We start from the raw sequence: 55,146 nt of genomic DNA, 5'->3' as shown, positions 1-55,146 counted from the left end.
GACGACGCACTGCTCGTCGCCCACGACCCAGGCGTCGTGCCCGGGCGGGATCCGGATGTAGTCGCCGGCCGCGACCTCGGCGCTGTCGCCGTCGTCCATGACGATCTTCATGCGGCCGCTCACGACGTACCCGGTGTGGTCGCCCAGGCAGCTGTCCGTACCGGCCAGCGGCTTGATGTGCTCGGACCACTTCCAGCCCGGCTCGAAGACGGCGCGCCCGACCATGCCGCCGTCCGCCTCCACCAGGTCCAGTCGGCCCTTGCCGTCCTCGAACGGCCGGGTCTCGTCCGCCTCGTCGAAGTTCTTGGACACCAGGCCCACCATGGTCATCGCCTCCGTCGGAGAAGCGCCCGAGTCCTTCTTCCCCACTCTACGCGCGGGTCCGTCCTCCGTGCCGGGCTCGCGCCGCGGGCGCACCCGCGCGAGCCCGGCACCCGCCGTCATCTGCGCAGCGACCTGCCGAAGCCGGAGGCGAGCGGCATCCGCAGGCCCAGCGGCGGCGGCGCGGCCAGGGCGTCGGTCACCGGCCGCGAGTAGCGCCCCGAGAACATCGCACCCAGGACGAAGTCCACGGCCAGCGACACCACTTCGGCCTGGTGCTCGCGCAGTCCGTGGCCGTCCGAATGCACCTCGAAGCGGCAGGTAGAACGATTCGCCTTCTTCGCCCGCGCCGCCAGCCGGAAGGAGGTCTCGGGGTCACTGCGCGCGTCGTTGGTCCCGTGCACGATCAACACCTGCCGCCCCGACAGCTGTTTCACCGGTTCAGGGGAGTCCTGGGTCGCCGCCCCGTCTAAACAGGGGGCCATCGCCAGAACCGAGTTGACGGCCGCGTGCCCCGCCGCGCGCAGCGCGGCCGCGCCCCCCGCGCCGTAGCCGGCCAGGCACACCGGCACGTCCCCGTACCGCCGCACCACCTCGTCCGCCGCCCACCCCGCCTGCTCCTCCCGCGACGACTCCCCGCCGTGGATGACGGTGTGCGTGACCAGCCCCTCCGCCCCGCCCGCCCGGGCCAGGGCCCGCGCGAGCGGACGTACTGGACCGGGGGAGAATCTGGACGCTCCGGGAAGCAGGAGCACCACCCCGTTGACCGGGCTTTCCGTCGAACCCGAGCCGGTTCTCGCGCCGGCCGCCCGCCCCAGACGGGCCCCGCGCGCCGGCGGCGCATGCTGTGCCATGGCGGAACAGTCTCAGACGTCGAGGTGTACGCCATCCGTCCGCGCGGTCTCTGTTACATATCGACGCTCGCCGTCGGCACCCCGCTCTACGCGCGTAGGAGCTAGAGTGCGCAGATGACGAGCGAGACCCCCAACCTGCCGACCCCGGATCAGATCCGCCGCTCCCCGAAGGTGCTCCTGCACGATCACCTCGACGGTGGACTGCGCCCCGGGACCATCATCGAGCTGGCCCGCGAGGTCGGCTACGAGAACCTCCCCGAGACCGACGCCGACAAGCTCGGCATCTGGTTCCGCGAAGCGGCCGACTCCGGCTCCCTCCCGCGCTACCTGGAGACCTTCGCGCACACGTGCGCGGTCATGCAGACGAAGGCCGCCCTCTTCCGGGTCGCCGCCGAGTGCGCCGAGGACCTGGCCGAGGACGGCGTCGTGTACGCCGAGATCCGCTACGCCCCCGAGCAGCACCTGGAAGCCGGCCTGACCCTCGAAGAGGTCGTCGAGGCCGTGAACGACGGCTTCCGTGAGGGCGAGCGCCGTGCGAAGGCCAACGGCCACCGCATCCGCATCGGCGCCCTGCTGACCGCGATGCGCCACGCCGCCCGTGCGCTGGAGATCGCCGAGCTGGCGAACCGCTACCGCGACAACGGCGTCGTCGGCTTCGACATCGCCGGCGCCGAGGCCGGGTTCCCTCCCACCCGCCACCTCGACGCCTTCGAGTACCTCAAGCGCGAGAACAACCACTTCACCATCCACGCGGGCGAGGCCTTCGGCCTGCCGTCGATCTGGCAGGCCCTCCAGTGGTGCGGCGCCGACCGCCTCGGTCACGGCGTGAAGATCATCGATGACATCGAGGTCGCCGCTGACGGTTCCGTGACCCTGGGCCGCCTGGCCTCGTACGTCCGGGACAAGCGCATCCCCCTGGAGATGTGCCCGACCTCGAACCTGCAGACGGCCGCGGCCGCCTCGTACGCCGAGCACCCGATCGGCCTGCTGCGGAAGCTGCACTTCAGGCTCACGGTCAACACCGACAACCGGCTGATGAGCGGCACCAGCATGAGCCGCGAGTTCGAGCACCTGGTGGACACCTTCGGCTACACGCTGGACGACATGCAGTGGTTCACCGTCAATGCGATGAAGTCCGCGTTCATTCCTTTCGATGAACGACTGGCCATGATCAACGAGGTCATCAAGCCCGGCTACGCGGAGCTGAAGTCGGAGTGGCTGTTCCAGCAGACCGCTTCCACCAGCCGTTCTGTATCGGCCTAGGCCACGGATTGACGTACTGAAAGCGCCCGGGAGAGGCAATTCCCGGGCGCTTTCTCGTATTTAATGATGTTTGCGGGCGAGGGTTTGAAGTGACTAGTTTGCGGAGCCGCTCAATTCCCCGTCGCAAGGAATACCTTTCATGAAGCAGTCAGCTGCCAAGACCCTCGGTGTCGCCGCTCTCGGTGCCGCCTTCGCCGCCGTCGCCGCCGGTACCGCTTCCGCCGCCGTTCCCGCGGTCGGCCTCACCGACCTGGCCAGCACCGCCACCGGCGCGCTCCAGAGCGTCACCAGCCAGCAGCAGGTGAGCCCCGAGGGAGGCCAGCAGTCGAGCGACCCGGCTTCCGCGCTCGCCCCGGTGACCGGTCTGCTCGGCGGTCTGCCGACCAGCAACCTCGGCGGCTGATTCCGTACGGAATTCGCACGCGGGCACGCGTGGCGCACACCCCTTCGAGCGGGTGGGCGCCGCGTCGTGCCGTGTGCCACGATCGCCACCAACTGCCCGCCGACGTAAGCGGTATGAGGTCTTTGGTCATGCGCAACAAGGCACGAGCGACGATGGTCGCGCTGGTCCCCGCCCTGCTCGTCGCGGCGGTGGGGTGCGGCGGCGGGACCCCCGCCACGGACAAGGACCGGGACCCCAAGGGTTCCGCCGAACAGCCCTCCGGCGCGCCCGGCGCCCCGGCGGCGTCCGCCGGTTCGACGGGATCACCGGGATCCGCCAAGCCGAAGACCGGCGGCACCAAGCTGGACCGCTCCGCGCTGGAACAGGGCGACCTGCCCGGCTACCAGATCTCCGCCCAGGGCAAGAACCCCAATGCCCCGGACGGTCAGCCGCAGGCCGACCGCAAGGCCTGCCAGCCGCTGGCCGACATCATGGGGGACAAGCCGGACCCGGCCGCGCGCCAGACCCTCAACCGCGGCATCGGCTCCCAGAGGCAGGTCGGGCTCGCCGTGTCCGCCTCCGTCAGCTCCTACGCCGAGAGCGACGCCAAGACGCTGATCGCCCGGCTCAAGGCCGCCGTGGCCGCCTGCGGCAAGGGCTTCACCGCCACCGTCGAGAAGCAGACCGGCAGCTACCGCGAGGTGCGGGCCGTCGACTACCGGACGAGCGCCGACGAGAGCGTCAGCTGGACCACGACCGCGTCCGGTCAGGGCGTCTCGGCGCCGGTCCACCTGGTCGTCGCACGCGAGGGCGACACCGTCGTGCGGCTGATGGCCCTCAACGTGGCGGGGGCCGACAAGAAGGGCCAAGTCCCGCAGGAAGTGACCGACAAGCAGCTGGAAAAGGTCCGGAAGGCCGGCTGACCCGGCAGACCTCCCGACCGTCCCGACGGTCCCGGCGGCCGCCGGTCGCGGCCGCCGGTCACCAGGCGGTGGAGGCGGACTTCTCGTTCGGCAGCAGCACCCACAGCGCGATGTAGACCAGGAACTGCGGACCGGGCAGCAGGCACGAGACCGCGAATATGACGCGCATCGTGTTCGCGGAAATTCCGAAACGCCTGGCCAGTCCGGCGCACACTCCACCGATCCAGCGGCCGTCACGGGGGCGGACAAGGGCGCTCATGGGGTTCTCCTTCGTCGGGATCGCGGTATTGAAGACCGGTACGGCCTCGCGATGACTCAATACTCCCGCTGGACCGCCGACAGAACGTCGGTCCAGGGGCCGAGCCCGACCCTGGAAATCTTCGGGGTGGTCCCCTGATAAACAGTGTGTGAACGGGCGTGGGAACGCCGCAGCCGCGCCCGCAGCGCCGGTACGACGGCCACGTGCGCGAGCAGCACGCCGACGGTGCTCAGCAGCACCGAGTCCACGTCGACGACCTGGCCCGGCACGGCGGTCTGGAGCATCTCGATGCTCAGCGAGACCAGCGCGCCCGCGGCCGCGGTCCGGGCCAGCGAGGACCACGCGGACAGCGTCGACAGCGTGAGCCTTCCGTTGACCAGCGGCAGCAGCACCCCGAGCGGGGCCAGCAGGGCCAGCCCCTCGCCGATCCGCCGCGCGGCCTCCAGCGGCCCGTAGGCGAGGTCCGCCCGGATCCCCTCCAGGGGGGTCAGATTGGCGGCCGCGGCCCACGGCACGTCGAGCGGCCGCAGAGTCAGCCAGCCGACGACCAGGAGATGGGCGGCGAGCAGGACCCCGGCGAGGAGTCGGAGACGGAGATGGATCGCGGTGGCGGTGGCGGCGCTGCCGCCGGCCTCAAGACGCTGCACACCTGCGAGGACGCACCACCCGGTAGAGCCGGTTCCGCCCTGACGGGGGGTGTGGCCGGGAGCACCCGGCGCCCCTGCGGGCAGGTCAGCGGACGGCGATGAGGACGATCAGCGCCAGCGCGCCGACCACGGCGGGCGCGATGATCTCGTACGACCAGTGCACGCGCACGCCGCCCTGGGCACCGGCCCGCTCGGCGCCGCGTTCGGCCATCCGCTGCAGCTCGTCCACGATCCGGTCCGCGCCGGCCCGCATCGGCTCGGCGGGCATCCGGGGCTTCTCGCCCGGGCTGCGCTGCTCCCGGTCCCGGTGCCCCTCGTAGCGCAGCCGCTGCCGGTTCGCCTTCTTCCGCTCGCGCAGTGAGACGGGCACGGACCACAGCTGGTACTTCGACCCCTCGGCCAGCACCTCCGCCGAGTAGCCGGCGCGCACCGCGTCCACGGCCGCCCAGGGCAGCTCGATGATCCGGAAGGGGTTGCGCACGCGCATCCGGTCGTCGTTGGCGAAGACGGCCGGGCGGATCGTGAACGCCACGATCAGCGGAACGGCGCACAGCGCCACCGCCAGCGCGATCCACGGGGTGTTCCCCGAGCCGCGCAGTACGGCGTCACCGCAGAGCCACGCCGTCAGCGCGAGCAGCAGGACCCCCGAGACGACGCCCATGGTGGAGCGGTAGACCCGGTCCTTGTAGACCGGCTCATCGGTCGGCTGCTGCTGGCTGCTCATGGGGTCGATTCTGCCCCACGCCATCTCAGCCCACGAGATCGGCGTACAGGATGATGTTGTCGGGCCGGTGGCCGTCGGTGATCTCCCCGCCGCAGGTGATGACGCGCAGCTCGGGGCGGGCGGTGTCCCCGTACACCTTGGCGGTCGGGAACGCCTTCTTGTCCACCTGCTCCAGCTCGCGGACACGGAAGACGGCGGTGCTGCCGTCCGCCCGCGAGACCGTGATCTCCTCGCCGGCGCGCACGCGCGCGACGTCCTTCAGCACGGCCGGGCCGCGCGCGGTGTCGAAGTGGCCGATCAGCACGGCGGGTCCGGTCTCGCCCGGGGTGACGCCCTTCGTGTACCAGCCGATCTTGTCGCCGTCGGCCACGGAGGGCACCTCCACGCTGCCGTCGGCGGCCAGACCCAGCCCCAGCAGCGGTGAGGCGTCCACACCGGCCGCGGGGATCCGTACGCGTACGGGCTTGGAGGCGGGCAGCGGGGCGGCCGCCACCGGGGCCGCGGGAGCGGTGGTGGGCGAGATCGAGGGCGGGGCGCTGGACGCGGCGGCGCCCGGGGCGGCCGTCCCGGGCGCGGGCGCGGTGGAGGTGGCCGTGCCGCAGCCGGTCAGGGCGGCGGCGAGGAGGGCGGCGGCGAGCAGCGGGCGCGCGCGGTGGGCCATGGAGTGCTCCGGAGACGGCAGTCGGCGGGCCACCGGATCGGTGGCCCGCCGGGGGAGGGCAGGAGGGGAGGTGATGAGGGGCCGTCAGCCCTGGGCGGCGCGGCGGCGGCGCAGGACCACGCTGGCGGCCAGGGCGCCGAAGGCGGCGATCAGAGCGCCGCCGGCCACCATGGTGGCGGTGTCGCCGGTGTCCGAGACGGTCTCGACCGGGAGCTCGGCGCCGGCGGCCACCGGGCCCTTGGGGACCACAGACGTCTGGCCCGCGGTCTGCGGCTTCACCGGAGCGGGGGTGGAGGTGGGGGCGGGGGTGGCGGGCTTCGTCACCGGCTTGTCGTCGGTGAACTTGTAGCTCGGCTTGCAGCCCTTGGGGAACGCGGGGAACGCGACCCGGCCGACCGTGTCGTTGCCGCCCTGCGTCTTCCACTCGAAGACGGGCTTGGCGCCGCTCGGGTTCACGATCCGGGCGATGATGCCCGCGGACTCGGGCAGCGAGGGGTGGGTGCGGTCCAGCTGGTCGAAGGGCTTGCCGTCGCCGGCTTCCAGGAGGACCACCTTCGGGCCCAGCTCGGAGACGTACAGCTCGGCCGTCATGCCCGCGCCGATGTCCTGCCCGACCGGACCGACCCGGCAGTCCGTGCCGGCCTCGCCGGCGGGCAGCGGGTAGGACTTGGCGTTCCCGTCCGCGGCGGTGACGACGAGCACGGGGTTGGCGCTCGCGGCCTTGGTGAGTTCGAGGTCCAGGCTCTTGGCCTTGTCGTGGGGCTGGGTCCGGTCCAGCTTCGTCACGACGTGGACCAGGTAGGTGTCGCCGGGCTTCCAGTCGGGGCCGACCTCGCGGATCCAGGCCTCGGGGCCCTCCTCCTTGTTGCGCAGCACCGCGACCAGGCCCTCCCCGATGTAGACGGGCTTGCCCTCGTAGCGGCTGTTGTCCGACGCCGCGGCCGACTGCGGGGCCGTGGCGGGCGCGGCGAACGCGGCGCCGGCGGTCGGGACGAGCATCGCGCCGGCGAGGGCGACGGTGACGATCGAGGTGCGGAGGGCGGTACGCATAACGACTCCTGGAGCGTGGGTGAGGAGAGTGGCGGAGAGTCGCATGCCGCGTTGAGTCTGTTCGGTCTGGTGCACCGGGTCAGGTGTGGCGGGCTGCTGAAGAGAAAACTATGGACTCCGTGCGTGCGGACGATCTTGCTCCTGTCATGGCCGCGTAACAGCAAACGGGGCCCTCGGTTCCGAATGAATCGGAGGGCGGGGGTGACAGGTCGCTACGCGCGTAGATATGCTCATGTGGTGACCATGCCCACCACCCTCACCGCATTCGCTGACGTGACGACGTCCGACAGTGCGCTGCGCCGCTTCCTGCACGGGCTGCCCGGCGTCGACACTGTCGGCCTGGAGGCCCGCGCGGCCTCCCTCGGCACCCGTTCGATCAAGACGACGGCCAAGGCGTACGCCATCGACCTGGCCATCTCGATGATCGACCTGACGACGCTCGAAGGCGCGGACACCCCGGGCAAGGTCCGGGCGCTCTCCGCCAAGGCCGTCAACCCCGATCCGACCGACCGTACGACGCCCATGACCGCCGCGGTCTGCGTCTACCCCGACATGGTGGCCACCGCCAAGGCCGCGCTGAACGGCGCCGACGTCAAGGTCGCCTCCGTCGCCACCGCCTTCCCGGCCGGCCGCGCCGCGCTGCCCGTCAAGCTCGCGGACACCCGTGACGCCGTCGCCGCCGGCGCCGACGAGATCGACATGGTCATCGACCGTGGCGCCTTCCTCGCCGGTCGCTACCTGGAGACGTACGAGCTGATCAAGGCCATCAAGGAGGCCTGCGTCCGTCCCGACGGCACCGCGGCCCGCCTCAAGGTCATCTTCGAGACCGGCGAGCTGTCGACCTACGACAACATCCGCCGCGCCTCCTGGATCGGCATGCTCGCGGGCGCCGACTTCATCAAGACGTCGACGGGCAAGGTGGGCGTCAACGCCACCCCCGCGAACACCCTGCTCATGCTCGAAGCCGTCCGCGACTTCCGGGAGCAGACTGGAATCCAGATCGGCGTGAAGCCGGCCGGCGGCATCCGCACCACCAAGGACGCGATCAAGTTCCTGGTCCTGGTCAATGAGACCGTGGGCGAGGACTGGCTGAGCAACCACTGGTTCCGCTTCGGCGCCTCCAGCCTGCTCAACGACCTGTTGATGCAGCGCCAGAAGCTGAGCACCGGCCGTTACTCCGGTCCCGACTACGTGACGGTGGACTGATCACCATGGCATCTGCATTCGAGTACGCACCGGCTCCCGAGTCCCGCTCGGTCGTCGACATCGCCCCCTCCTACGGTCTCTTCATCGACGGCGAGTTCACCGACGCCGCCGACGGCAGGGTCTTCAAGACCGTCTCGCCGTCGTCCGAGGAGGTCCTCGCCGAGGTCGCCCAGGCCGGCGCCGCCGACGTGGACCGCGCCGTGAAGGCCGCCCGCAAGGCCTTCGAGAAGTGGTCCGCGCTGCCCGGCTCCGAGCGCGCCAAGTACCTCTTCCGCATCGCCCGGATCATCCAGGAGCGCAGCCGCGAGCTCGCCGTCCTGGAGACCCTGGACAACGGCAAGCCGATCAAGGAGACCCGCGACGCGGACCTCCCGCTCGTCGCCGCGCACTTCTTCTACTACGCGGGCTGGGCCGACAAGCTCGACCACGCGGGCTACGGGGCCAACCCGCGCCCGCTGGGCGTGGCCGGTCAGGTCATCCCCTGGAACTTCCCGCTCCTGATGCTCGCGTGGAAGATCGCCCCGGCGCTCGCCACCGGCAACACGGTCGTGCTGAAGCCGGCGGAGACGACCCCCCTCTCGGCGCTGTTCTTCGCGGACATCTGCCGCCAGGCGGGCCTGCCCAAGGGCGTCGTGAACATCCTCACCGGGTACGGCGACGCGGGCGCGGCCCTCGTCGAGCACCCCGACGTCAACAAGGTCGCCTTCACCGGCTCGACCGCCGTGGGCAAGAAGATCGCCCGCCACGTCGCCGGCACCGACAAGAAGGTCACCCTGGAGCTGGGCGGCAAGGGCGCCAACATCGTCTTCGACGACGCCCCCATCGACCAGGCCGTCGAGGGCATCGTCAACGGCATCTTCTTCAACCAGGGCCAGGTCTGCTGCGCGGGCTCCCGCCTGCTGGTCCAGGAGTCGATCCACGACGAGCTGCTGGACTCGCTCAAGCGCCGCCTGTCCACGCTGCGCCTGGGCGACCCGCTCGACAAGAACACCGACATCGGCGCGATCAACTCCGCCGAGCAGCTCGCCCGGATCACCGCGCTCGCGGAGACCGGCGAGGCCGAGGGCGCCGAGCGCTGGTCCCCGGCGTGCGAGCTGCCGTCCGCCGGCTACTGGTTCGCCCCGACGCTCTTCACGAACGTCACCCAGGCGCACACCGTCGCCCGCGACGAGATCTTCGGCCCGGTGCTGTCCGTGCTGACCTTCCGCACGCCCGACGAGGCCGTCGCGAAGGCCAACAACAGCCAGTACGGCCTCTCCGCCGGCATCTGGACGGAGAAGGGCAGCCGCATCCTAGCGGTCGCGAACAAGCTCCGCGCGGGCGTCGTCTGGGCCAACACGTTCAACAAGTTCGACCCGACCTCGCCCTTCGGCGGCTACAAGGAGTCGGGCTTCGGCCGCGAGGGCGGCCGCCACGGCCTGGAGGGCTACCTCGATGTCTGAGTCGTCGTCGGCGCGTCTGAGCGTCTTCAAGACCTACAAGCTGTACGTCGGGGGCAAGTTCCCCCGCTCCGAGAGCGGCCGGGTGTACGAGGTGAGCGACTCGAAGGGCAACTGGGTGGCCAACGCGCCGCTGTCCTCCCGCAAGGACGCCCGTGACGCGGTCGTCGCGGCCCGCAAGGCCTTCGGCGGCTGGTCGGGCGCGACCGCGTACAACCGCGGCCAGATCCTCTACCGCATCGCCGAGATGCTGGAGGGCCGCCGCGACCAGTTCGTCCGCGAGGTCGGCGAGGCCGAGGGCCTGTCCAAGTCGAAGGCCGGCGCCGTCGTGGACGCCGCCATCGACCGCTGGGTCTGGTACGCGGGCTGGACCGACAAGATCGGCCAGATCGTGGGCGGGGCCAACCCGGTCGCGGGTCCGTTCTTCAACCTCTCCACCCCGGAACCGACCGGTGTCGTGACCGTGATCGCCCCCCAGGACTCGTCCTTCCTGGGCCTGGTTTCGGTGATCGCCCCGGTCATCGCGACCGGCAACACGGCGGTCGTGATCACCTCCGAGAAGTCCCCGCTGCCGGCCCTCTCCCTGGGCGAGGTGCTCGCCACCTCCGACCTGCCCGGCGGCGTGGTCAACATCCTGTCCGGCAAGGCCGCCGAGATGGGCCCGCACCTGGCGTCCCACCAGGACGTCAACGCGATCGACCTGGCCGGAGCCGACGCGGCGCTGGCCAAGGAGCTGGAGATCGCGGCGGCCGACAACCTCAAGCGCGTCCTGCGTCCACAGCCTGTGGACGACTGGAGCGCCGACCCGGGCACGTCGCGCATGACGGCGTTCCTGGAGACCAAGACGGTCTGGCACCCGACGGGGTCGCTGGGCTCGGGCGGCTCGTCCTACTAGGACCGGCGCCCGTACGAGACCGGCCCCGGCAGCGTCCCCCGTGCTGCCGGGGCCTTCGCGTACCCGCTTCCCTACTTCTTGGGGAGCACCGGCCCGAGCAGCGAGGAGACCGCGGCGCCGGGCAGCTCGCCGACGGACGGCCCCTGGGTCAGCACGCCGGTGACCATGCCGGTGCCGACGGCGGGGAAGTCCGCGACCTGCGTGGCCACGCCGTTGTCCAGCGGATCCACGCCGGTGTGGGCGAGCGGGTTCACCTTGAGGTTCGCGACGGGCTCGGTGACCCCGGCCAGAGCCGCCGGTACGTCGAGATCACTGGCCTGGGCACCCCCCGCGGCCATCGCGAGCGCGGCGCCCGCCATCGAGACCGTCAGGCCCGCGGAACGGAGCCGGCTGCTTGCGGAGGAGGCTGCTGCGTGGCGTGCCATGGGATTCCCACCCTGTGCTCGTCTGTGGTGCGCCGTAGTCGTACGCGCACGCAGCGTAGTGGAGGTGTGATCCTCGATACCAACCGGTCACCGGAGGCATCCCCTGAGCGGGGGAATGGTTCACACTTGTGTTCCGTGAGCTCCTCCTCTCCTTCGCCTACGCGTGTCGTGCTCCTGACCGGACCCTCGGGGTCCGGCAAGTCCTCGCTGGCGGCCCGTTCGGGTCTGCCCGTGCTGCGTCTGGACGACTTCTACAAGGAGGCGGACGACCCGACCCTCCCGCTGGTCGAGGGCAGTTCGGACATCGACTGGGACTCCCCGCTGTCGTGGGACGCGGACACCGCCGTCGCGGCGATCGAGGAGCTGTGCGCGGTGGGCCGCACCGACGTCCCGGTGTACGACATCGCGACGTCCTCGCGGACCGGGGCGGAGTCGCTGGACATCGCGCGGACCCCGCTGTTCATCGCGGAGGGCATCTTCGCCGCGGACATCGCCGTCCGGTGCCGGGAACTGGGGCTGCTCGCGGACGCCATCTGCCTGCGCGGGCGGCCGTCCACCACCTTCCGTCGACGGCTGGCGCGCGACCTGCGCGAGGGCCGCAAGTCGGCTCTGTTCCTGCTGCGGCGCGGCCTGCGGCTGATGCGGGCGGAGCGGGGCATCGTGGCGCGCCACATCGCGCTGGGCGCGCACGCGTGCGGCCGCGACGAGGCCCTCGGCCGGCTCGCCGCGGCCGCCGCCGGCCGCCACCGCCACGCGCCCACTCCCGCCTAGGACGGCTGGCCTCCGTCCGGCCCGCCGTCCTCCGCGGCCAGGCGGCCGAGGAGGGCCACCGCGTCCTCGACCGGGACCGGTCCGAAGAACCGTGCGTCGACCTCCTCGACGGCCGCGATCGCGCGGGGGGCCAGGTCGGCGCCGAGGTCGGTCACGCGCAGCCGCCTGGCGCGCGTGTCGGCCGGGTCCACCTCGCGTTCGATGAGGCCCTTCTTCTCCAGGGTGCGCAGCACCTGGGACGTCATCTTCACGTCCGTGCCCGCCTGGCGGGCGACGGCCAGCTGGTTGGGCCGCTGGCCCCGGCCGTTCAGCCACCAGGTGCAGGCCAGCAGGACGAACTGCACGTGGGTCAGGTCGAGCGGGGCCAAGGCGGCGGCGATGTCCCGCTGCCAGCGCAGCGTGACGTGCCAGAGCAGGAACCCGGGGCTCTCGCCGGGCTTCAAGGCGCTCAGCCCCGCGCCGCGAGGCGTACGAGCGCGGCCATCGTGTCGGGCCAGTCCGCGGTGATGCCGGGGCCGATCCGCGGCCCGGCCTCGGCGGCGCCCTCGCCGGTGATCTCCATCCGGTACACCACCCGGGTGCGGCCCTGACCGAGCGGGACGAGCCGGTGCGTGGTGCGCAGGACGAGCGGTCCGAACCGGGCCTCGTCGGTGAAGTGCTCACCCTCGCCGAGCTCGGTGACGGTCAGTTCCACCGGATCCTCGCCGGGCGGGGTCATCGTGATCCCGGCGCCCTCGGCGAACGGGCCCCGGAGTTCGATCTTCTCGATCTCCCCGTTCCAGGCGCCCCAGTTCTCCACGTCGCTCCAGAGCCGCCAGATCGCCTCGGGTGCGGCTCCGGTCTCGATGTCGTGCTCGTACTCCCACATGACGGTCTCCTCGCGCTGGGCTTCAGAATATCTACGAACAGATTATCTGCGCGCAGACTATCTGTCCAGGAGTCGCCGCCGCACCCGCCGCGCCGGGGAGCGGCAAGGCGCCTGCCGCCCGGCCCCGCACATGCGAAAAGGCGGGATCAGGCGGACCCCCGGCCGCTTGATCCCGCCTTTCCCCCCGCGGCCCCCGTCCCACCCCCGCAGGACGGGCCCCCTGGCCCGATGGTCTGTGTGCGCCGCCTTACGCGACGAGCTCCTCGAAGGACTCCGCCTCGTCACGGCCGAAGCTCAGCGCCTCGTCCTCCCGCAGGCGGCGCAGCGAGCGCCAGATGCTCGACTTCACCGTGCCGACGCTGATCCCGAGGATCTCCGCGATCTCCGGGTCCGTACGGCCCTCGTAGTAGCGCAGCACCAGCATCGTGCGCTGCGGCTCCGGGATCCGGGTCAGGGCCTGCCACAGGACCGCGCGCAGCTCCGTACCGCGCATCGCGTCCGTGTCGGAGGCCGTCTCCGGCAGCTCCTCCGTCGGGTACTCGTTCAGCTTCCGCCGACGCCACGCGCTGATGTGCAGGTTGGTCATCGTGCGGCGCAGGTACCCGCCGACGGCCGCCTTGTCGCTGATCCGGTCCCAGGCGCGGTACGTGGAGAACAGCGCGCTCTGCAGCAGGTCCTCGGCCTCGTAGCGGTCGCCGGTGAGGTGGAAGGCCGTCGCGTACAGGGCGGCCCGCCGCTCCTGGACGTAGGCCGTGAACTCCGCCTCCGAGGTGGAGGACGGCGTGTGCTGGGCGGGAACCGCCTGGTACTGGTTTGCGTCAATGGCTACGACGTGGGCCGGCCGGGGACGGGCGACCGCCACCGTACGGACACCCGCCCGGCGGTTCACATCGTGCAGCCGCGTGACAACCGCGCTGGTGTTGGTGCTGTGCAGCGTGTTCATCTCGCGCCCCCCGTCGTGGAGTGTCTGTGCTTCGGTCCGTTGTGCGTTGGTAGAAGACTGCCCCGCCGACTTAACCGGGGTGTCCGTCGACTGTCACAGCCCTGTCACAGCGACTTCCGTACGATCGCCTCCCCGCGACGGTCGAACTCCCGACTGTCGATGGGACAGAATGAGCCCGTGCCTTTCCTGTTGCTGATCGAGGACGACGACGCCATCCGCACGGCCCTCGAGCTCTCCCTGTCTCGCCAGGGCCACCGTGTGGCCACCGCGGCGACGGGCGAGGACGGCCTGAAACTGCTGCGCGAGCAGCGGCCGGATCTGATCGTGCTGGACGTGATGCTGCCCGGGATCGACGGTTTCGAGGTGTGCCGGCGGATCCGGCGCACCGACCAGCTGCCGATCATCCTGCTCACCGCGCGCAGCGATGACATCGACGTGGTCGTGGGCCTGGAGTCCGGGGCCGACGACTACGTGGTCAAGCCCGTCCAGGGCCGGGTCCTCGACGCCCGCATCCGGGCCGTCCTGCGCCGCGGCGAGCGCGAGTCGAGCGACTCGGCGAGCTTCGGCTCCCTGGTCATCGACCGCGCGGCCATGACGGTCACCAAGAACGGCGAGGACCTCCAGCTCACCCCGACCGAGCTGCGGCTGCTCCTCGAACTGAGCCGCAGGCCCGGCCAGGCGCTGTCGCGCCAGCAGCTGCTGCGGCTGGTCTGGGAGCACGACTACCTCGGTGACTCGCGGCTCGTCGACGCCTGCGTCCAGCGGCTGCGCGCCAAGGTCGAGGACGTACCGTCCTCGCCCACCCTGATCCGTACCGTCCGGGGTGTCGGCTATCGCCTGGACTCCCCGCAGTGATCCGCGCGTTGCTCGCGGGCCGGCGCTGGACCAGCCTGCGGCTGCGGCTCCTCATCGTCTTCGCGCTGGTCGCCCTGACGGCCGCGGTCTCCGCGTCCGGGATCGCGTACTGGCTCAACCGGGAGGCCGTGCTCACCCGCGTCCAGGACGCGGCGCTGGGCGACTTCCGACAGGAGATGCAGAACCGTGCCGCCGCGCTGCCCGCCGACCCGACGCCGGAGGAGATGCAGCGCACCGCCGAGCTGATGGCGGGCAGCAGCCCCGGCTACAGCGTGCTGCTGGTGCACGAACGCAAGGACCACCGCGAGGTGTTCGGCGCGGCCGGTCCCGACTCCTTCGGGCTGCAGGACGTACCGAAGTCCCTCCGGAACGCCGTGAACGACGAGCAGAAGACGACCGCGGCGAACGACGCCGAGTACCACATGTACTGGCAGCGGACGAAGCCGAACGGCAACCCGTACCTGGTCGGCGGCACCCGGATCGTGGGCGGCGGGCCGACCGGCTACATGTACAAGTCGCTCGCCCAGGAGCGGGACGACCTGAACGCGCTCGCCTGGTCGCTGACGATCGCCACCGGTCTGGCGCTGCTCGGCTCCGCCCTGCTCGCGCAGGCCGCGGCCCGTACGGTGCTCAAGCCCGTGCAGCGGCTGGGAGACGCGGCCCGGCGGCTCGGCGAGGGCGAGCTGGACCACCGGCTGGACGTGTCCGGCACGGACGAACTCGCCGACCTGTCGCACACCTTCAACAAGACGGCCGAGGCGCTGGAGAAGAAGGTCGCCGACATGAGTGCGCGGGAGGAGTCCAGCCGGCGCTTCGTCGCGGACATGTCCCACGAACTGCGCACCCCGCTGACCGCGTTGACGGCGGTGGCGGAGGTGCTGGAGGAAGAGGTCGACGACCTCGACCCGATGATCGCGCCGGCGGTGGCGCTGGTCGTCAGCGAGACGCGGCGGCTGAACGACCTGGTGGAGAACCTGATGGAGGTCACCCGCTTCGACGCGGGTACGGCCAAGCTGGTGCTGGACGACGTCAACGTCGCCGACCAGGTCACGGCCTGCATCGACGCGCGGGCCTGGCTCGACGCGGTCGAACTCGACGCCGAACGGGACATCGTGGCCCGGCTCGACCCGCGCCGCCTCGACGTCATCCTCGCCAACCTGATCGGCAACGCCCTCAAGCACGGCGGCTCGCCGGTGCGGGTGTCGGTGACGGTGGACGGGGAGTGGCTGGTCATCGCGGTGCGGGACAACGGCCCGGGCATCCCCGAAGAGGTCCTGCCGCACGTCTTCGACCGTTTCTACAAGGCGAGCGCGTCGCGGCCGAAGTCGGACGGGAGCGGGCTGGGCCTGTCGATCGCCGTGGAGAACGCGCACATCCACGGCGGCGACATCACCGCCGCCAACGCGGCGGGGGGCGGGGCCCTGTTCACGCTGCGGCTGCCGGTGGACGTGGGGAAGGTGATCTCGGGTGACCTGGATGCGTAGGGCCCTGCCGGTGGTGCCGGCCGTGGTGGTCCCGCTCGTGGCGGTCGCCCTGCTCGCGACGTCGGGCTGTGGGATCAGGGCCACGACCGTGCCGGTGGACGTGGGGCCGGCCCCGTCACGCGTGTCGTGCGACACCCCGCCGGCGCCCGCCGGGCAGAGCGGGGTGCAGGGCTTCCGGGCCACGGTGGAACTGGTCTGCGGATCGCAGCTGGTGGGCGTGGAGCGAGTGATCCCGGTGCCCGAGAAGATGCCCGTACGGGAACCCGTGAGCCTGGTCGCGCAGGCGTTGCTGGAAGCGCTGGAGCAGCCGCCGAGCGCGGACGAGCGGGATGCCGGCTTCACGACCGGGGTCCCGGACGGACTCGCGGTGTCCGCGCCGCGCGCGGGCGATCCGGCGGGTACGGTGCGGCTGAGCCGCAAGCCGGAGGACCTGCCGCCGGTGGCGCTGTCGCAGGTCGTGTGCACGCTGGCGGGCAACGAGGCGGTGTCGGCGGGTCCGGGCCCGGTGGTTCTGGGCGGGCCGGACGCGGATCCGCCGCGGGCGTGGGAGTGCACGGAGGCGATGCGGTCGCGCCCGGAATCGGTGCCGACCCTGGGCGAGATCGTCCGCTCTTCGGCTTCCACCGGAGCCACGCCCCGCTGACCCCCGGGGCTTCGCCCCGGGTCCGGGCAGAGCCCGCAGGGACCCCCGGAAACGGCGAAGGCCCGGTCCCGCCGGACGGGGCGGGACGGGGCCGGACAGGGGCCGGAGCCCCGGCCCCGTGCCCGACGGACGGAGTCCGGCGCAGCGGCGCGAAGCCGGTGAGGCCCCCGGGGGCCGAGGCGCGCGCGAGCGGCGCCGGATGAATCAGATGCCCGCCGCGGCGGCCAGGTCCTTCTTGATCGCGTCCAGGATCTCCTGGCCGCGGGTGCGCGCCGGGGCGAGGTCGGAGGCCTCGGCGACCGGGACGACCACCTCCAGGTAGCACTTCAGCTTCGGCTCCGTGCCCGACGGGCGGACGATCACCCGGGCCTTGTAGTCGCCCTCCAGGTAGTAGCGCAGACCGTCCGTGGGCGGGAGCGTCTCCGTGCCCTGCGTCAGGTCCTCCGCCGAGACGACCCGCAGCCCCGCCAGGGACACCGGCGGCTCCGCCCGCAGCGCGGCCATCGCCGAGGCGATCACCGACAGGTCCGAGACGCGGACCGACAGCTGGTCGGTGGCGTGCAGCCCGTGGGCCATCGCCAGGTCGTCCAGCAGGTCGGTCAGGGTGCGGCCCTGCTCCTTGAGCTCCGAGGCCAGCTCCGCCACCAGCAGGGCGGCGGTGACGCCGTCCTTGTCGCGGACGCCCTCGGGGTCCACGCAGTAGCCGAGCGCCTCCTCGTAGCCGTAGCGCAGGCCCTCGACGCGGGCGATCCACTTGAAGCCCGTCAGGGTCTCCTCGTAGCCGACGCCCGCGGCCTCCGCGATCCGGCCCAGGAGGGAGGACGAGACGATGGATTCCGCGAAGACGCCCTGCGCCCCCTTGTGGACCAGGTGGGCCGCCAGCAGCGCCCCGACCTCGTCGCCGCGCAGCATCCGCCAGCCGTCCCCGGTGGGGACCGCCACCGCGCAGCGGTCCGCGTCCGGGTCGTTGGCGATCACGATGTCCGGGTTGACCTCGGCCGCCTTGGCGAAGGCCAGGTCCATCGCGCCCGGCTCCTCCGGGTTGGGGAAGGCCACCGTCGGGAAGGCCGGGTCCGGCTCGGCCTGCTCGGCCACGAGCACCGGGGCCGGGAAGCCGGCCCGGGCGAAGGCCGCCAGGACGACGTCCTTGCCGACACCGTGCATGGCCGTGTAGACGGTCCGTACGCCCCGGGCGGACCCGGGGGTCAGGACGGCGTCCGTACGGGCCAGGTAGGCCTCCAGGACCCCGTCGCCGAGCTCCTCCCAGCCGGACTCCGGGCGGGGGACCGAGGCGAGCGTGTCGATGCGGGCGATCTCCGCCGCGATCTCCGCGTCCGCCGGGGAGACGATCTGCGAGCCGTCGCCGAGATAGACCTTGTAGCCGTTGTCCCGGGGAGGGTTGTGGCTCGCGGTCACCTCGACGCCGGCGACGGCGCCCAGGTGCCTTATGGCGTACGCGAGGACGGGCGTCGGCAGCGGGCGGGGCAGGACGGCGGCGCGCAGCCCGGCGCCGGTCATGACGGCCGCGGTGTCGCGGGCGAAGTCCGCCGACTTGTAGCGGGCGTCGTAGCCGACGACGACCAGGCCGCCGTCGTGGCCCTGGGCCAACAGGTAGGCCGCGAGGCCCGCCGCGGCCCGGATGACCACGCTGCGGTTCATCCGCATCGGGCCCGCGCCGATCTCACCGCGCAGTCCGGCGGTGCCGAACTGGAGGGTGCCGGCGAAACGGTCCGCGAGCTCCGCGGTGTCGCCCGCGTCGATGAGCGCCGCGAGTTCGGCCGCCGTCTCCGGGTCCGGGTCCTCCGCCAGCCAGGCCTGGGCCCGGGTGATCAGGTCGTCCTGTTCCTGCACTACTTCCGCCTTACCTCTCGTACGTCGATCAGATGCGGGCGAGGACCTGCGTCAGCAGCGTGCCCATGCGGGCGGCCGAGTCACGGCCGGCCTGGAGGACCTCTTCGTGGTTCAGCGGCTCGCCGGACAGGCCCGCCGCCAGGTTGGTGACGAGGGAGATGCCCAGCACGTCGGCGCCGGCCTCACGGGCCGCGATGGCCTCCAGCACGGTGGACATGCCGACCAGGTCGGCGCCCATGACGCGGATCATGTTGATCTCGGCCGGGGTCTCGTAGTGCGGGCCGGGGAACTGGACGTAGACGCCCTCTTCCAGGCTCGGGTCGATCTCCTTGCACATCGCGCGCAGCTTCGGCGAGTACAGGTTCGTCAGGTCGACGAAGTTCGCGCCGACGATGGGCGAGGTGGCCGTCAGGTTGAGGTGGTCACTGATCAGCACGGGCTGGCCGGGCTTCATGCCCTCGCGCAGACCGCCGCAGCCGTTGGTGAGGACCACGGTCTTGCAGCCGGCGGCGACGGCGGTGCGCACGCCGTGGGCGACGGCGGCGACGCCGCGGCCCTCGTAGTAGTGGGTCCGGCCGAGGAAGAGCAGCGCGCGCTTGTCGCCGATCTTGTACGAGCGGATCTTGCCGCCGTGGCCCTCGACGGCGGGCGGCGGGAATCCGGGCAGCTCGGTGACGGGGAACTCGAATTCGGGGGCGCCGAGCGCCTCGGCGGCGGGGGCCCAGCCGGAGCCCATCACGAGCGCGACATCGTGGGATTCGACGCCGGTCAGCTCGCGCAGGCGGGCGGCTGCGGCGTCGGCGGCGGCGAAGGGGTCGGTAACAGATGCGTTCACGCAGAAGAGCGTAGCCGCTCCTGGCCTACGCGCGTAGATGGCACAGCTCACGGTGTTCGGATCGTTGCCTTGTCGTTTCCGCCGAATCGTCCCCGAGGGGTGGCGGGGGGCTTGCGGGCCGGGTGCGGGGGCGCCGGGCCGCGGGCGTCGGCGGGGCCGAAAGATCGGGGCTCCGCCCCGGACCCCGCGCCTCAAACGCCGGCGGGGCTGGAACAGCGGGGCCGGCCCGGACCCCGCGCCTCTGACGTCGGCGGGGCTGGAAGATCGGGGCTCCGCCCCGGGCCCCGCGCCTCGAACGCCGGCGGGGCTGGAACAGCGGGACCGGCCCGGACCCCGCGCCTCTGACGTCGGCGGGGCCGAAAGATCGGGGCTCCGCCCCGGACCCCGCGCCTCAAACGCCGGCGGGGCTGGAATAGCGGGGCCCCCGGGTTCCGCGCCTCGAACGCCGGCGGGCTGGGACAGCGGGGCCGGAAGGCGGGAGCGGGTTGGGCTCGGCGGGCTCGCAGGGGGTCAGCAGGGGCGCTTGCGGAGTTCCATCACATAGTCGTGCGGGGCGCCCGCGGACTCGGCGGCGTCGGCGAGCTCGCCGAGGTAGCGCGCCGAGGGCAGGCCGCCCTCGTAGCCGTTGAGCACGTAGCACCAGGCGGCCTCTTCGCCGTCCAGGGTGTGCACCCGGATCCGCATGCGGCGGTAGATGTCGAGCCCGACGCCCTCCCAGCGGTCCATCGAGTCCTCGTCGAGCGGCGCGATGTCGTACAGGGCGACGAAGACCTGGTGGCGCGGGGCCTCGACGATCGTGGCGAGAGCGCCCTCCCAGCCCATCTGCTCGCCGCCGAAGGTCAGCCGCCAGTCGTTGATCCAGCCCGTTCCGCGCAGCGGCGAATGGGGAGCGCGGCGCGTCATCAGCCGCGGGTCGAGGTTGCCGGCGTACGCGGCGTAGAGCGACATGAGGTCGAGGGTACGGGAGGGGTGGCCGTGACCGCGTGCCCGGATGGCGCACGGATGACGGGACCGGGCGCGAAGCACCTTGAACCGTGCGGGACAATGGGGCACGGAATGCATCCCCCGGGGAGACCCCCCGGAACACCGGCCGGGGCGGCAGCCGGCCGGGTAGACGTGAGGCGGACTTTTCGTGACCCGGATCGTGATCATCGGCGGCGGACCCGGCGGGTATGAGGCTGCGCTGGTAGGGGCCCAGCTCGGCGCGGAGGTGACCGTCGTGGACTGCGACGGCCTCGGCGGGGCCTCGGTCCTGACCGACTGCGTGCCCTCCAAGACTCTGATCGCGACCGCCGAGGTGATGACCACCTTCGATTCGTCGTACGAAGAGCTCGGCATCGTCGTCGCGGACGACACCCCGCACATCGAGCAGGCCGCGCGCGTCGTCGGCGTGGACCTCGGCAAGGTGAACCGGCGCGTCAAGCGCCTCGCGCTCGCCCAGTCGCACGACATCACCGCCTCCGTCACCCGGGCCGGCGCCCGCGTCGTGCGCGGCCGCGGCAAGCTCGGCGGCCCGCAGGGCATCGACGGCACGCGCGACGTCATCGTCACCGCCGCCGACGGTACCGAGACGATCCTGACGGCCGACGCCGTGCTGATCGCGACCGGCGGCCACCCTCGCGAGATCCCGGACGCCATGCCCGACGGCGAGCGGATCCTGAACTGGACCCAGGTCTACGACCTCGACGAGCTCCCGGAGGAGCTCATCGTGGTCGGCTCCGGTGTCACCGGCGCCGAGTTCGCCGGCGCGTACCAGGCCCTCGGCTCCCGGGTGACCCTCGTGTCCTCCCGCGACCGCGTGCTGCCCGGCGAGGACCCGGACGCCGCCGCCGTCCTGGAGGACGTCTTCCGGCGCCGCGGCATGAACGTCGTCGGCCGCTCCCGCGCCGAGTCCGCCAAGCGGGTGGGCGACCGGGTCGAGGTGACCCTCTCCGACGGCCGCGTCCTGACCGGTACGCACTGCCTGATGGCGGTCGGCGCGATCCCCAACACCAGGAACATGAACCTGGAGGAGTCCGGCGTCCGGCTCAAGGACTCCGGGCACATCTGGACCGACAAGGTGTCGCGCACCTCCGCGCCCGGCGTCTACGCGGCGGGCGACGTCACCGGGATCTTCGCGCTCGCGTCGGTCGCGGCGATGCAGGGCCGCATCGCGATGTACCACTTCCTCGGTGACGCGGTGGCCCCGCTGAACCTCAAGACGGTCTCCTCGAACGTCTTCACCGACCCCGAGATCGCCACCGTCGGATACACCCAGGCGGACGTGGACGCAGGCAAGATCGACGCCCGCGTGGTGAAGCTCCCGCTGCTGCGCAACCCGCGCGCGAAGATGCAGGGCATCCGGGACGGCTTCGTGAAGATGTTCTGCCGCCCGGGCACCGGCATCGTCGTCGGCGGTGTGGTCGTCTCCCCGCGCGCGAGCGAGCTCATCCACCCCATTTCGATCGCCGTGGACAACAACCTGACGGTCGAGCAGATCGCAAACGCGTTCACCGTGTACCCCTCGCTGTCGGGCTCGATCGCCGAGGTGGCGCGCCAGCTGCACACGCGGAAGGCCGCCGGGGAGGCCTGATCGGCCCCAACCGCCCCATACCGTAAGGGTGTTGGGGCGGTGCGCCGCCGTGTGGCCGGACGTTCACCCAGATATCGGGCCGCGTATACCACTAGTCGCCCCGACATATGGACAACTTCGGTATTTCGGCGCAAGGAGCTGAAAGCAGACGGTCGTTGGGGTTACTGTCAGTTTCGTGTTCGCTGCAGAACGTCGCCAATTGATCCTCGAAATGGTGCGGGCCAACGGAGCGGTATCGCTCCGGGAGCTCGCCCGCGTCGTCCAGACCTCCGAAGTGACCGTACGGCGGGACGTGCGGGCACTGGAGGCAGAAGGACTCCTCGACCGCCGACACGGCGGTGCGGTCTTGCCGGGCGGTTTCACGCGGGAGTCCGGCTTTCCGCAAAAGTCCCATCTCGCGGCGGCGGAGAAGACCGCCATCGCCGATGTCGCGGCCTCCCTCGTGGAAGAGGGCGAGGCCGTCGTCGTCGGCGCGGGCACCACGACCCAGGAGCTGGCCCGCCGGCTCGCTCGGGTGCCCGGGCTGACCGTCGTCACCAACTCGCTGCTCGTCGCCCAGGCCCTGGCCCACGCGAACCGGGTGGAGGTGGTGATGACCGGCGGCACCCTGCGCGGGTCCAACTACGCCCTCGTCGGCAGCGGGGCCGAACAGTCCCTCCAGGGGCTCCGGGTCTCCCGCGCGTTCCTCTCGGGCAGCGGCCTGACGGCCGAGCGCGGCCTGTCGACGTCCAACATGCTCAGCGCGAGCGTGGACCGGGCGCTGGTGCAGGCGGCGGCCGAGGTGGTCGTCCTCGCGGACCACACGAAGCTCGGCACCGACACCATGTTCCAGACCGTGCCGACGGACGTGATGACCCGCCTGGTCACGGACGAGCCCCCGCCGCACGACGACCGGGCCGCGACGGAACTCCAGGCACTCGCCGACCAGGGCGTCCAGATCACCGTGGCGGGCGCGGCTGCCTCCGGCGGCGGGGACGGGATGATGGGGCGGCGGCCGCGGCGCGACTCGCCGCTGCCGGTGCAGCGGCGTGGCGGCCCGACCGCGCAGCTGCGGGCCGCGGGCATACTGCCGGAGCCCCAGGCGGAGCGGGCCCGCGTGGCCGACATGCGCCGCCGCTAGCCCCTGCGGGCCGTCTGCCGGAGCGCCGCCCAGGATCCTCCTCCCAGGCTCCGTCCGGGAGGACCCCCCGCCTCGAACGCCGGCGGGGCTGGAATATTCAGCCCCGCCGGCGTTCGAGGCGCGGGGGCGCGGGGGCAGCGCCCCCGGACCGACGCCGCACACGGAAAACGGGGCCCCTGGGGCGGAAGCCCCGGGAACCCCGTTTGAAGGACGTCAGTCCTTGATCTCGCAGATCGTCGCGCCCGAGGTGACGGAGGCGCCGACCTCGGCCGTGAGGCCGACGATGGTGCCGGAGCGGTGCGCGTTGAGCGGCTGCTCCATCTTCATGGCTTCGAGTACGACGACCAGGTCGCCCTCGTTGACCTGCTGGCCCTCCTCGACCGCGACCTTGACGATCGTGCCCTGCATCGGGGAGGTCAGGGTGTCGCCGGAGGCGGCCGGGCCGGACTTCTTCGCCGCGCGCCGCTTCGGCTTGGCGCCGCCCGCGGCGGCCGTGCGGGCCAGGGTCATGCCCAGCGAGGACGGGAGGGAGACCTCCAGGCGCTTGCCGCCGACCTCGACGACCACCGTCTCGCGGCCCGGCTCGTCCTCGGTGTCCTCCGCGGCCGGGGCCGTGAACGCCGGGATCTCGTTGACGAACTCGGTCTCGATCCAGCGGGTGTAGACCGTGAAGGGGCTGCCGTCGGTCGGGGCGAACGCCGGGTCGACGACGACGGCGCGGTGGAACGGGATGGCCGTGGCCATGCCCTCGACCTCGAACTCGGCCAGGGCGCGGGCCGCGCGCTGCAGGGCCTGCTCGCGGGTGGCGCCGGTGACGATGAGCTTGGCCAGGAGGGAGTCCCAGGCCGGGCCGATCACGGAGCCGGACTCGACGCCCGCGTCCAGGCGGACGCCCGGGCCGGTGGGGGCGTTGAACTTGGTGACCGTGCCGGGGGCCGGGAGGAAGCCGCGGCCCGGGTCCTCGCCGTTGATGCGGAACTCGATGGAGTGACCGCGCAGGACCGGGTCGCCGTAGCCGAGCTCCTCGCCGTCGGCGATGCGGAACATCTCGCGGACCAGGTCGATGCCGGCGACCTCTTCGGTGACCGGGTGCTCGACCTGCAGGCGGGTGTTGACCTCCAGGAAGGAGATCAGGCCGTCGGCGGAGACGAGGAACTCGACGGTGCCGGCGCCGACGTAGCCGGCTTCCTTCAGGATGGCCTTGGAGGCGGCGTACAGCTCCGCGTTCTGAGCGTCGGTCAGGAACGGCGCCGGGGCCTCCTCCACCAGCTTCTGGTGGCGGCGCTGCAGGGAGCAGTCACGGGTCGAGACGACGACCACGTTGCCGTGGGAGTCGGCCAGGCACTGGGTCTCGACGTGGCGCGGCTTGTCGAGGTAGCGCTCGACGAAGCACTCGCCGCGGCCGAAGGCGGCGACGGCCTCACGGACGGCGGAGTCGTAGAGCTCCGGCACCTCTTCGAGGGTGCGGGCGACCTTCAGACCGCGACCGCCACCGCCGAAGGCGGCCTTGATGGCGATCGGCAGGCCGTGCTCCTTGGCGAACGCGACGACCTCGTCGGCCCCGGAGACCGGGTCCGGCGTACCGGCGACCAGCGGTGCGCCGGCGCGCTGGGCGATGTGACGGGCGGCCACCTTGTCGCCGAGGTCACGGATGGCCTGCGGCGGCGGACCGATCCAGGTCAGGCCGGCGTCGATCACGGCCTGGGCGAATTCGGCGTTCTCGGAGAGGAAGCCGTATCCGGGATGGATGGCGTCCGCACCGGAGTCGGCTGCGGCCTGGAGGACCTTGGAGATGTCCAGATAGCTGGCGGCCGGGGTGTCACCGCCCAACGCGAAAGCTTCGTCGGCCGCGCGGACGTGCAGAGCGTCCCGGTCCGGATCGGCGTAGACGGCTACGCTCGCGATCCCGGCGTCCCGGCAGGCCCGAGCAACGCGGACAGCGATTTCGCCACGGTTGGCGATGAGCACCTTGCGCACGATGGCTCCCTCCTTGAAACAAGCTGAGTTTAGGGACAGCCCACACGGCCTTTCGACCCTTCCCCGGTGGTGACCTTGCCCACACAGAGTGTGATGCGAGGTCCGAACCACCCGAGAACCCTTGTGGCGCCCCAGGTCAGGGGGATCCCCGACTGCACAGTAACCCCGTCATGTATCCAAGGTCTCTGTCCCCCCGGTCAGCGGCCCCGGGTGATTCTTTGTCGAGTCCCTACGAACGGCCCACATTTTCTTTGCCGGCCGGCGCGGAGTTGTCCACTTGTTCGCCGATTGGTTGCCCGATCGGCGACCCCGTCGTCCCACGGGGTGAAGCGGGACAACACCGTACCCACAGGCAGCCCGGAGGAGACGTGTTGACGGCTCGTCGAACCCGGGTGTGCGGATGTCTTGCCCGTCGCCCTACCCGTTAGTAGCCTCCAGGCGTCGAACAGGCTTGTGACGTGTGGGGGGTGGGGACGTAGTGCTGCGCAGACTCGTGGCCGGACTGGCCGCGATCGTGCTCGTCGCGGAAGCGGCCGTGCTCGTGCTCGTCCACATCGTGCTGGGCCGGACCACGGCGAACCAGTCGATGTCCATCGCCGGCAGCGATCCGGACGTCATGTCCAAGGCGACCTACGCCATGGGGGCGGGCATGGGTGCCTTCCTCGTGCTGTGCGCCGTCCTCGCCGCCGTCGCCGCGCTCGGCGACCGCTCCCCGGGCCGCTTCGGCCGCGTCGTCCTCATCACGGCCGCCGTCACCCACGGGCTGCTCGGCGTCCTCGCCGTCGTCCTCGTCGGCTGGGCCGCCTTCGCGGCGACGACGCTGATCCTGTGCCTGCTGGTGCTGACCCTGACGCTCTACGCCGCCCCGCGGGACGGCGCCGGCGACGGCGAGGGGGGCGTACAGCCGCCGCCCCCGCCCCCGGCCGCGTACGGGGAGCTCAAGCCCACAGGTCCGTGATGGACACGCCCAGTTCGCCCAGCAGGGAGCGCAGCAGCGGCAGCGACAGGCCGATCACGTTGCCGTGATCCCCGTCGATGCCGTCGATGAACGGCGCCGACAGCCCGTCCAGGGTGAACGCCCCCGCCACGTGCAGCGGCTCGCCGCTGGCCACGTACGCCGCGACCTCCGCGTCCGTCGGCTCGCCGAACCGGACCGTCGTGGACGCCGTGGCCGAGACCTGGCGGCCGTCCGCCGTGTCGATCACGCAGTGCCCGGTGCGCAGCACGCCCGCCCGTCCGCGCATCGACTTCCAGCGCGCGGTGGCCTCCTCGGCGTCGGCGGGCTTGCCGAGCGCCTCGCCGTCCAGCTCCAGCACGGAGTCGCAGCCGATCACCAGGGCGCCCGCGGCCTCGTCCAGGCCCGCCACGACCGCCGCCTTCGCCTCGGCCAGCGCCAGGGCCAGCGCGGCGGGCTCGTCGTGGTTCAGGGTGTCCTCGTCGAAACCGCTGACGATCACGTGCGGGGCGAGCCCGGCCTGGCGCAGCAGGTTCAGCCGGGCGGGGGAGGCGGAGGCGAGGACGAGCTTGCGCGGGTTCGCGGGCTGGGGCGTGGCAGTCATGCCGGTCATCGTAGGCGCGCGGGAGACGTCCCGGAACACGCCCGGTGCGTGCCCCGGACAGGCCCGGAACACGCCCGGTTTCGTGCCCCGGCCACGCCCGTTACGCGCCCGGGGCGTGCCCCGGACAGGCTCGGAGGGGGCCCGCGGGGCGGCCCTAGAAGTGGCCCGTGCCCACGCCCAGGACGTAGACCACGACGAGCATGGCGAGGGCGAGCACCACGCTCAGCCGCCGGATCATCGCCTGCGCGTCGCGCATTTCCTTGGGCGGCTCGTTCTTCGGGTCGGACCAGAGCATGCTCCGATCCTGGCCCCGGGAACCGGTGCGGCGCCTGAGTACGGGTACTCAGGCGCCGTCCCGCGTTCACGTCATCTTCGGCTAGCCGGGCCAGTACGTACGGCCCCACGCGCGCGGGCCCGGACGCGGCAGCCGGCGCCGTGCCACCCGCGACGGCGTCGACCACTCGTCCGCGACCGGCGGGGCGCCCGACGGTGCCGAAGCGAGCACCGCCGCGCGCGCTTGGACCACCGCCAGTGCGGCGGCCAGCTCCTCCGGGGTCGGATTGCCCTTGACGACCTTGATCACCACAGAGACCTCCTGGAGGGACTAGAGGGGGATGTTGCCGTGCTTCTTCGGCGGCAGGGACTCCCGCTTGGTGCGCAGCTGCCGAAGCCCCTTGACCACGTGCGCCCGGGTCTCGGACGGCATGGTCACCGCGTCGATGTAACCGCGCTCGGCGGCCGTGTACGGGTTGAGCAGCGCGTCCTCGTACTCGGCGATGAGCCGTGCCCGGGTCTCCTCCACATTGTCCGCCTCCGCGATGGTCCGGCGGTGCAGGATGTTCACCGCGCCCTGCGCGCCCATGACGGCGATCTGCGCGGTCGGCCAGGCCAGGTTCAGGTCCGCGCCGAGGTGCTTGGAGCCCATGACGTCGTACGCGCCGCCGAAGGCCTTGCGGGTGATGACCGTGATCAGGGGGACGGTCGCCTCGGCGTACGCGTAGATCAGCTTCGCGCCGCGCCGGATGATTCCGTTGTACTCCTGGTCCGTGCCCGGCAGGAAGCCCGGCACGTCCACGAAGGTCAGCACCGGGACGTTGAAGGCGTCGCAGGTCCGGACGAACCGTGCCGCCTTCTCGGAGGCGTTGATGTCCAGGCAGCCGGCGAACTGCATCGGCTGGTTGGCGACGATGCCCACCGGGTGGCCCTCGACCCGGCCGAAACCCGTCAGGATGTTCGGCGCGAAGAGCGCCTGCGTCTCCAGGAACTCGCCGTCGTCCAGCACGTGCTCGATCACGGTGTGCATGTCGTACGGCTGGTTCGCGCTGTCCGGGATCAGCACGTCGAGCTCGCGGTCGAGGTCGGAGACCTCGGTGTCCGCCTCCTCCGGGAAGGCCGGCGGCTCGGAGAGGTTGTTCGACGGCAGGTACGCGAGGAGCGACTTCACGTACTCGATGGCGTCCTTCTCGTCGCCCGCCATGTGGTGGGCCACGCCGGACGTGCTGTTGTGGGTGCGCGCCCCGCCCAGCTCCTCGAAGCCGACGTCCTCGCCGGTGACCGTCTTGATGACGTCCGGGCCGGTGATGAACATGTGCGAGGTCTGGTCGACCATGACCGTGAAGTCGGTGATGGCCGGGGAGTACACGGCGCCGCCGGCGCAGGGCCCGACGATCAGGCTGATCTGCGGGATGACGCCGGACGCGTGGACGTTGCGGCGGAAGATCTCCCCGTACATGCCCAGCGCGCTGACGCCCTCCTGGATGCGGGCGCCGCCGGAGTCGTTGATGCCGACGAGGGGGCAGCCCGTCTTCAGCGCGAAGTCCATGACCTTCATGATCTTCTGGCCGTAGACCTCGCCGAGGGCACCGCCGAAGACGGTGAAGTCCTGCGAGAACACGGCTACCGGACGGCCGTCCACCGTGCCGTAGCCGGTGACGACCCCGTCGCCGTAGGGGCGGGTCTTCTCCAGCCCGAAGTTGGTGGAGCGGTGCCGGGCGAACTCGTCCAGCTCGACGAAGGAACCCTCGTCCAGCAGCAGGGCAACCCGCTCACGCGCCGTCAGCTTGCCCTTGGCGTGTTGCTTCTCCACGGCACGGGCGGATCCGGCGTGGGTGGCTTCGTCGATGCGGCGCTGCAGATCCGCGATCTTGCCCGCGGTGGTGTGCATGTCGATCGGCTCTGACGGATGTGACATCGGGGTCGCGGCTCCCTGCATGGTGTCAACTGCCTGGTCAATTGATTGACTACTGCTGGCTACTGGTGCGTAGCGTATCGGCGGGCATGGCGCTCGGCAGTGCGGCGTTTGACACACCTACTGTGGGTTGCATGACGCCATCAGATGCATCAGCAGGAGCTTCCGCCGGTCGTTGGTCGAACCTGGAGCGGCCGCCGCTGAACGCCGAGGGGTTGCGGCGGGCCCTCGTGACCGGGGGAGGGCTGTGGACCTCCCTGGAGGTGGTCGCCACCACCGGTTCCACCAACACCGACCTCGCCGCCCGGGCGCCGGAGCTGCCCGAGGGGGCCGTGCTCGTCGCCGAGGAGCAGAGCGCCGGGCGGGGGCGGCTGGACCGGAGCTGGGTCGCGCCGGCCCGGTCCGGGCTGTTCTTCTCCGTGCTGTTCAAGCCGGGAGACGCGGTGCCGCAGGAGCGGTGGGGGTGGCTGACCCTGCTGGCCGGGGTGGCCACCGCGACCGGGCTGTCCCGCGCGGCGGGTGTGGACACCGCCCTCAAATGGCCCAACGACCTCCTGGTCACCGTGGAGGGCGAGGAGCGCAAGACCGGCGGGATCCTCGCCGAGCGCGTCGCCGGGGGGGTGGTCGTCGGGATCGGGCTCAACGTGAGCCTCACCGAGGACGAGCTGCCCGTACCGGCCGCGGGCTCGCTGGCGCTGGCCAAGGCCGCCGTGACCGACCGGGACCCGCTGCTGAGGGCCGTACTGCGGTCCCTGGAGGAGTGGTACGTGAACTGGCGCGCGGCGGGCGGCGACCCCGCCGCCAGCGGCCTCCAGGAGACCTACGCGGCGGGCTGCGCCACCCTCGGCCGCCACGTCCGCGCGGAGCTCCCGGGCGGGCGCACCCTCACCGGAACGGCCGAAGCGGTGGACACCGATGGCCGGCTGGTGATCCGTACGGCCGAGGGACAGCACGAGGCGGTGGGGGCGGGGGACGTCGTCCACCTGCGCTCCGTGCACTGACGGGGCACGGTGGGAAGGGGGCCGGACGCGCGGAGAAATGTGTGGAAGCAGCATTTCGGGCGGGTTCGGCCTCATGCCCGGCCCGGGCGCCCCGGAGGCGGACCGGGTCGCAAAAAGGGGAGGGGGAGTGAGCTACGGCACACCTGCCGTATGGTTTAGGCGATCCCGGTGCTCGTGGTGATCAACCGGTTCGCAGGGCAGTGCGCACGGAATGGACAGGAGGCGGCCCTTGACCGTCGACGACTCTGCGTCCAGCGCGTCCCACGGCGCCGGCGGCTCCTCGTCCGGCCCTGTCACCCCGATCGGCCGTGACCGGCACACCCCGCACCACGAGGTCGACCACACGGCCCAGCCGACGGCGGATCCCCTCGCCATCCGGCTGGAGCAGCTGATCCTCGGGGCCGAGCGCCGGTACACGCCGTTCCAGGCCGCCCGGAGCGCCGGTGTGTCCATGGAGCTCGCCTCCCGTTTCTGGCGGGCCATGGGCTTCGCCGACATCGGGCAGGCCAAGGCGCTGACCGAGGCCGACGTACTGGCCCTGCGCCGGCTCGCCGGTCTGGTGGAGGCCGGGCTGCTGTCCGAGCCGATGGCGGTGCAGGTGGCCAGGTCCACCGGGCAGACCACGGCGCGGCTGGCCGAGTGGCAGATCGACTCGTTCCTGGAAGGGCTGACGGAGCCGCCGGAGCCGGGGATGACCCGTACGGAGGTCACGTACCCCCTGGTGGAGCTGCTCCTGCCCGAGCTGGAGGAATTCCTCGTCTACGTGTGGCGGCGGCAGCTGGCGGCCGCCACGGGGCGCGTGGTGCAGGTCGCGGACGACGACGAGATGGTCGACCGGCGGCTCGCGGTGGGCTTCGCCGACCTGGTGGGCTTCACCCGCCTCACGCGGCGGCTGGAGGAGGAGGAGCTCGGCGAGCTGGTCGAGTCCTTCGAGACGACCGCGGCGGACCTGGTGGCCGCGCACGGCGGCCGGCTGATCAAGACGCTCGGCGACGAGGTGCTGTACTGCGCCGACGACGCGGCGACGGCGGCGGAGATCGCGCTGCGGCTGATCGAGACGATGGAGCTCGACGCGCAGATGCCCGAGCTGCGGGTCGGGATCGCCTTCGGCACGGTGACGACCCGCATGGGCGACGTCTTCGGGACCACCGTGAACCTGGCGAGCCGGCTGACGTCCATAGCCCCCAAGGACGCGGTGCTGGTGGACGGCGCTATGGCCGAGGAGCTCTCCCGGACCGGGGCCGCCCCGGTGTCGGAGAAGGAGGCCGAGGCCTCGCTCGACGAGGTGTCCTACCGGTTCGCCCTCCAGCCGATGTGGCAGCGCCCGGTGCGCGGCCTCGGCGTGGTGGAGCCCTGGTCGCTGACCCGCAGGAAGCCCAAGAACCCCGCCTGACGCGCCTGCGGGGCCCGTACGGACGGATGGGCCCCGGGCCTCCCGCCGGCGGGCCGGGGCGCAGCCGTGCCCCGGAACCGCGCAGCCTTGACCCGGTGGCCTCCCCGCGCACTAGAGTGCGGCGATAACGCTCGTTAACCGGGAGGGTCGCAGGCATGTCTGAGCAGCGCTTCGGAGAGTTCGTCGCGGTACGTCGGGAGGGCGACGGGCACGTCGCGGAGCTGGCGATGGACCGCCCCAAGGCGATGAACGCGGTGTCGACGGAGATGGCCCGCTCGATCGGCGCCGCCTGCGCGGCGCTCGCGGCGGACCCGTCGGTGCGGGTGGTGGTGCTGTCCTCCACCGCGGAGCGGGCCTTCTGCGTCGGGGCGGACCTCAAGGAGCGGAACTCGCTGTCGGACGCCGAGCTGGTGCGGCAGCGGCCGACCACGCGGGGGGCGTACGGGGGCGTGCTGGAGCTTCCGGTGCCGACGGTCGCGGCCGTGCACGGTTTCGCGCTGGGCGGCGGCTTCGAGCTGGCCCTGGCCTGCGACGTGATCGTGGCCGACGAGACCGCGGTGGTCGGGCTGCCCGAGGTGTCGGTGGGCGTGATCCCGGGCGGCGGCGGTACGCAGCTGCTGCCGCGCCGGGTGGGTGCGGCGCGGGCGGCCGAGCTGATCTTCACGGCGCGCCGGGTGGAGGCGGCCGAGGCGCTGTCCCTGGGGCTGGTGGACTCGCTGGTCCCGGCGGGGCGGGACAGGGCCGAGGCGCTGGCCCTGGCGTCCCGGATGGCGGCGAACTCCCCGGTGGGTCTGCGGGCGGCCAAGCGGGCGCTGCGGCTGGGGCACGGGATGGACCTGGCGGCCGGTCTGGAGATCGAGGACGCGGCCTGGCGGACGGTGGCCTTCTCCGGGGACCGGGCGGAGGGCGTGGCGGCGTTCAACGAGAAGCGCAAGCCGAACTGGCCGGGGGAGTAGCCGGCCCGCCGCCCCTCCCCGCCGGGATGCCCGGCGCCCGCCCGGCGGGTCCCGGGCGGTGTCTCCCGAGCGGCGTCACGCGTACCAAATCGGGCAAAACTCCCTAACCTGGGGTGATGGGAGTCGACGGGCGGCTGCGGGCCGTGGTGAGCCTCGCGCAGGCGATGGCCGCGGCCTGCGCGCCGCGGGACAGTGTGCGGGCGGCGGCGCGGGGGGCGCGCACGGCGCTGGACGGCTCGTTCGCCGCGATCTCCGCGTGGGAGCGGGAGCGGGGGCGGCTGCGCGTACTCGTGAACGAGGGAGAGCGGCGGGCCGGGGAGGAGGAGTTCCCCGAGGACGAGTCCTACCCCGTGCACGACTTCCCCGAGATCACCGAGTTCCTCCACGAACGGTGGGTCGGCGGCGGCGGCCCGCACGCCTGGGTCGAGAGCGCCGTCGGCGACCGGCCGGGGCGGCGCGGGGAGGCCTTGCGCCACCGCGGCCGCGGTACCTGCGTGGTCGCGCCGGTCGTGCTCAGCGGCCGGGCCTGGGGCGAGCTGTACGTGGCCCGGGACGAGGGGCTGCCCGACTTCGACGAGGACGACGCCGAGTTCGCCACCGTGCTCGCCGCCGTGATCGCGGCCGGCCTGGCGCAGAACGAGCGGCTGGAGGAGGCCCGGCGGCTCGCCTTCACCGATCCGCTGACCGGGCTCGCGAACCGGCGGGCGGTCGACATGCGGCTGGACGGGGCCCTGGAGGAGCACCGGCGCACCGGGGTGGTGGTCAGCCTCGTCGTGTGCGACCTGAACGGGCTGAAGAAGGTCAACGACACCCTGGGCCATGCCATGGGGGACCGGCTGCTGGAGCGGTTCGGGTCGGTGCTCAGCCTGTGCGGGGCCATGCTGCCCGGCGCGCTGGTGGCGCGCCTGGGCGGTGACGAGTTCTGCCTGGTCGGGGTCGGCCCGAGCGCCGACGAGGTGGTCCGGGTCACCGAGGAGGTGTGCGCCCGGGCGGCCGAACTGGAGCTGGGCGAGGGCGTGGCCTGCGGGGTGGCCTCCACCGGGGACCCGATCGGGCCGGTGAAGTCCTCCCGGCGGCTGTTCCGGCTGGCCGACGCCGCCCAGTACAAGGCGAAGGCCGCGCGCTCGGCCGGGCCGGTGGTGGCGGGGCGGGACACCGCGGTGGTCCGGCTTGCGGACGCCGCCGCCCAAGAGGCCCCGGGGGAGCGGCGCCGCTTCCGCGGGCGGCAGTGAACGTAAGGGTTACTCGTCGGTCGCGATCGTGACAATTTCCCCTAGTGACATGTAGCGATTCAATCCGTAGGGTGCTGAATATGGATATGCACACTGTTGTGGTCGGGACCTCCGGGACCACTGCCGAGGACGTCATCGCCGTCGCCCGCGGCAACGCACGGGTCGAGCTGTCCGGCGAGGCGCTCGACGCACTCGCCCGCGCCCGCGAGATCGTCGACGCCCTCGCCGCCAAGCCCGAGCCCGTCTACGGGGTGTCCACCGGATTCGGTGCCCTCGCCTCCCGGCACATCAGTCCCGAGCTGCGCGCCCAGCTCCAGCGCAACATCGTCCGCTCGCACGCCGCCGGCATGGGCCCGCGCGTCGAGCGCGAGGTGGTCCGCGCGCTGATGTTCCTCCGGCTGAAGACCGTCGCCTCCGGGCACACCGGCGTACGGCCCTCCGTCGCCCAGACCATGGCCGACGTGCTCAACGCCGGGATCACCCCCGTCGTCCACGAGTACGGGTCCCTCGGCTGCTCCGGCGACCTCGCGCCGCTGTCCCACTGCGCGCTCGCGCTGATGGGCGAGGGCGACGCCGAGGGCCCGGACGGAACGGTCCGCCCCGCCGGCGAACTGCTCGCCGAAGCCGGGATCACCCCCGTCGAGCTCCGCGAGAAGGAGGGCCTCGCCCTCCTCAACGGCACCGACGGCATGCTCGGCATGCTCGTCATGGCCCTCGCCGACCTCGGCAAGCTCTACACCTGCGCCGACATCACCGCCGCCCTCACCCTGGAAGCGCTCCTCGGCACCGAGAAGGTCCTCCAGCCCGAGCTGCACGCCATCCGCCCGCACCCCGGCCAGAGCGCCTCCGCCGCCAACATGGCCGCCGTACTGAAGGGCTCCGGGCTCGTCCGCCACTACCAGGAGGAGACCGCCCCGCGCGTGCAGGACGCGTACTCGGTGCGCTGCGCCCCGCAGGTCGCCGGCGCGGGCCGCGACACCATGGCGCACGCCGCCCTGGTGGCCTCCCGCGAGCTGGCCGCCGCCGTCGACAACCCGGTGGTGCTGCCCGACGGGCGCGTGGAGTCCAACGGCAACTTCCACGGGGCCCCGGTCGCCTACGTCCTGGACTTCCTGGCCATCGCGGCCGCCGACCTCGGCTCCATCGCCGAGCGCCGCACCGACCGGCTGCTCGACAAGAACCGCTCGCACGGCCTGCCGCCGTTCCTCGCGGACGACGCCGGTGTGGACTCCGGTCTGATGATCGCCCAGTACACGCAGGCCGCCCTGGTCAGCGAGATGAAGCGGCTCGCGGTGCCGGCCTCCGCCGACTCGATCCCCTCCTCCGCCATGCAGGAGGACCACGTCTCGATGGGCTGGTCGGCCGCGCGCAAGCTCCGTACCGCCGTCGACAACCTGACGCGGATCATCGCCATCGAGCTGTACGCGGCCACCCGCGCCATCGAGCTGCGCCACGGGCTCACCGCGGCGCCGGCCAGCCGGGCCGCGATCGAGGCCGCCCGCGCGGCGGGTGTGCAGGGTCCCGGGCCGGATCGTTTCCTCGCCCCTGACCTGGCGGCCGCCGACGCGTTCGTCCGCTCGGGCGGCCTCGTCGCCGCGGTGGAGCCGGTGACGGGCCCGCTCGCCTGACGACCGGCTCTGGTGTGCGGCGAAGGGCCGCTCCGGGATCTCTCCCGGGGCGGCCCTTCCCGTCTGTCAGGAGCGCGATCCGCTCACAGGGAGCGCGAGGCGCAGTGGGAGCGGCGTACGGAGAAGGCCACGAAACCGGCCCCGACGCCGAGGCAGAGCGTGCCGCCCAGCAGGTAGGGGGTGGTGTCGACGGAGCCGGTGTCGGCGAGCAGGACGGGCGGGGCCTGCGGGCCCGCGGCGTCGGCGTGCTCCGTGCCGGTTCCGCTCTCCGCGGTGTTCGCGCCCGCGGGCACACCGGGCGGGCTCTCCGCGGCCCCTGGTGAGGTGGCGCCCGCGGAGGGCACGAACCACAGGGCGGCGAGGAGGGTGGTCGCTCCGAGAGCGGTGAGCAGCGGTCGGCGTGCGGACACGGTGCGATCCCCCTTGTGGCAGCAGCGAATTGGCCGTGTGCGGTGATGCTACGGAAAGGGGCGGGTCGTGGGAAAGTCAGGGCTCCCGCGGGCTTACTCTCCGTCGTATGAACCCTTCTGAGACATCACGTTACGTCCGCCTTCGAGTCGATTTGGTCCTTGAGGTGCCGGATACTCAGGCACTCACCGGAGCCGCGCTCGCGCACATCAAGGCCGACGAGTTCATGCCGGACGAGGAGCGCGGCCACGCCGAGTCCGCCGTCCGCGAGGACGAATCGGAGGCCCTCGCCTACCTGGTGGACCCCACCGACCTGGTCGTGGGCATCCCCGGCGTGGAGCTCGCGCAGGCCTCCTGGAGCAGCGAGCCCGTGGAATACGACCCCGAGTCGATGGAGTGGGACCTCGACGAGGAAGATGGGGACTTCGACGAGGAACCCGACAACGCCTGACCGTGTGGTGGCCCACATCCCAACGGAATGTGGAACCGGCCGGCGCCGTTAACGCGTTGTCAGGACGAGGCAGGGGGTGACCCCCCTGCCCGGCCCACCCCGGGACGGCAGCCCCGGGGTATCCGGCAACGATGGAGTGACGTGTGAGGACGGACAGCAAGCGACGGAGAAGGTCCCTGGCGGCCATATCCGTCGTGCTCGGCGGTGTACTGATGCTCTCGGCGTGCAACGACGGGGGCGACGACAAGCCGAAGGGCAACGGCGAGGCCAGCAAGTCCCAGGCGGAGGCCGACGCGGCAGCGGCCAAGGACGCGTCGAAGGCGAAGATAACCATCACGCCGAAGGACGGCGCCACCGACGTCGGCCTCAACGACGCCGCCAACGTCGCCGTCAGTGACGGCACACTCACCCTGGTCGAGCTGAAGACCAGCGAGGGCACGGCCGTGGCCGGCAAGATCGCCGCCGACGGCAAGAGCTGGAAGCCCGACGCGGCCCTGAAGCGCTCCACGAAGTACGCCCTGGCCGCGACGGCGAAGGACGCGGACGGCCGCGAGGCCCACGAGAACGCCTCCTTCACCACCGTCTCCCCCGAGAACAGCTTCGTGGCCTCCTTCGTCCCGGAGGAAGGCCAGACCGTCGGCGTGGGCATGCCGGTCTCGATCACCTTCAACAAGGCGATCAAGGACAAGAAGGCCGTCCAGGCGGGGATCTCGGTCTCCTCCAGCAGCGGCCAGGAGATCGTCGGCCACTGGTTCAGCCCGCAGCGCCTCGACTTCCGCCCCGAGCAGTACTGGCAGGCGAACTCCACCGTCACGCTGAAGCTGGCACTGGAGGGCGTCCAGGGCGCTCCCGGCGTCCAGGGCGTCCAGAACAAGACCGTCACCTTCAAGATCGGCCGCAGCCAGGTCTCCACGGTCGACACGAAGACGAAGAAGATGACGGTCACCCGGGACGGCGCGGTCCTCAAGACCATCCCGATCTCGGCGGGCTCCCCGGAGAACCCGACGTACAACGGCCAGATGGTGATCTCCGAGAAGTTCAAGGAGACCCGGATGGACGGCTCGACCGTCGGCTTCAAGAACGAAGAGGGCAAGGGCGAGTACGACATCAAGGACGTCCCGCACGCCATGCGGCTGTCCACGTCCGGCACCTTCATCCACGGCAACTACTGGGGGGCCGACTCGGTCTTCGGCAGCGCCAACACCAGCCACGGCTGTGTCGGCCTGAACGACGCCAAGGGTGCGGATGACCCGAACCAGCCCGCGGCCTGGTTCTTCGACAACTCGCTCATCGGCGACGTGGTCACCGTGGTCAACTCCCCGGACAAGACCATCAAGCCGGACAACGGCCTCAACGGCTGGAACATGAGCTGGGCGGACTGGAAGGCCGGCTCGGCCGCCTGACGCCGCGCAAGCGGACGCAGCCGACCCGGCGGACGGACGGCGGGGAACCCTCGGGGTTCCCCGCCGTCCGTCTTTTCACGGAGGCCGAAATCCGCTCAACGTCGCGTCCTGAGCCCGTCTAGGGTCTGATCATGATGATCCGCTCCCTTGAGCTGCCCCCGACCGACGCCGAGGTGGACGCCTGGCTGGCGGTCCTGACCGCCGCAGGGGCCGCCGACCAGCCGCGGCTGCCCGCGCCCACCCGCGGGGAGGTCGCCGGGCGGCTGTGCGTGCCGCCGGCGCGCGGCCGGCCCGTGCTCTGGGCGGCGGGTGAGGGCGCGGGCGCGGCGGCCCTGCTCCTGTTCACGGACGAGGGCAACACGCACACCGCGTTCCTCGACGTGCTGACCGTACGGCCGCAGGAGCGGCGGCGCGGCGTGGGCACCGCCCTGTGGGAGCGGGTCCGCGAGGAGCTGCTCGCGCAGGGCCGGACCTCGGTCGCCGCCCTGGTGGACCTGGGCGGTCCGGGGCAGGCGTTCGCCGAGTCCCTCGGCTTCGAGAACGTCCTGCCGATGGCCTGGTACGAACAGGAGCTCCCCGCCGACGGGCCCGTGCCCGTCCCCGCCACGCCCGGCTACGAGCTGCACACCTGGCACGGCCTGGCCCCCGATGCCTGGGCGCCGGCCCTCGCCACGGCCCACGGCGCGATGGAGGACGCCCCGAGCGGGGACATGGACGAGCGGATCCAGGTCTGGACGGCGCGGCGGCTGCACGCCCTGCAACAGCTGATCATCGACCGGGGCGGCGAGCTGACCACGGTCGCGGCGGTGACCGCGGCCGGCGAGGTGGCCGCGTACACGGAACTCGTCCTCCCGGACCCCGCCGGCGCGCGCGCCCTCCAGCACGACACGGTCGTCACCCCCGGCCACCGCGGCCACGGCCTCGGCCGCGCCGTGAAGCTCCGGATGGCCGCCGACGCCGCCGCCCGCCATCCGGCCCTGCGCCACATCGCCACGACCGTGGCCGACGCCAACACCCCCATGCGCACGGTGAACGAGTCCCTCGGCTACCGCCGCGAACGCGACGCGGGCATCTTCCAACTCAAGCTGTAGCCGGCCCGATCCGTGACCGCGCATGCCGGACCGGCGCGTCCCCCGGTGGGGGCGCGCCGGGTGGGGTCATTCGGCCGCGGCCACGCCGATCGGGCAGGAGACGCCCGTGCCGCCGATGCCGCAGTAGCCGCCCGGGTTCTTGTCCAGGTACTGCTGGTGGTGGGCCTCCGCGGGCCAGAAGGGACGGTCCGCCGCCGGGAGGACGGCCGTGGTGATCTCGCCGTAGCCCGACGAGGCCAGGACCTGCTGGTAGGCCGTGCGGGAGGCCTCCGCCGTCGCCTGCTGGGCGGGGGAGTGGGTGTAGACCGCCGAGCGGTACTGGGTGCCGACGTCGTTGCCCTGGCGGAAGCCCTGGGTCGGGTCGTGGGACTCCCAGAACAGCTTGAGGAGGGCCGCGTACGAGACCTGGGACGGGTCGAAGACCACGCGGACGACCTCGGTGTGGCCGGTCAGCCCCGAGCAGACCTCCTCGTAGGTCGGATTCTCGGTGAAGCCGCCCTGGTAGCCGGCCAGCGTGGTCCACACCCCGGGGGTCTGCCAGAACTTGCGCTCCGCGCCCCAGAAGCAGCCCAGGCCGAAGTCGGCCACTTCGAGGTGCGCGGGGTACGGACCGGACAGCGGATTGCCGAGCACGGTGTGCTTCTCGGGCAGGACGAAGAGCGGCTCCGCGCGGCCCGTCAGGGCCTCCTCGCGGGTGGGCAGCTCGGGCGTACGGCGGTACGAGAACATGGATTCCCTCCTTGTGGCAGTGACAACGGAAAGGGGCGGGCCGGGATTCCCCGGCCCGCCCCTTTCCCGCGTGTCAGAGCCCCGGCGTGGCCACGCCCACGGCCCAGTCGCGGGCGTACAGGTACCGCCGCTTCGGCTCTCCCGCGTACGACCACGGCAGGGCGCCGATGAACCCGTCGATGTGGCGGAACTGCTCGACCGCCTGCTCGTCGCGGTCCTGCCAGAACAGCAGGTACGCCAGCATGTGCCGGATGCGCGCCGTCCCGGGATGGTCGTCGCCCGCAGCCGCCAGGTCCAGGAGCGCCGCGTCCACCGCGGCGACGATCTCCGGCTCCTTGAAGAACGTCTCGGCCGCCAGGTCCTCCTCGTGCGTCTCCTGCTCGAAGTACGCGATCAGCGGCAGCAGGGTCAGCAGGTCACCGGGCTCGCCGGCGGCCGCCGACTCCCGCGCGAAGGCCAGCGCCAGCTCGTGCGAGCCGCGCCACTTCGCGCACCAGTACTGCAGGCCGCTGACGTGCGACCACAGCACCTTCGGGTCGCGCCGGACGACCTGGTCCCACAGTTCCCGGTACCGCTCGTGCGAGTAGCCCAGGCCCTGCCCGATGGGCTGTTCCACGATGTACGGGGTCGGGTCCGCGGGGTCGGCGAGGCGCTGGGCCTCGTGGGCGGCCTCCTGCGCCTTGACCAGCAGGTCGCGGAAGAGCCGGAACTGCTCCTGCGTGGTGCGGCTGCCGGCCTGGCCGCCGCGGACGTTCCACGCCACCATGATCGCGGTGTCCGCGTTGACCAGGGCCGCCGTCGGGTCGGCGGGACGCGCCGCGCGCCAGGCCAGCAGCCAGGCGTCGTCCTCGGCGGCCGCCTCGGCCAGCGGGCGGACCCGCTCCATCCGCTCCTGCCAGTCCTGCCCGGCCGCCTCGATGTACGCCGCTCCCGCCTCCCAGTCGCCCGACCGGACGGCCTCCAGGACGGCGGTCCGCTCCGGCGGCACCGGCGCGGGGTTCTCGGTGTCGAGGTCGGCCTCCGCGACGAAGCCCAGCGCGACCACCGCCGCCGCCTTCTCGGCCTTCCGGCCGGCCTCGATGGCCTCCGTACCGGCGTTCAGCGTGCCGATCTCGGCTTCCAGCCGCTTCGCCTTGCGGATCAAGTGGACGCCGCGCAGGAACTTGAACGCGGCGGCCGCCAGCAGGAGGCCGAGGACGTAGAGGCCGATCACGGGGCAAGCACCAGCTTTCGCAGGGATTCGGTGTCGGGCTGGTCGGAGACGACCGCGTCCAGGGCCGGGCCGAGCTGTTCCTCGAAGCCCTCGGCCGGGTAGACCAGGGCGGCCGACTCGGACCAGGACAGCTGCCAGCGGGCGGCGCCGCGGGCCGCCAGCTCGATGCCGACCAGCTGGTTCAGGGCACGCCGCAGCACCGGGCGGACGAACTCGCGGGCCGCGCGGCCGGTGGCGGCCGCCGCCTCCTCGGACTTCGGGAAGCGGTCGGCGATCCGCCAGCGCACCGCCGGATCGGCGTCGAACGCGTCGAGCAGTTCGGCGAGTCCGGGGCCCGCACCCTCGGCGGCGCAGGCCTCCCGGATCTCCTCCGCGCCCTGGTCGACGTACAGCGTCATGGACTCGTGGACGAGGTCCTCCCAGTCCACCCGCTTGAGCGCGAGCGCCTCGGGGGTGAGGGCGGCCTGCTCCAGCGCGATCAGCGCCGCGTCCGCGTCGGCCAGCAGCTCCAGGGCCGGACGGGCCGCCTGCCCGGCGCGGCCGTCGTCGGGCAGCGCCTCGATGCGGGCCACGCGCTCGGCGAGCGCGGGGTGGGAGTCGTACGGCGAGGTCGGCTCGGTCGACAGCTCCCGGCGCAGCTCGTCCAGATCGTCCGAGCGGGCGTCCAGCAGCCGGCTCAGCCCGCCGAAGACCTGCCCGGGGCGGGGCAGCAGACCGGCGCCGACGCCGAGGGTCGCGTACGAGCTCATGTAGAAGCCGTGCGCCGAGTCGAGGGCGTTCAACTCGCGCAGCGCGGAGGCGGCGGAGTCACGGCCGGCGACCCGGACCGACGCGAGGTCGGCGGCGAGCTCCTGACGGCGGGAGGTCGAGCGGGTGGCGCGCATGTAGAAGTTGCCGTAGGCCATGTAGATCTTGGCCATGGCGCGGTACATCGCACCCTCGCCCGTGGTGTCGACGCCCTTGGCCTTCTTGCCCTTGGCGATCCGCTTCTCGTCCCTCTTCTCCTGCTTCGCGCGCTCCTTGGCGACCTTGCCGTCCGCACGCTCGTGGAAGTGGCCGATCGTGCGGATCAGCTGGGCGCGGCCGCGGGCGATCAGCGGGGTGAGGCGGGTGTCGAAGTTGGCGTAGTGGCCCATCTCGTGGGCGAGCACGGCGCGCAGCTGCATCTCGTCCAGGCCCGTCATCAGCGGCAGACCGAGGTAGAGGCGCCGGGTTCCGGGCCGCAGACCCAGCAGCTTGGCGTCCTCGCTGACGGCCGCGTTCACCTCGTCGATCAGCACGATCTCGTCGGGCGCGCGGGTGCCGACCTGCTGCGCGATGTCACGCACGGTCTGCCACAGCAGCGGTTCCCGCGCCTCGCTGACGGTGATGCCGGCGGGCGGCTCGCCCTCGGGCGTGCGCAGCATGAACAGGCCGCGCACGATCGGGACGGCGAGGACGACGGAGACGATGACGAGCTTGAAGACGATCGGCCCGTGCAGCCCGGTGACGAGGGCGTAGTCGGCGCCCGCGAGGGCTGCCAGCAGGAAGACGCCGAGCAGGTAGAAGCCGGCGAGCAGGACGAGGGCGCGCAAGGCGCGCAGTGAAGCGCCCATTTAGGACAGATCCCCCCCGGGATGAAAGTGGCGCGAAGTGCGTGGCGGAGTCGAGAGCCGCCGCCTGCCGCATCATGCGGCTCGGCCGTAACTTACGGCAACTTTATTCGCCGGGGATTCCTGCCGGCCCGTGGGGGTGCGGACGCTCGGGCCGGGGTCGGCGGGCTACTGGGGGAGGGTCGCCGGCGACCCCCCGTTCGCCTCGTACCCCGCCACCGCCAGCGCCCGGTACACCGCGTACGCCGCCGCCGGGTCCTCCGACTCCGACCACGGCAGCGCGCCCACGTACCCGTCCACGTGCCGCACCTGCTCCATCGCCTCCGCCCAGCGCTCCATGCGGACCAGGAACATCAGCAGCAGGTGCCGCACGTGCGCCTGCATCGGGTCGTCCTGACGGGCCGTGTTCACCGCGTACAGCGCGCCCTCCACCGCCCGCCTCACGACCGCGCTCTCGTAGTAGGCGGTCATGACGAGGTCGGGCGTGTTCTCGTACACCGAGAACAACGGCAGCGCCGCCAGCAGCGAGCCCTGCGGCGCGCGCGCCGCCGCCGCCTGTGCGAACGCGTCCGCCTGCTCCCGCGAGCCGTGCCACTTCGCGCACCAGTAGTGCAGCGCCGCGACGTGCGCCCCCATGTGCTCCGGCGCCCGGTCGATGACCTTCGCCCACAGGGCGTCGAACTCCGCCTCCGAGTACGCCAGACCCCGCGCGATCGCCAGCTCCGTGATGTACGGGACCGGATCCTCCGGAGTCGCCAGGGCGGCCCTGCGGCACGCCTCCCGGGCCTCCTCCAGGATGATCCGGTGATCGGTGGACCCGACCCCGCCCGAGTGCCGCCACGCCTGCTGCACCAGCAGCTCCGCGTGCACCTGCGCGCCGCCCGCGTCCTGCTCCGCCTCCAGCCGCCACGCCTTCAGCCACTGCGCGCCCACACCCGGCTGCGCCACCAGCTCCAGCGCCGCCGCCCCGCCGAAGGCCTGCACGCGCTGCCAGCGCCGCTCGCCCTCCCGCGGGGTCCCGGCGAGCAGTTGCGAGGCCGCCTGCCACCGGCCGGTGCGCCGTACGTTGTCGAGGGCGTCCATCAGGTCCTGGTCGGGCCCGGGAACGCGGATGTCGAGCTCCTCCTGCCGGTCGAATCCGTAGTTCGCCGGGTCCGCCGCATCAGGGCTGCCCGGGGCGACCAGACGGATGCCGCCGCGCCTGCGCCGGATGTACGGACCCACGATGAACACGATCATGAGCATCGCGAACAGCAACCACAGAATCTCCATGCCTCCAGCGAAGCAGACCGAGGGGGCCGCAGGCCAATAGGGGACCCGAACCCGGGCTGGGCATAGCATCTGACCATGAGCGACGACAGCCACGAGCACCAGAGCTTCGAGACCCGCGCGATCCACGCGGGCAACACGGCGGACCCGCAGACCGGCGCGGTCGTACCCCCGATCTACCAGGTCTCCACGTACAAGCAGGACGGCGTGGGCGGCCTGCGCGGCGGCTACGAGTACAGCCGCAGCGCCAACCCGACCCGCACCGCGCTGGAGGAGAACCTCGCGGCGCTGGAGGGCGGCCGGCGCGGGCTCGCCTTCGCGTCCGGACTGGCCGCGGAGGACTGCCTGCTGCGTACGCTGCTCTCCCCGGGCGACCACGTGGTCATCCCCAACGACGCGTACGGCGGCACCTTCCGCCTCTTCGCGAAGGTCGTCTCCCGCTGGGGCGTGGAGTGGTCGGTGGCCGACACCTCCGACCCCGAGTCCGTACGGGCGGCCCTCACGCCGAAGACGAAGGTCATCTGGGTCGAGACCCCCTCCAACCCGCTGCTCGGCATCACCGACATCGCCGTGGTCGCTGACATCGCGCGGACGGCCGGCGCCAAGCTGGTCGTGGACAACACCTTCGCCTCGCCCTACCTGCAGCAGCCGCTCGCGCTGGGCGCGGACGTGGTCGTGCACTCGCTGACCAAGTACATGGGCGGGCACTCCGACGTGGTCGGCGGCGCGCTGGTCACCGCGGACGCGGCGCTCGGCGAGGAACTGGCCTACCACCAGAACGCGATGGGCGCGGTGGCCGGCCCGTTCGACTCCTGGGTCGTGCTGCGGGGCATCAAGACCCTGGCCGTGCGCATGGACCGGCACGCGGAGAACGCGGGCAAGATCGTCGAGGTGCTCAAGCGGCACCCGAAGGTCACCAAGGTCCTCTACCCGGGCCTGCCCGAGCACCCGGGTCACGAGGTCGCCGCCAAGCAGATGCGCAACTTCGGCGGCATGGTCTCCTTCCAGGTCGCCGGCGGCGAGGAAGAGGCCGTCGCGGTCTGCGGCCGCACCAAGATCTTCACCCTGGCCGAGTCCCTGGGCGGAGTCGAGTCCCTCATCGAGCACCCGGGCCGCATGACGCACGCGTCGGTGGCCGGCTCGGCGCTGGAGGTTCCGGCGGACCTGATCCGCGTCTCGGTGGGCATCGAGAACGCGGACGACCTCATCGCGGACCTCACCCAGGCCCTGGGCTGACCCGCCGCCCCCACCGGGCTCCGCCCTGGCCAAACCCAGCCCCTCCGGCGTTTGAGGAGCGGGGTCCGGGGCGGAGCCCCTGGGGGCACCTCCCGGCGGTGGCTGGGGGAGGAACCCGGCTCCGCCGGGCACCGGGCTCCGCCCGGACCCTCCCCCAGACTCCGCCCGGGGGGACCCCCACTCAAACGCCGGCGGGGTTGAATTGGCCCGGGTCGGGCCCGGGAAGGCCGGGGCGGCGTCAGGGCCGGGTTCGGCATGCGAAGCCGGGGCCGGCCTGGCAAGGCTGCATCGGCCCGGCAGGGCTGGGGCAGCGGCGGGCGGGGACGGCGGCGGAGGCGGGTGGGGCTACCAGCCTTCCAGGGGTGGGGAGATGCCGCTCGGCGGGGCGACCCAGGGCCGGGTCAGGGAGGCCCAGACGGTGAAGGCCGCCGCGGCAGCGAAGAGCACGGCCCAGCCCAACCGCCGCCATGCCCGCCGCCGACGCAGCAGCCGGTCTCCCCGAGCCGCCGCCCCCGCCGCGAGGCCCGTCGGCACCGTCGGGTACGGCCCCTCCAGCAGCTGCCTGACCTGGGCTTCCTTCCGGTCCGGGAGCCCGCTCACACCGCCTCCCGGGACCTCAGCACGGCCACGGCCCGATTGCACAGCACCCGTACGCGCTCGACCGTCAGCCCCAGCTGCGCCGCCGCGACCTCCTCCGCGACCCCTTCGTAGAGCCGCAGGACGAGGACGAGCCGCTCCGGCGGGCTCAGCCGCGCCAGCACGCCCGTGCCCCCCTGGTGGCGCCAGCCGGTCCGGGCGAAGGCCGAGCACAGCTCCTGGCGGGTGAAGTCGTACGGGTCGTCACCGCGCAGCCGCAGCCAGTTCGCGTACGTACGGGCCAGCGCGGCCGCCAGCAGCCGGCGGGCGGCCTCCGGTTCACCGGTCAGCAGCACCCCGACATGCAGGAGCCGCCCCGCCGCGCCCGCGACGAAGGACTCGAACTCCGCGTAGGAGCCAGCCTGTTGATCAGCCACCCGCATAGTCCACATAGTGCGGGCAGCGGGACCGTCCAGGTCAAGAGGACGGACGGACTCCGCTCAGGAGGCCGGGCCGGCTTCGGCCACGGCCGCCATCAGTTCCGACAGCGACAGGTTGAAGCGCGTCAGCAGTCCGGTGAAGGATTCCCGCTCGTCCTCGCTCCAGCCCTCCGTCACCCGGGCCATCAGCTCGCGCCGCGAGGAGCGGACCTCCTCCAGCCGCGCCAGCCCCCGCGGGGACAGCGCGAGCACCACGGCCCGCCCGTCCTCGGGGTGCGAGGTCCGCTTGACCAGGCCGCTGTCGACCAGCGGCGCGACCTGCCGGGTCACCGTGGAGGAGTCGATGCCCATGCCGCCGGCGAGCGCCTTGACGCCCATCGGGCCCTCCAGGTCGAGCCGGTTCAACAGCAGGTAGGCGGCGCGGTCCATCGAGTTGCGGGCCTGGCCCACACCGCCCAGGCGGGTCTGCTCGGCGCGGCGGGCGAAGACCGCCACCTGGTGCTGGAGCGAGTCGAGGAGACCGCCTCCGGCGGGCGCGTCGGCCGCCGCGGGCAGGTCGGAATTGGCCGGGGTGGAAGGCATGGCCGTGGGCTCTCTTCGCGTGGGTCCGACAAGGATGGGGGACAGAGTACGCGGCCGTGCGGCGGCCCGTACGCCTCGTACGAGAACTGATACGGCCCGCCCGCGCGACCGTCCCGCCCACGTCCCAGATGGCGAGATTTCGCCCCTCCCGGGGCGCTCCCGGCAGCCTCTCCCCGGCACTTCTCGGAACCCGTCCCGGGGCGGCGTTTCCCGCACCCCGTCCCGGGCGCCGGCCCCTTTCCCGCGCCCCTTCCGGAGCCTGCCCTCCGCCCCTTCCGGAGCCTGCCCCTCCGCCCCGAGCCGCCCCGACCGCGGGCTGCGAGACTGGCGGCATGAACTACCGCGTGCCCCAGCCCGTCCCGCAGGTCATCCTCGACGACGTCCGGGGGGCTCAGAAGATGCTCTCCGGCGTCTCCCGGGTCACCGCGATGGAAGGCAGCCGGCACCTGTCCTCACTCACCGGGTCCCCGGTCCACCTCAAGTGCGAGAACCTCCAGCGCACCGGCTCCTTCAAACTGCGCGGCGCCTACGTCCGCATCGCCGGCCTGCGCCCCGAACAGCGGGCCGCCGGCGTCGTCGCGGCCAGCGCCGGCAACCACGCACAGGGCGTGGCGCTCGCCTCCTCCCTCCTCGGGGTCCGCTCCACCGTGTTCATGCCGGTCGGGGCGCCGCTGCCGAAGGTGGCCGCGACCCAGGAGTACGGCGCCGAGGTGCGCATGCACGGCCAGGTCGTCGACGAGACCCTCGCGGCCGCCCAGGACTACGCGGACCGCACCGGCGCGGTGTTCATCCACCCCTTCGACCACCGCGACATCATCGCGGGCCAGGGCACGGTGGGCCTGGAGATCCTGGAGCAGTGCCCCGAGGTGCGGACCATCCTCGTCGGGATCGGCGGCGGCGGTCTCGCGGCCGGGGTGGCCGTCGCCGTGAAGGCGCTGCGGCCCGACGTGCGGGTCATCGGAGTGCAGGCCGCGGGCGCGGCCGCGTACCCGCCCTCGCTGAAGATGGGGCACCCCGTCTCGATCGACGAACCCGTCACGATGGCGGACGGCATCAAGGTCGGCAGGCCCGGCGACATCCCCTTCAAAATCATTGGCGAGCTCCTCGACGACGTGCGTACGGTCTCCGAGGACGCCCTCTCCAGCGCTCTGCTGCTGTGCCTGGAACGGGCGAAGCTGGTGGTCGAACCGGCCGGCTGCAGCACGGTCGCGGCCCTGCTGAGCGAGCCCGAACTGTACGGCGGCGGACCGGTGGTGGCCGTCCTGTCCGGCGGCAACGTCGACCCGCTGCTGCTCCAGCGGATCCTGCGCCACGGCATGGCGGCGGCGGGCCGCTACCTGTCCCTGCGGCTGCGCGTGACCGACCGCCCCGGGGCCCTGGCCGGGCTCCTGGGGGTCTTGTCAGTGGTGGATGCGAACGTACTGGATGTGAGCCACGTACGGACCGACCCGCGGCTGGGGCTCACGGAGGTGGAGGTGGAGCTGCACCTGGAGACGAAGGGCCCGGAGCACTGCGCGGAGGTCGCGCGGAAGCTGCACGCCGCGGGATACAAGGTGATGAGCTAGACGGCGGACGCCGTCGGGGTGCCGGCACCACCCGTTCGGCCGGACGACAGCCACCCGGCGCCCCTAGGATTTGCGTAGAAATGCCCTGAAATTCTCGATTCTACTGGCCCGATTCACACTGGGAGAATCCATATGCCAGGCGCTATCTACGCCGAAGGTCTGGTCAAGACCTTCGGCGATGTACGGGCTCTGGACGGCGTGGACCTCGATGTCCCCGAAGGCACCGTCCTGGGTCTGCTCGGCCCCAACGGCGCCGGGAAGACCACGACCGTACGCGTCCTGACCACCCTGCTCCGGCCCGACAGCGGCAAGGCCGTCGTCGCCGGCATAGACGTGCTCAAGCACCCCAACGAGGTCCGCCGGGCCATCGGCCTCTCCGGCCAGTTCGCCGCCGTCGACGAATACCTGACCGGCCGCGAAAACCTCCAAATGGTCGGCCAGCTCTACCAGATGAGGTCCAAGGCCGCCAAGGCGCGGGCCGACGAACTGCTCGAACGCTTCAACCTCGCCGACGCCGCCGACCGCACCGCCAAGACCTACTCCGGCGGCATGCGCAGGCGACTCGACCTCGCGGCCGCCCTCGTCGTCAGCCCGCCCGTCATGTTCATGGACGAGCCCACCACCGGCCTCGACCCCCGCAACCGCCAGCAGCTGTGGGGGATCATCCAGGAACTGGTCGCGGGCGGCACCACCCTGCTGCTCACCACCCAGTACCTGGAGGAGGCCGACCACCTCGCCCACGACATCTGCGTGGTCGACCACGGCAAGGTCATCGCCCGCGGCACCTCCGACCAGCTCAAGGCCCGTACGGGCGGCGAGCGCGTGGAGGTCGTCGTCCACGAGCGGGACCACATGGCCACCGCGCGCGAGGTGCTCGCCGGCTTCGGCAAGGGCGAGACCAGCGTCGAGGAGCACACCCGCAAGCTGACCGTGCCGGTGTCGGGCGGCGCCAAGCTGCTCGCCGAGGTCATCCGGGAACTGGACGGCCGCGGCATCGAGATCGACGACATAGGTCTGCGCCGCCCCACCCTGGACGACGTGTTCATCTCCCTCACCGGCCACGCGGCCGAGCGGATCACCGAGGAGAACGGCGACGGTGCGGCCGCCGCCGACACCACGGGCCGCAAGGCGGCACGCAAGGAGGCGGCGAAGTGACCCTCACCTCCCCGACCACTGACCTGACCGCGCCCCGGCCGCGCGGCGGCATCGTCCAGGGCGTCAACGACTCCCTGGTGATCGCCAAGCGGAACCTCATCCGCATGTCCCGGATTCCCGAGATGATCATCTTTGGCGTGATCCAGCCGGTGATGTTCGTCGTGCTCTTCAGCTACGTCTTCGGCGGCTCGATCATGGTCGGCGACACCACCTCGCCCGCCGCCTACCGCGAGTTCCTGATGGCGGGCATCTTCGCGCAGACCGTCACCTTCGCCACGGCCGGCGCGGGCGCGGGCATCGCCGACGACATGCACAAGGGCCTGATCGACCGCTTCCGCTCGCTGCCCATGGCCCGCGGCGCGGTCCTCACCGGCCGCACCCTCGCCGACCTCGTCCAGACGACGCTCACCCTGTTCGTCCTGGCGGTCGTGGCCCTGCTCGTCGGCTGGCGCACCCACACCAGCATGGGCGAGGTCCTCGCCGGCTTCGCGCTGCTGCTCCTGCTCGGCTACGCCTTCTCCTGGATCGGCGCCCTGATCGGCCTGTCGGTGCGCACCCCGGAGGCGGCCACCTCGGGCGGACTGATCTGGCTCTTCCCGCTGACGTTCATCTCGAACGCCTTCGTCCCGTCCGAGAACATGCCGCCGTTCCTGCGGACCATCGCGGAGTGGAACCCCTTCAGCGCGACCGTCCAGGCGGCCCGCGAGCTCTTCGGCAACCTCCCGGAGGGCTACCCGGTCCCGGACGCCTGGCCGATGCAGCACCCGATCCTGGCGTCCGTGCTCTGGTCGCTGCTGATCATCGTGGTCTTCCGCTCCCTCGCGGTCCGCAAGTACCGCTCGGCGACGGCGTAGGACGGCGCGCGTATCCGCACGCGTACGTACGTACGACGATGCCCGGCCGGGAGAACCGAACCCGGCCGGGCATCGTTGCGTGAAGCGGAAAAGGTGAAGCGGAAAATCAGAAGGTGACCGAGGGTGATCAGCCGGTGAAGGGCTTGACGTCCAGGATCTTGACCGAGGCCTTCTTGCCGTTCGGCAGCTCGTACTCGGCGTCCTCGCCGATCGCCTTGCCCAGCACGCCGCTGCCCAGCGGGGACTGGGGGGAGTACGTCTCGAAGTCCGAGGAGGCGTACTCGCGGGAGGCCAGCAGGAACTCCATGGTGTCGTCCTCGTCGCCGTCGAAGGCGATCTTCACGAGCGTGCCGGGGGCGACGACGCCGTCGGACGCGGGCGCGGTGCCGACCTTGGCGTTCTCCAGGAGCTGCGTGAGCTGGCGGACCCGGAGCTCCTGCTTGCCCTGCTCCTCCTTGGCCGCGTGGTAGCCACCGTTCTCGCGCAGGTCGCCCTCCTCGCGGGCGGCTGCGATCTTCGTGGCGATCTCCGTGCGGGCGGGACCAGAGAGGTAGTCCAGCTCCGCCTTCAGCTGGTCGTACGCCGCCTGGGTCAGCCAGGTGACGCTTTCGCTCGTCTGGGTCACGGGTGCTCCTCGTCGGTACAGGGGACTACAAGCCGCCAGCGGCGGACGAAACCACGAGCCTAACAATTCGGGAAGAAAAGAGGGAGGACCCCAGAGGCTCATTGCCCCGTCGGCCGCGTCGTCAAGCCTCAGCGGGCGGAACCCGCCGGCTGGCAGCCGACCAGCTCGATCATCGTGGCACGGCTCGTCGTCTTCAGGGACACGACCTCGTCCACGCGGCTCTCGGGCTGGGCGAAGGTGAAGTCGGCACGGCCCACCTCGCCGTGCTCCTTGTCCTGCGAGCTCAGGGAGCAGACCCCGGTGACCGAGGCCTCCTTGCGGACCTCCAGGTGCACCTTGACCTCGGTGTCCGAAATCACCTGAAACTTGATCACTTCGGCGCTCACGCTCTGTCCCGCGATGTAGTCCCAGCCGATCCAGCCGACCACACCCAGCAGCACGGCGCCCAGCGCCGCACCGATGATCTTGAGCTTCCGGTCCGCACGCTCGTCCGCCGACCGGCCGTACCGGCCCTCAGGCAGTCCCTCGCGCACCGCGCTCATGATCGTTTCCTCTCTGCGGGGGCGCCCCGTCCTGCCGCCGGCCGGTCGCCTGACAACTGGAGCATGCCATGGCCCTGCGGCCCGTGAGGAATCGGATCGGCATCGAACGGCCGGGGTTCGGACGGCGCCCCTACGGCAACGCGCAGGGATGCCCGGGTTCAGGAAGAAGGACCTGGCGCCGCCGGCGGCATGTCGCTGTCAGTGAGGTCCGGGCTGGTCTCAACCCGGCCGGCGCCGATCGCGTAAGACTCGACCGTCCGCGGGGCGAACGAGCGGCGTGAGTCAGGAATCCCCCCTCGTCGTCGATTGCTGAGAGGAGGAGTCAATATAGAAGCCGACCGTCGCGCCGAATCGCAGAGGATCCTGTCTTGACCGAGCAGCTTCGACTGATGGCCGTCCACGCCCACCCCGACGACGAGTCGAGCAAGGGCGCGGCCACCATGGCCAAGTACGTGTCCGAGGGGGTTCCGGTGCTGGTCGTCACCTGCACCGGTGGCGAGCGCGGCTCCGTGCTGAACCCCAAGCTCCAGGGCGACAAGTACATCGAGGAGAACATCCACGAGGTGCGCGCCAAGGAGATGGACGAGGCCCGCGAGATCCTCGGCATCGAGCAGGAATGGCTCGGCTACGTGGACTCCGGCCTTCCGGAGGGGGACCCGCTGCCGCCGCTGCCCGAGGGGTGCTTCGCGCTCGCGGACGTCGACGAGGCCGCCGGGGAGCTGGTGAAGAAGATCCGCGCCTTCAAGCCGCAGGTCGTCACCACCTACGACGAGAACGGCGGCTACCCGCACCCCGACCACATCATGACCCACAAGATCACGATGGTGGCCTTCGACGGCGCGGCCGACACCGAGAAGTACCCCGAGGGCGAGTTCGGCCCCGCGTACCAGCCGCAGAAGCTCTACTACAACCAGGGCTTCAACAAGCCGCGCACCATCGCCCTGCACGAGGCACTGCTCGCGCGCGGCATGGAGTCCCCCTACGGCGAGTGGCTGGAGCGGTGGAAGGAGTTCGAGCGCAAGGAGCGGACCCTGACCACCCACGTGCCGTGCGCCGACTTCTTCGAGATCCGTGACAAGGCGCTCATCGCGCACGCCACGCAGATCGACCCGGACGGCGGCTGGTTCCGCGTCCCGATGGACGTCCAGAAGGAGGTCTGGCCCACGGAGGAGTACGAGCTCGCGAAGTCGCTCGTCGACACTTCGCTCCCCGAGTCCGACCTCTTCGCGGGCATCCGGGAGAATGCGTAGCTATGAGCGCTACGCAGGCAGCACTGACCCAGCTCCTCCCGCTGGCGGGTGACACCTTCGACAAGAACAAGGTGACGCCCGGCATCCTGGGGTTCATCGTGTTCGCGGCCCTCGCCCTGGGGGTGTGGGCCCTGATGAAGTCGATGAACCGGCACATGCGCCGGGTGAACTTCCAGGAGGCCCCCGAACCGGCCAGGGCGTCGAACGCAAGGTGCCTCGGCCCTCCGACCCCCCGACACGTTCGGCGCCCGAGGAGACGCCCCGGCGCGCGCCCGGCCCCGGCACAACCGGCACCCCGCCGACCCCGCCCGAGCGGCGCAGCCAACCGGCCCCGGCACAACCGGCCCCCCGCCGACCCCGCCCGAGCGGCGCAGCCAACCGGCCCCACCCCAGCCGACCCGCCGACCCGCCGGAGGCAACCGGCGTTCACGCCGCCCGCGGGACGCCCATGATCTCGCGCGAGTGGAGGTTCGGGACCAGACCGAGCCGCCAGGCCTGCCAGCCCTCCGACGGGTCCACGCCACGGCCCAGGACCACCCCGTACGTCTCCAGGCAGTCCTCCAGCCGGCCGTCCCGCGCCGGATGCGCCGACTGCGCCAGCCGGGCCAGTTCCGCCCGCGCCTCCTCCGGGGCGCCCGGCACCGCGTACGGCAGCATCGTGCACCGCAGGAAGCGGGCCCAGTCCTCCCCGCGCCGGTCCCCGTACGAGATGAACAGCCGCACCGCCTCCTCGCACAGGCCGAGCGACTGCGACAGCCGCCCGTTGCCCGCGTCGATCACCGCCAGCTCCAGGCACGTCCACGCCTCGCCGTGGGCCAGCCCGATCCGCCGGAAGTCCGCCCGCGCGTCCACCAGCAGCTGACGGGCGAAGCCGGAGTTGCGCAGGTTGCCCGTCTGCGCCGCCCGCTGGTCGCGCGTCACCCGGCCTGAGTGGTGGCGCGCGTGCGCCAGCCCGTACACGTCCCGCATCCGCGAGAACATGGTCCGCGCCCGCTCCAGCTCCCGTACCGCCTCGTCGCGCCCGCCGCCCTCCTCCAGCGCCTGCCCGAGGTAGTACTGCGTCCACGCCTCGCCGCGGGCGTCCTCCGCCTCCCGGTGCCGGGCCAGCGCCTCCCGCAGCCGTTCCACCGCCGGCCCCGGATCCCCGGCCACCACCCGCGCCCGCCCCAGCTGGGTCAGCGCCCAGGCCTCGCCACGGTCGTCGCGCGTCCGCCCGTACAGGTCGAGGGCGAGCCGCAGCTCCTCCTCCGCCCGCCCCACGTCCCCGTACCGCAGGTGCACCTGCCCCAGCTGGAAGTGCGCCCACGCCTCACCGTGCACGCTCTCGCTCTCCCGGTGCAGGGCCAGCGAGACCTCCAGCAGCCGCGTCGCCTCCGCCAGGTGCGCCAGGTCCCGCTCCACCGCCGCCAGCGCGTGCAGGCCCCAGGCCCGGTCGCCCGCCAGCTCCGCCGGCTCCTGGAGCACGAGCGCCTCACGGATGCGGGCCGCGGCCTCGGGGAGATTGCCCTGGTGGTGCAGGGTGATGCCGAGCGAGACCAGGGCCATCGCCGCCCCCGCCTCCTGATGGGCCTCCATGTACTGGTCCACCACCGACGTCAGCGTCGTGCGCGCCTTGTCCAGCTCGCCCAGCTGCCGCGCCGCGATACCCGTACGCCACTGCACCGACCGCACCAGCCGCCCCTGCTGCCCCGCCTGCCCTTCCGGCCCCTTCCGACCCGCCTCCACGGCCTGCGTGAGCTCGTCGATCTCACCGAGCCGGTACAGGTCCCCGCGCAACAGGCAGAAGTCGCACAGCGCACCGAGCAGGTCGAGCACCGCCTGCTGGTCCACGTCCTCCGAATGCCGCAGCGCCGCCGTGATGAAGCTCGACTCGTCGTCCAGCCAGCGCAGCGCCGCATCCAGCGACACGAAGCCGTGGCCGCCGAACCGGTTCGCCCGCGTCGACATCTTCCCGTCGACCATCCGGATCACCGAGTCCGCGAGCTGCGCGTAGTTGCGGATCAGCCGCTCCTGCGCCGCCGCGGCCCCGGCCCGGTCCTCGTCCGCCGCCGACCGCCGCGCCGCGTACGCGCGCACCGCGTCGTGCATCCGGAACCGCTGGCCGCGCACCCGCTCGATCAGCCCGGCCTCCCACAGCTCCTCCAGCGTCCGCAGCGCCGCCTGCTCCGGTACGTCGGCCAGCGCGGCCGCCGCCGCACCGCCGAGGGAGGCCCGCCCGGCCAGGGGCAGGCGCCGCAGCAGCTGCCGCGCGGGCTCGGCGAGACGGGCGTCGGCGGCGCGCAGGGCGGCCTCCACCGGGTGCGCGGCGCCGACCGCCGCGGGGACCGCGCCGTCGCGGACCAGCGGGGCCAGCATGCGCAGGGCGAGCGGGAGCCCGCCGCCGAGCTCCACCAGGGCAGCGGCGGCGCGCGCCGCGGCCCCGGCATCGGCCGCACCGTCGGCCCCCGCCCCGGCCGTGCCGAGCGCCCGGGCCGCGCCTGCCGCGCCGCCCGCCCCCACCAGCTCCGCCGCCTCGTCCGCCGCCAGCCGCTCCACCGGCAGCTGGTACACCCACGCCGCCAGGTCCACCGGCAGCTCCAGCGGCTCCCGCGCCGTCACCAGCACCAGGCTCTCCGAGCGCTCCGGAACCAGCACCCGCACCTGCGCCGCGTCCACCGCGTCGTCCAGCAGCACCGTCACCGGCAGCCCCTGGAGGTGCTGGTGGTACAGCTCGCCCAGGCGCCGTACCTGCTGCTCCGCCGAGGCCCCCTCGCGGAACAGCAACTGCTCGCGCGGCGCCCCCAGCCGGTTCATCAGGTGCAGCAGCGCCTCCCGCGTCGACAGCGGCGCCTCCCCGGGGTCCCCGACGGTGGACCCGCCCCGCAGGTCCACCACGCACGCGCCCCGGAACTGGTCCCGCACGGCGTGCGCCGCCCGCAGCGCCAGCGCCGTACGGCCCACTCCCGGCTCGCCGTGCAGCACCACGACCACCGGGCGGGTCTCCGTACTGGCCCGCGCCGCCTGCACCCACTGCGCGATCCGCGTCAGCTCGGCGCGCCGGCCCACGAACGGGCCCGACGGGTCCGGGAGCTGCCCGAACGACTGCTCCAGCGCACTGCGCCGCCGGGCCTCCGCGCTGCGGTCCGTACCGCGCAGCGGAGCGGCCAGGGCCGCGGGCCGGGCCACCGGCCGCGCTGCCCGCGCCGCCGCGGCCACCGCGCGCTGCTGCTCCAGGAAGGGGCGTATCCCGCGTACCTCCAG

The 55,146-nt window shown here is 72.3% G+C and carries 56 protein-coding genes and 1 pseudogene (2 of these 57 only partly in view); 27 read left to right on the top strand and 30 right to left on the bottom strand.

What is annotated here, in order from left to right:
- Positions 1-324 carry the 5' portion of a cupin domain-containing protein gene (locus IF88_RS0120790; protein WP_030714318.1) on the bottom strand. It extends 45 nt beyond the left edge of the window, so 324 of the gene's 369 nt are visible here — the first part of the coding sequence; its start codon is at positions 322-324; the stop codon falls past the left edge of the window.
- A 116-nt stretch (positions 325-440) separates the two neighbouring features.
- Positions 441-1,175, bottom strand: a complete 735-nt coding sequence (locus tag IF88_RS0120785) for a dienelactone hydrolase (RefSeq protein ID WP_037806462.1) — start codon at positions 1,173-1,175, stop codon at positions 441-443.
- A 114-nt stretch (positions 1,176-1,289) separates the two neighbouring features.
- On the opposite strand from IF88_RS0120785, the gene IF88_RS0120780 reads away from it, so the two are divergent.
- The 3 genes from IF88_RS0120780 to IF88_RS0120770 all read left to right on the top strand — a co-directional run bounded on the left by IF88_RS0120780 (position 1,290) and on the right by IF88_RS0120770 (position 3,743).
- Positions 1,290-2,438 carry an adenosine deaminase gene (locus IF88_RS0120780; protein ID WP_030714312.1) on the top strand — a complete coding sequence of 383 codons (1,149 nt, stop codon included), beginning with the start codon at positions 1,290-1,292 and terminating at the stop codon, positions 2,436-2,438.
- A 139-nt stretch (positions 2,439-2,577) separates the two neighbouring features.
- On the top strand, positions 2,578-2,841 hold the full coding sequence (locus IF88_RS0120775) for a hypothetical protein (protein ID WP_030714310.1): 264 nt from the start codon (positions 2,578-2,580) through the stop codon (positions 2,839-2,841).
- 128 nt (positions 2,842-2,969) lie between these two features.
- The gene (locus IF88_RS0120770) at positions 2,970-3,743 is read left to right on the top strand and encodes a hypothetical protein (RefSeq protein ID WP_234323615.1); all 774 of its coding nucleotides are present in this window, start codon (positions 2,970-2,972) and stop codon (positions 3,741-3,743) included.
- Between the two features lie 58 nt (positions 3,744-3,801).
- On the opposite strand, the gene IF88_RS0120765 is transcribed toward IF88_RS0120770, so the two are convergent.
- The 5 genes from IF88_RS0120765 to IF88_RS0120745 form a co-directional block, all read right to left on the bottom strand.
- Positions 3,802-4,002: a PspC domain-containing protein gene (locus IF88_RS0120765; RefSeq protein ID WP_030714303.1), complete on the bottom strand. Its 201-nt coding sequence runs from the start codon at positions 4,000-4,002 to the stop codon at positions 3,802-3,804.
- 56 nt (positions 4,003-4,058) lie between these two features.
- On the bottom strand, positions 4,059-4,649 hold the full coding sequence (locus IF88_RS0120760) for a VanZ family protein (RefSeq protein ID WP_030714301.1): 591 nt from the start codon (positions 4,647-4,649) through the stop codon (positions 4,059-4,061).
- 85 nt (positions 4,650-4,734) lie between these two features.
- A complete protein-coding gene (locus tag IF88_RS0120755) occupies positions 4,735-5,373 on the bottom strand; it encodes a PH domain-containing protein (protein ID WP_030714300.1) in 639 nt (212 codons plus the stop codon).
- 25 nt (positions 5,374-5,398) lie between these two features.
- Complete coding sequence (locus IF88_RS0120750) at positions 5,399-6,034, bottom strand: class F sortase (protein ID WP_030714298.1); 636 nt, start codon at positions 6,032-6,034, stop codon at positions 5,399-5,401.
- An 84-nt stretch (positions 6,035-6,118) separates the two neighbouring features.
- Entirely contained in the window at positions 6,119-7,084 is a 966-nt protein-coding gene (locus IF88_RS0120745; protein WP_030714296.1) for a hypothetical protein, read from the bottom strand.
- A 243-nt stretch (positions 7,085-7,327) separates the two neighbouring features.
- Between IF88_RS0120745 and deoC the strand changes: the two genes are divergently transcribed.
- Genes deoC through IF88_RS0120730 form a run of 3 tightly spaced genes read left to right on the top strand, consistent with a single transcriptional unit; the run spans position 7,328 to position 10,624 of the window.
- Positions 7,328-8,290, top strand: coding sequence for a deoxyribose-phosphate aldolase (gene deoC / locus IF88_RS0120740; RefSeq protein WP_030714293.1), 963 nt, complete (start codon positions 7,328-7,330; stop codon positions 8,288-8,290).
- Between the two features lie 5 nt (positions 8,291-8,295).
- Positions 8,296-9,732 carry an aldehyde dehydrogenase family protein gene (locus IF88_RS0120735; protein ID WP_030714290.1) on the top strand — a complete coding sequence of 479 codons (1,437 nt, stop codon included), beginning with the start codon at positions 8,296-8,298 and terminating at the stop codon, positions 9,730-9,732.
- Positions 9,725-10,624 carry an aldehyde dehydrogenase family protein gene (locus IF88_RS0120730; RefSeq protein WP_030714287.1) on the top strand — a complete coding sequence of 300 codons (900 nt, stop codon included), beginning with the start codon at positions 9,725-9,727 and terminating at the stop codon, positions 10,622-10,624. The genes IF88_RS0120735 and IF88_RS0120730 overlap by 8 nt, the downstream gene beginning before the upstream one ends.
- A 71-nt stretch (positions 10,625-10,695) precedes the next feature.
- Here IF88_RS0120730 and IF88_RS0120725 read toward each other — a convergent pair whose 3' ends face one another.
- Positions 10,696-11,049 carry a hypothetical protein gene (locus IF88_RS0120725; protein ID WP_030714285.1) on the bottom strand — a complete coding sequence of 118 codons (354 nt, stop codon included), beginning with the start codon at positions 11,047-11,049 and terminating at the stop codon, positions 10,696-10,698.
- Positions 11,050-11,118: 69 nt separating this feature from the next.
- Between IF88_RS0120725 and IF88_RS0120720 the strand changes: the two genes are divergently transcribed.
- On the top strand, positions 11,119-11,820 hold the full coding sequence (locus tag IF88_RS0120720; protein ID WP_078893018.1) for a uridine kinase family protein: 702 nt from the start codon (positions 11,119-11,121) through the stop codon (positions 11,818-11,820).
- Here IF88_RS0120720 and IF88_RS0120715 read toward each other — a convergent pair.
- The 3 genes from IF88_RS0120715 to IF88_RS0120705 form a co-directional block, all read right to left on the bottom strand.
- Entirely contained in the window at positions 11,817-12,263 is a 447-nt protein-coding gene (locus IF88_RS0120715; protein WP_030714280.1) for a MarR family winged helix-turn-helix transcriptional regulator, read from the bottom strand. The genes IF88_RS0120720 and IF88_RS0120715 overlap by 4 nt on opposite strands.
- A gap of 5 nt (positions 12,264-12,268) precedes the next feature.
- Positions 12,269-12,688, bottom strand: coding sequence for an SRPBCC family protein (locus tag IF88_RS0120710; protein WP_030714277.1), 420 nt, complete (start codon positions 12,686-12,688; stop codon positions 12,269-12,271).
- A 247-nt stretch (positions 12,689-12,935) separates the two neighbouring features.
- Positions 12,936-13,631 (bottom strand): SigE family RNA polymerase sigma factor, encoded by a 696-nt coding sequence (locus tag IF88_RS0120705; RefSeq protein ID WP_030714274.1) that lies wholly within the window; start codon positions 13,629-13,631, stop codon positions 12,936-12,938.
- Positions 13,632-13,808: 177 nt separating this feature from the next.
- Between IF88_RS0120705 and afsQ1 the strand changes: the two genes are divergently transcribed.
- The 3 genes from afsQ1 to IF88_RS0120690 are packed head-to-tail and all read left to right on the top strand — an operon-like array spanning position 13,809 to position 16,613.
- Positions 13,809-14,486: a two-component system response regulator AfsQ1 gene (gene afsQ1, locus IF88_RS0120700; RefSeq protein ID WP_063754818.1), complete on the top strand. Its 678-nt coding sequence runs from the start codon at positions 13,809-13,811 to the stop codon at positions 14,484-14,486.
- Positions 14,483-15,970 (top strand): sensor histidine kinase, encoded by a 1,488-nt coding sequence (locus IF88_RS0120695; protein ID WP_030714272.1) that lies wholly within the window; start codon positions 14,483-14,485, stop codon positions 15,968-15,970. Before afsQ1 ends, IF88_RS0120695 begins: the two co-directional genes overlap by 4 nt.
- Positions 15,963-16,613: a hypothetical protein gene (locus IF88_RS0120690; protein ID WP_030714271.1), complete on the top strand. Its 651-nt coding sequence runs from the start codon at positions 15,963-15,965 to the stop codon at positions 16,611-16,613. The genes IF88_RS0120695 and IF88_RS0120690 overlap by 8 nt, the downstream gene beginning before the upstream one ends.
- Before the next feature lie 204 nt (positions 16,614-16,817).
- On the opposite strand, the gene IF88_RS0120685 is transcribed toward IF88_RS0120690, so the two are convergent.
- The 3 genes from IF88_RS0120685 to IF88_RS0120675 all read right to left on the bottom strand — a co-directional run bounded on the left by IF88_RS0120685 (position 16,818) and on the right by IF88_RS0120675 (position 20,247).
- Positions 16,818-18,464 carry a phospho-sugar mutase gene (locus IF88_RS0120685; RefSeq protein ID WP_030714270.1) on the bottom strand — a complete coding sequence of 549 codons (1,647 nt, stop codon included), beginning with the start codon at positions 18,462-18,464 and terminating at the stop codon, positions 16,818-16,820.
- Positions 18,465-18,492: 28 nt separating this feature from the next.
- Positions 18,493-19,299 carry a purine-nucleoside phosphorylase gene (locus IF88_RS0120680; RefSeq protein ID WP_030714268.1) on the bottom strand — a complete coding sequence of 269 codons (807 nt, stop codon included), beginning with the start codon at positions 19,297-19,299 and terminating at the stop codon, positions 18,493-18,495.
- A 510-nt stretch (positions 19,300-19,809) separates the two neighbouring features.
- Positions 19,810-20,247, bottom strand: a complete 438-nt coding sequence (locus tag IF88_RS0120675) for a gamma-glutamylcyclotransferase (RefSeq protein WP_030290800.1) — start codon at positions 20,245-20,247, stop codon at positions 19,810-19,812.
- A 184-nt stretch (positions 20,248-20,431) separates the two neighbouring features.
- Between IF88_RS0120675 and IF88_RS0120670 the strand changes: the two genes are divergently transcribed.
- Entirely contained in the window at positions 20,432-21,871 is a 1,440-nt protein-coding gene (locus IF88_RS0120670) for an NAD(P)H-quinone dehydrogenase (protein ID WP_030714265.1), read from the top strand.
- 175 nt (positions 21,872-22,046) lie between these two features.
- Entirely contained in the window at positions 22,047-22,991 is a 945-nt protein-coding gene (locus tag IF88_RS0120665; RefSeq protein ID WP_078893014.1) for a DeoR/GlpR family DNA-binding transcription regulator, read from the top strand.
- Positions 22,992-23,204: 213 nt separating this feature from the next.
- Here IF88_RS0120665 and IF88_RS0120660 read toward each other — a convergent pair whose 3' ends face one another.
- Positions 23,205-24,968, bottom strand: a complete 1,764-nt coding sequence (locus IF88_RS0120660; RefSeq protein ID WP_030714261.1) for an acetyl/propionyl/methylcrotonyl-CoA carboxylase subunit alpha — start codon at positions 24,966-24,968, stop codon at positions 23,205-23,207.
- A 478-nt stretch (positions 24,969-25,446) separates the two neighbouring features.
- On the opposite strand from IF88_RS0120660, the gene IF88_RS0120655 reads away from it, so the two are divergent.
- Positions 25,447-25,926 carry a hypothetical protein gene (locus tag IF88_RS0120655; RefSeq protein ID WP_030714260.1) on the top strand — a complete coding sequence of 160 codons (480 nt, stop codon included), beginning with the start codon at positions 25,447-25,449 and terminating at the stop codon, positions 25,924-25,926.
- Here IF88_RS0120655 and IF88_RS0120650 read toward each other — a convergent pair.
- From IF88_RS0120650 to IF88_RS0120635, 4 genes are all read right to left on the bottom strand, one after another.
- Entirely contained in the window at positions 25,907-26,527 is a 621-nt protein-coding gene (locus IF88_RS0120650) for a nucleoside triphosphate pyrophosphatase (protein ID WP_030714251.1), read from the bottom strand. The two genes, IF88_RS0120655 and IF88_RS0120650, sit on opposite strands and share 20 nt — an antisense overlap.
- A 154-nt stretch (positions 26,528-26,681) precedes the next feature.
- A complete protein-coding gene (gene mmpB / locus IF88_RS47315; protein WP_199808103.1) occupies positions 26,682-26,822 on the bottom strand; it encodes a morphogenic membrane protein MmpB in 141 nt (46 codons plus the stop codon).
- 81 nt (positions 26,823-26,903) lie between these two features.
- Positions 26,904-27,113, bottom strand: a complete 210-nt coding sequence (locus IF88_RS0120640) for an acyl-CoA carboxylase epsilon subunit (RefSeq protein ID WP_030714248.1) — start codon at positions 27,111-27,113, stop codon at positions 26,904-26,906.
- 18 nt (positions 27,114-27,131) lie between these two features.
- Entirely contained in the window at positions 27,132-28,718 is a 1,587-nt protein-coding gene (locus IF88_RS0120635; RefSeq protein ID WP_030714245.1) for an acyl-CoA carboxylase subunit beta, read from the bottom strand.
- A 131-nt stretch (positions 28,719-28,849) separates the two neighbouring features.
- Here IF88_RS0120635 and IF88_RS0120630 point away from each other — a divergent pair, with 131 nt between their 5' ends.
- The 5 genes from IF88_RS0120630 (at position 28,850) to hutH (ending at position 34,925) form a co-directional block, all read left to right on the top strand.
- A complete protein-coding gene (locus IF88_RS0120630) occupies positions 28,850-29,716 on the top strand; it encodes a biotin--[acetyl-CoA-carboxylase] ligase (protein WP_030714242.1) in 867 nt (288 codons plus the stop codon).
- A gap of 229 nt (positions 29,717-29,945) precedes the next feature.
- A complete protein-coding gene (locus tag IF88_RS0120625) occupies positions 29,946-31,109 on the top strand; it encodes an adenylate/guanylate cyclase domain-containing protein (protein WP_030714238.1) in 1,164 nt (387 codons plus the stop codon).
- A 155-nt stretch (positions 31,110-31,264) separates the two neighbouring features.
- Positions 31,265-32,065: an enoyl-CoA hydratase/isomerase family protein gene (locus tag IF88_RS0120620; RefSeq protein WP_030714236.1), complete on the top strand. Its 801-nt coding sequence runs from the start codon at positions 31,265-31,267 to the stop codon at positions 32,063-32,065.
- Positions 32,066-32,181: 116 nt separating this feature from the next.
- A complete protein-coding gene (locus IF88_RS49350) occupies positions 32,182-33,297 on the top strand; it encodes a diguanylate cyclase domain-containing protein (RefSeq protein ID WP_030714234.1) in 1,116 nt (371 codons plus the stop codon).
- An 86-nt stretch (positions 33,298-33,383) separates the two neighbouring features.
- Complete coding sequence (gene hutH, locus IF88_RS0120610) at positions 33,384-34,925, top strand: histidine ammonia-lyase (protein ID WP_030714232.1); 1,542 nt, start codon at positions 33,384-33,386, stop codon at positions 34,923-34,925.
- A gap of 83 nt (positions 34,926-35,008) precedes the next feature.
- Here hutH and IF88_RS0120605 read toward each other — a convergent pair whose 3' ends face one another.
- A complete protein-coding gene (locus IF88_RS0120605; protein ID WP_030714230.1) occupies positions 35,009-35,335 on the bottom strand; it encodes a hypothetical protein in 327 nt (108 codons plus the stop codon).
- Between the two features lie 164 nt (positions 35,336-35,499).
- Between IF88_RS0120605 and IF88_RS47960 the strand changes: the two genes are divergently transcribed.
- The 3 genes from IF88_RS47960 (at position 35,500) to IF88_RS0120590 (ending at position 38,278) form a co-directional block, all read left to right on the top strand.
- A complete protein-coding gene (locus IF88_RS47960) occupies positions 35,500-35,784 on the top strand; it encodes a hypothetical protein (protein WP_030714228.1) in 285 nt (94 codons plus the stop codon).
- Positions 35,785-35,927: 143 nt separating this feature from the next.
- Positions 35,928-37,187 carry a L,D-transpeptidase gene (locus IF88_RS0120595; protein WP_030714225.1) on the top strand — a complete coding sequence of 420 codons (1,260 nt, stop codon included), beginning with the start codon at positions 35,928-35,930 and terminating at the stop codon, positions 37,185-37,187.
- 131 nt (positions 37,188-37,318) lie between these two features.
- Entirely contained in the window at positions 37,319-38,278 is a 960-nt protein-coding gene (locus IF88_RS0120590; protein ID WP_051837220.1) for a GNAT family N-acetyltransferase, read from the top strand.
- Positions 38,279-38,344: 66 nt separating this feature from the next.
- Here the strand turns inward: IF88_RS0120590 and msrA are convergent, their stop codons facing one another.
- The 4 genes from msrA to IF88_RS0120570 form a co-directional block, all read right to left on the bottom strand.
- Positions 38,345-39,007, bottom strand: coding sequence for a peptide-methionine (S)-S-oxide reductase MsrA (gene msrA, locus IF88_RS0120585; RefSeq protein ID WP_030714216.1), 663 nt, complete (start codon positions 39,005-39,007; stop codon positions 38,345-38,347).
- A gap of 73 nt (positions 39,008-39,080) precedes the next feature.
- Positions 39,081-40,220, bottom strand: a complete 1,140-nt coding sequence (locus tag IF88_RS0120580) for a hypothetical protein (protein WP_030714214.1) — start codon at positions 40,218-40,220, stop codon at positions 39,081-39,083.
- Positions 40,217-41,815 (bottom strand): M48 family metallopeptidase, encoded by a 1,599-nt coding sequence (locus IF88_RS0120575; RefSeq protein WP_030714213.1) that lies wholly within the window; start codon positions 41,813-41,815, stop codon positions 40,217-40,219. The genes IF88_RS0120580 and IF88_RS0120575 overlap by 4 nt, the downstream gene beginning before the upstream one ends.
- A 165-nt stretch (positions 41,816-41,980) precedes the next feature.
- On the bottom strand, positions 41,981-43,084 hold the full coding sequence (locus tag IF88_RS0120570) for a hypothetical protein (protein WP_030714210.1): 1,104 nt from the start codon (positions 43,082-43,084) through the stop codon (positions 41,981-41,983).
- Positions 43,085-43,159: 75 nt separating this feature from the next.
- Between IF88_RS0120570 and IF88_RS0120565 the strand changes: the two genes are divergently transcribed.
- Positions 43,160-44,317 (top strand): cystathionine gamma-synthase, encoded by a 1,158-nt coding sequence (locus IF88_RS0120565; protein ID WP_030714208.1) that lies wholly within the window; start codon positions 43,160-43,162, stop codon positions 44,315-44,317.
- A gap of 345 nt (positions 44,318-44,662) precedes the next feature.
- Here the strand turns inward: IF88_RS0120565 and IF88_RS0120560 are convergent, their stop codons facing one another.
- Genes IF88_RS0120560 through IF88_RS0120550 form a run of 3 tightly spaced genes read right to left on the bottom strand, consistent with a single transcriptional unit; the run spans position 44,663 to position 45,915 of the window.
- Positions 44,663-44,917 (bottom strand): hypothetical protein, encoded by a 255-nt coding sequence (locus IF88_RS0120560; protein ID WP_030714206.1) that lies wholly within the window; start codon positions 44,915-44,917, stop codon positions 44,663-44,665.
- Positions 44,914-45,336, bottom strand: coding sequence for a sigma factor-like helix-turn-helix DNA-binding protein (locus IF88_RS0120555; protein ID WP_051837218.1), 423 nt, complete (start codon positions 45,334-45,336; stop codon positions 44,914-44,916). Before IF88_RS0120555 ends, IF88_RS0120560 begins: the two co-directional genes overlap by 4 nt.
- 57 nt (positions 45,337-45,393) lie before the next feature.
- Positions 45,394-45,915: a MarR family winged helix-turn-helix transcriptional regulator gene (locus IF88_RS0120550; protein ID WP_051837216.1), complete on the bottom strand. Its 522-nt coding sequence runs from the start codon at positions 45,913-45,915 to the stop codon at positions 45,394-45,396.
- Positions 45,916-46,247: 332 nt separating this feature from the next.
- On the opposite strand from IF88_RS0120550, the gene ilvA reads away from it, so the two are divergent.
- The 3 genes from ilvA (at position 46,248) to IF88_RS0120535 (ending at position 49,489) form a co-directional block, all read left to right on the top strand.
- Positions 46,248-47,480: a threonine ammonia-lyase gene (gene ilvA / locus IF88_RS0120545; RefSeq protein ID WP_030714197.1), complete on the top strand. Its 1,233-nt coding sequence runs from the start codon at positions 46,248-46,250 to the stop codon at positions 47,478-47,480.
- Positions 47,481-47,612: 132 nt separating this feature from the next.
- Positions 47,613-48,635, top strand: coding sequence for a daunorubicin resistance protein DrrA family ABC transporter ATP-binding protein (locus IF88_RS0120540; RefSeq protein ID WP_030714193.1), 1,023 nt, complete (start codon positions 47,613-47,615; stop codon positions 48,633-48,635).
- Positions 48,632-49,489 (top strand): ABC transporter permease, encoded by an 858-nt coding sequence (locus tag IF88_RS0120535; protein ID WP_030714189.1) that lies wholly within the window; start codon positions 48,632-48,634, stop codon positions 49,487-49,489. Before IF88_RS0120540 ends, IF88_RS0120535 begins: the two co-directional genes overlap by 4 nt.
- Positions 49,490-49,616: 127 nt before the next feature.
- Here the strand turns inward: IF88_RS0120535 and greA are convergent, their stop codons facing one another.
- A complete protein-coding gene (gene greA, locus IF88_RS0120530; protein ID WP_030009952.1) occupies positions 49,617-50,114 on the bottom strand; it encodes a transcription elongation factor GreA in 498 nt (165 codons plus the stop codon).
- A gap of 128 nt (positions 50,115-50,242) precedes the next feature.
- Positions 50,243-50,656 (bottom strand): DUF4307 domain-containing protein, encoded by a 414-nt coding sequence (locus tag IF88_RS0120525; RefSeq protein WP_030714186.1) that lies wholly within the window; start codon positions 50,654-50,656, stop codon positions 50,243-50,245.
- 368 nt (positions 50,657-51,024) lie between these two features.
- Between IF88_RS0120525 and mca the strand changes: the two genes are divergently transcribed.
- The gene (gene mca / locus IF88_RS0120520; protein WP_037806444.1) at positions 51,025-51,906 is read left to right on the top strand and encodes a mycothiol conjugate amidase Mca; all 882 of its coding nucleotides are present in this window, start codon (positions 51,025-51,027) and stop codon (positions 51,904-51,906) included.
- 2 nt (positions 51,907-51,908) lie between these two features.
- Positions 51,909-52,097, top strand: a pseudogene (locus IF88_RS47955) (hypothetical protein); the annotation flags it as partial.
- 235 nt (positions 52,098-52,332) lie between these two features.
- Here the strand turns inward: IF88_RS47955 and IF88_RS0120515 are convergent.
- Positions 52,333-55,146, bottom strand: partial view of a tetratricopeptide repeat protein gene (locus tag IF88_RS0120515; RefSeq protein ID WP_030714180.1) — the 3' portion only. Its footprint extends 471 nt past the window's final position; only the last 2,814 of its 3,285 coding nucleotides appear in the window; the start codon falls outside the window, past its right edge; the stop codon is at positions 52,333-52,335.

The organism is Streptomyces sp. NRRL F-2580 (assembly GCF_000720115.1).
GTDB lineage: Bacteria > Actinomycetota > Actinomycetes > Streptomycetales > Streptomycetaceae > Streptomyces.
Note: the sequence above shows the minus strand (reverse complement) of the source record. Positions and strands in the feature narration are given on the sequence as shown.

What these genes read in the sequence shown, in the direction of transcription:
- IF88_RS0120785 (WP_037806462.1), bottom strand. Translation starts at nt 1,175, where the DNA reads ATGGCACAGCATGCGCCGCCGGCGCGCGGGGCCCGTCTGGGGCGGGCG.
- IF88_RS0120780 (WP_030714312.1), top strand. Translation starts at nt 1,290, where the DNA reads ATGACGAGCGAGACCCCCAACCTGCCGACCCCGGATCAGATCCGCCGC.
- IF88_RS0120775 (WP_030714310.1), top strand. Translation starts at nt 2,578, where the DNA reads ATGAAGCAGTCAGCTGCCAAGACCCTCGGTGTCGCCGCTCTCGGTGCC.
- IF88_RS0120770 (WP_234323615.1), top strand. Translation starts at nt 2,970, where the DNA reads ATGCGCAACAAGGCACGAGCGACGATGGTCGCGCTGGTCCCCGCCCTG.
- IF88_RS0120765 (WP_030714303.1), bottom strand. Translation starts at nt 4,002, where the DNA reads ATGAGCGCCCTTGTCCGCCCCCGTGACGGCCGCTGGATCGGTGGAGTG.
- IF88_RS0120755 (WP_030714300.1), bottom strand. Translation starts at nt 5,373, where the DNA reads ATGAGCAGCCAGCAGCAGCCGACCGATGAGCCGGTCTACAAGGACCGG.
- IF88_RS0120750 (WP_030714298.1), bottom strand. Translation starts at nt 6,034, where the DNA reads ATGGCCCACCGCGCGCGCCCGCTGCTCGCCGCCGCCCTCCTCGCCGCC.
- IF88_RS0120745 (WP_030714296.1), bottom strand. Translation starts at nt 7,084, where the DNA reads ATGCGTACCGCCCTCCGCACCTCGATCGTCACCGTCGCCCTCGCCGGC.
- deoC (WP_030714293.1), top strand. Translation starts at nt 7,328, where the DNA reads ATGCCCACCACCCTCACCGCATTCGCTGACGTGACGACGTCCGACAGT.
- IF88_RS0120735 (WP_030714290.1), top strand. Translation starts at nt 8,296, where the DNA reads ATGGCATCTGCATTCGAGTACGCACCGGCTCCCGAGTCCCGCTCGGTC.
- IF88_RS0120730 (WP_030714287.1), top strand. Translation starts at nt 9,725, where the DNA reads ATGTCTGAGTCGTCGTCGGCGCGTCTGAGCGTCTTCAAGACCTACAAG.
- IF88_RS0120725 (WP_030714285.1), bottom strand. Translation starts at nt 11,049, where the DNA reads ATGGCACGCCACGCAGCAGCCTCCTCCGCAAGCAGCCGGCTCCGTTCC.
- IF88_RS0120710 (WP_030714277.1), bottom strand. Translation starts at nt 12,688, where the DNA reads ATGTGGGAGTACGAGCACGACATCGAGACCGGAGCCGCACCCGAGGCG.
- IF88_RS0120705 (WP_030714274.1), bottom strand. Translation starts at nt 13,631, where the DNA reads ATGAACACGCTGCACAGCACCAACACCAGCGCGGTTGTCACGCGGCTG.
- IF88_RS0120690 (WP_030714271.1), top strand. Translation starts at nt 15,963, where the DNA reads ATGCGTAGGGCCCTGCCGGTGGTGCCGGCCGTGGTGGTCCCGCTCGTG.
- IF88_RS0120675 (WP_030290800.1), bottom strand. Translation starts at nt 20,247, where the DNA reads ATGTCGCTCTACGCCGCGTACGCCGGCAACCTCGACCCGCGGCTGATG.
- IF88_RS0120650 (WP_030714251.1), bottom strand. Translation starts at nt 26,527, where the DNA reads ATGACTGCCACGCCCCAGCCCGCGAACCCGCGCAAGCTCGTCCTCGCC.
- mmpB (WP_199808103.1), bottom strand. Translation starts at nt 26,822, where the DNA reads ATGCTCTGGTCCGACCCGAAGAACGAGCCGCCCAAGGAAATGCGCGAC.
- IF88_RS0120635 (WP_030714245.1), bottom strand. Translation starts at nt 28,718, where the DNA reads ATGTCACATCCGTCAGAGCCGATCGACATGCACACCACCGCGGGCAAG.
- IF88_RS0120630 (WP_030714242.1), top strand. Translation starts at nt 28,850, where the DNA reads ATGACGCCATCAGATGCATCAGCAGGAGCTTCCGCCGGTCGTTGGTCG.
- IF88_RS0120620 (WP_030714236.1), top strand. Translation starts at nt 31,265, where the DNA reads ATGTCTGAGCAGCGCTTCGGAGAGTTCGTCGCGGTACGTCGGGAGGGC.
- IF88_RS49350 (WP_030714234.1), top strand. Translation starts at nt 32,182, where the DNA reads ATGGGAGTCGACGGGCGGCTGCGGGCCGTGGTGAGCCTCGCGCAGGCG.
- hutH (WP_030714232.1), top strand. Translation starts at nt 33,384, where the DNA reads ATGCACACTGTTGTGGTCGGGACCTCCGGGACCACTGCCGAGGACGTC.
- IF88_RS0120590 (WP_051837220.1), top strand. Translation starts at nt 37,319, where the DNA reads ATGATGATCCGCTCCCTTGAGCTGCCCCCGACCGACGCCGAGGTGGAC.
- msrA (WP_030714216.1), bottom strand. Translation starts at nt 39,007, where the DNA reads ATGTTCTCGTACCGCCGTACGCCCGAGCTGCCCACCCGCGAGGAGGCC.
- IF88_RS0120575 (WP_030714213.1), bottom strand. Translation starts at nt 41,815, where the DNA reads ATGGGCGCTTCACTGCGCGCCTTGCGCGCCCTCGTCCTGCTCGCCGGC.
- IF88_RS0120570 (WP_030714210.1), bottom strand. Translation starts at nt 43,084, where the DNA reads ATGGAGATTCTGTGGTTGCTGTTCGCGATGCTCATGATCGTGTTCATC.
- IF88_RS0120565 (WP_030714208.1), top strand. Translation starts at nt 43,160, where the DNA reads ATGAGCGACGACAGCCACGAGCACCAGAGCTTCGAGACCCGCGCGATC.
- IF88_RS0120555 (WP_051837218.1), bottom strand. Translation starts at nt 45,336, where the DNA reads ATGCGGGTGGCTGATCAACAGGCTGGCTCCTACGCGGAGTTCGAGTCC.
- IF88_RS0120550 (WP_051837216.1), bottom strand. Translation starts at nt 45,915, where the DNA reads ATGCCTTCCACCCCGGCCAATTCCGACCTGCCCGCGGCGGCCGACGCG.
- ilvA (WP_030714197.1), top strand. Translation starts at nt 46,248, where the DNA reads ATGAACTACCGCGTGCCCCAGCCCGTCCCGCAGGTCATCCTCGACGAC.
- IF88_RS0120540 (WP_030714193.1), top strand. Translation starts at nt 47,613, where the DNA reads ATGCCAGGCGCTATCTACGCCGAAGGTCTGGTCAAGACCTTCGGCGAT.
- IF88_RS0120525 (WP_030714186.1), bottom strand. Translation starts at nt 50,656, where the DNA reads ATGAGCGCGGTGCGCGAGGGACTGCCTGAGGGCCGGTACGGCCGGTCG.